Source organism: Rhizobium sp. P40RR-XXII, from assembly GCF_012641405.1.
Taxonomy (GTDB): Bacteria; Pseudomonadota; Alphaproteobacteria; order Rhizobiales; family Rhizobiaceae; genus Rhizobium.
In genome coordinates this window covers 229062-286732 of record NZ_JABAII010000003.1, presented here as the reverse complement: position 1 = coordinate 286732, position 57671 = coordinate 229062, and the positions used below count along the sequence as shown (strand labels likewise).

At 59.6% G+C, this 57671-nt stretch carries 50 protein-coding genes (2 of these 50 cut by a window edge); 12 read left to right on the top strand and 38 right to left on the bottom strand.

Annotation, left to right across the window (positions count from 1 at the left end):
• The 8 genes from HGP16_RS07715 to HGP16_RS07680 form a co-directional block, all read left to right on the top strand.
• Nucleotides 1-107 carry the 3' end of an ABC transporter permease gene (locus HGP16_RS07715; protein ID WP_168839422.1) on the top strand. Its footprint begins 904 nt before the window's first position, so the window shows 107 of its 1011 coding nt (coding positions 905-1011); its start codon lies beyond the left edge, outside the window; its stop codon occupies nucleotides 105-107.
• A complete protein-coding gene (locus HGP16_RS07710) occupies nucleotides 107-1234 on the top strand; it encodes an ABC transporter permease (protein WP_168839421.1) in 1128 nt (375 codons plus the stop codon). Before HGP16_RS07715 ends, HGP16_RS07710 begins: the two co-directional genes overlap by 1 nt.
• 14 nt (nucleotides 1235-1248) lie before the next feature.
• Complete coding sequence (locus tag HGP16_RS07705) at nucleotides 1249-2919, top strand: ABC transporter ATP-binding protein (protein WP_168839420.1); 1671 nt, start codon at nucleotides 1249-1251, stop codon at nucleotides 2917-2919.
• Nucleotides 2920-2937: 18 nt separating this feature from the next.
• The gene (locus tag HGP16_RS07700; protein ID WP_168839419.1) at nucleotides 2938-4308 is read left to right on the top strand and encodes an alpha-glucosidase/alpha-galactosidase; all 1371 of its coding nucleotides are present in this window, start codon (nucleotides 2938-2940) and stop codon (nucleotides 4306-4308) included.
• A gap of 181 nt (nucleotides 4309-4489) precedes the next feature.
• Nucleotides 4490-5632 (top strand): fumarylacetoacetate hydrolase family protein, encoded by a 1143-nt coding sequence (locus tag HGP16_RS07695; RefSeq protein WP_168839418.1) that lies wholly within the window; start codon nucleotides 4490-4492, stop codon nucleotides 5630-5632.
• A 179-nt stretch (nucleotides 5633-5811) separates the two neighbouring features.
• Nucleotides 5812-7848 carry a DUF4034 domain-containing protein gene (locus tag HGP16_RS07690; RefSeq protein WP_168839417.1) on the top strand — a complete coding sequence of 679 codons (2037 nt, stop codon included), beginning with the start codon at nucleotides 5812-5814 and terminating at the stop codon, nucleotides 7846-7848.
• A gap of 8 nt (nucleotides 7849-7856) precedes the next feature.
• Complete coding sequence (locus tag HGP16_RS07685; RefSeq protein ID WP_168839416.1) at nucleotides 7857-9785, top strand: M48 family metallopeptidase; 1929 nt, start codon at nucleotides 7857-7859, stop codon at nucleotides 9783-9785.
• Between the two features lie 403 nt (nucleotides 9786-10188).
• The gene (locus tag HGP16_RS07680; RefSeq protein WP_168839415.1) at nucleotides 10189-10560 is read left to right on the top strand and encodes a hypothetical protein; all 372 of its coding nucleotides are present in this window, start codon (nucleotides 10189-10191) and stop codon (nucleotides 10558-10560) included.
• A 260-nt stretch (nucleotides 10561-10820) separates the two neighbouring features.
• Here HGP16_RS07680 and HGP16_RS07675 read toward each other — a convergent pair whose 3' ends face one another.
• The 9 genes from HGP16_RS07675 to HGP16_RS07635 all read right to left on the bottom strand — a co-directional run bounded on the left by HGP16_RS07675 (nucleotide 10821) and on the right by HGP16_RS07635 (nucleotide 18711).
• Complete coding sequence (locus tag HGP16_RS07675) at nucleotides 10821-11750, bottom strand: MYG1 family protein (protein ID WP_168839414.1); 930 nt, start codon at nucleotides 11748-11750, stop codon at nucleotides 10821-10823.
• A gap of 217 nt (nucleotides 11751-11967) precedes the next feature.
• On the bottom strand, nucleotides 11968-12300 hold the full coding sequence (locus tag HGP16_RS07670; RefSeq protein ID WP_168839413.1) for a cytochrome C oxidase subunit IV family protein: 333 nt from the start codon (nucleotides 12298-12300) through the stop codon (nucleotides 11968-11970).
• Between the two features lie 10 nt (nucleotides 12301-12310).
• Nucleotides 12311-13033, bottom strand: a complete 723-nt coding sequence (locus HGP16_RS07665; RefSeq protein WP_168839650.1) for a heme-copper oxidase subunit III family protein — start codon at nucleotides 13031-13033, stop codon at nucleotides 12311-12313.
• Nucleotides 13034-13045: 12 nt separating this feature from the next.
• Entirely contained in the window at nucleotides 13046-13750 is a 705-nt protein-coding gene (locus tag HGP16_RS07660) for a cytochrome c oxidase subunit 3 (RefSeq protein ID WP_168839412.1), read from the bottom strand.
• Complete coding sequence (locus HGP16_RS07655) at nucleotides 13747-15525, bottom strand: cbb3-type cytochrome c oxidase subunit I (protein ID WP_168839411.1); 1779 nt, start codon at nucleotides 15523-15525, stop codon at nucleotides 13747-13749. Before HGP16_RS07655 ends, HGP16_RS07660 begins: the two co-directional genes overlap by 4 nt.
• Before the next feature lie 55 nt (nucleotides 15526-15580).
• Nucleotides 15581-16396, bottom strand: coding sequence for a cytochrome c oxidase subunit II (locus tag HGP16_RS07650; RefSeq protein WP_168839410.1), 816 nt, complete (start codon nucleotides 16394-16396; stop codon nucleotides 15581-15583).
• A 166-nt stretch (nucleotides 16397-16562) separates the two neighbouring features.
• Nucleotides 16563-16949 (bottom strand): cytochrome c family protein, encoded by a 387-nt coding sequence (locus HGP16_RS07645; protein ID WP_168839409.1) that lies wholly within the window; start codon nucleotides 16947-16949, stop codon nucleotides 16563-16565.
• A 98-nt stretch (nucleotides 16950-17047) separates the two neighbouring features.
• Nucleotides 17048-17863: a DUF2189 domain-containing protein gene (locus HGP16_RS07640; RefSeq protein WP_168839408.1), complete on the bottom strand. Its 816-nt coding sequence runs from the start codon at nucleotides 17861-17863 to the stop codon at nucleotides 17048-17050.
• 488 nt (nucleotides 17864-18351) lie between these two features.
• Complete coding sequence (locus tag HGP16_RS07635) at nucleotides 18352-18711, bottom strand: SPW repeat protein (protein ID WP_168839407.1); 360 nt, start codon at nucleotides 18709-18711, stop codon at nucleotides 18352-18354.
• 551 nt (nucleotides 18712-19262) lie between these two features.
• Between HGP16_RS07635 and HGP16_RS07630 the strand changes: the two genes are divergently transcribed.
• The gene (locus HGP16_RS07630) at nucleotides 19263-19466 is read left to right on the top strand and encodes a cold-shock protein (protein ID WP_007693942.1); all 204 of its coding nucleotides are present in this window, start codon (nucleotides 19263-19265) and stop codon (nucleotides 19464-19466) included.
• A gap of 419 nt (nucleotides 19467-19885) precedes the next feature.
• Here the strand turns inward: HGP16_RS07630 and HGP16_RS07625 are convergent, their stop codons facing one another.
• From HGP16_RS07625 to HGP16_RS07545, 17 genes are all read right to left on the bottom strand, one after another.
• Nucleotides 19886-20458: a hypothetical protein gene (locus HGP16_RS07625; protein ID WP_168839406.1), complete on the bottom strand. Its 573-nt coding sequence runs from the start codon at nucleotides 20456-20458 to the stop codon at nucleotides 19886-19888.
• Nucleotides 20459-20762: 304 nt separating this feature from the next.
• A complete protein-coding gene (locus tag HGP16_RS07620) occupies nucleotides 20763-20984 on the bottom strand; it encodes a hypothetical protein (RefSeq protein ID WP_168839405.1) in 222 nt (73 codons plus the stop codon).
• 105 nt (nucleotides 20985-21089) lie between these two features.
• Complete coding sequence (locus HGP16_RS07615; protein WP_168839404.1) at nucleotides 21090-21794, bottom strand: TfuA-like protein; 705 nt, start codon at nucleotides 21792-21794, stop codon at nucleotides 21090-21092.
• Nucleotides 21791-22963 (bottom strand): YcaO-like family protein, encoded by a 1173-nt coding sequence (locus tag HGP16_RS07610; RefSeq protein WP_168839403.1) that lies wholly within the window; start codon nucleotides 22961-22963, stop codon nucleotides 21791-21793. Before HGP16_RS07610 ends, HGP16_RS07615 begins: the two co-directional genes overlap by 4 nt.
• Entirely contained in the window at nucleotides 22947-23525 is a 579-nt protein-coding gene (locus HGP16_RS33900) for a hypothetical protein (protein ID WP_246703284.1), read from the bottom strand. Before HGP16_RS33900 ends, HGP16_RS07610 begins: the two co-directional genes overlap by 17 nt.
• A 69-nt stretch (nucleotides 23526-23594) precedes the next feature.
• Nucleotides 23595-23978, bottom strand: coding sequence for a helix-turn-helix domain-containing protein (locus tag HGP16_RS07600; protein ID WP_168839402.1), 384 nt, complete (start codon nucleotides 23976-23978; stop codon nucleotides 23595-23597).
• Nucleotides 23979-24292: 314 nt separating this feature from the next.
• On the bottom strand, nucleotides 24293-24769 hold the full coding sequence (locus tag HGP16_RS07595; RefSeq protein WP_168839401.1) for a cyclic nucleotide-binding domain-containing protein: 477 nt from the start codon (nucleotides 24767-24769) through the stop codon (nucleotides 24293-24295).
• A 52-nt stretch (nucleotides 24770-24821) separates the two neighbouring features.
• A complete protein-coding gene (locus tag HGP16_RS07590) occupies nucleotides 24822-27536 on the bottom strand; it encodes an ABC transporter ATP-binding protein (protein WP_168839400.1) in 2715 nt (904 codons plus the stop codon).
• 236 nt (nucleotides 27537-27772) lie between these two features.
• Nucleotides 27773-28918: a glycosyltransferase family protein gene (locus HGP16_RS07585; RefSeq protein ID WP_168839399.1), complete on the bottom strand. Its 1146-nt coding sequence runs from the start codon at nucleotides 28916-28918 to the stop codon at nucleotides 27773-27775.
• Nucleotides 28915-30174: a glycosyltransferase family 4 protein gene (locus HGP16_RS07580; RefSeq protein WP_168839398.1), complete on the bottom strand. Its 1260-nt coding sequence runs from the start codon at nucleotides 30172-30174 to the stop codon at nucleotides 28915-28917. Before HGP16_RS07580 ends, HGP16_RS07585 begins: the two co-directional genes overlap by 4 nt.
• A 17-nt stretch (nucleotides 30175-30191) precedes the next feature.
• Nucleotides 30192-31406, bottom strand: coding sequence for a glycosyltransferase family protein (locus HGP16_RS07575; RefSeq protein ID WP_168839397.1), 1215 nt, complete (start codon nucleotides 31404-31406; stop codon nucleotides 30192-30194).
• 100 nt (nucleotides 31407-31506) lie between these two features.
• Nucleotides 31507-32682 (bottom strand): ABC transporter permease, encoded by a 1176-nt coding sequence (locus HGP16_RS07570; RefSeq protein WP_168839396.1) that lies wholly within the window; start codon nucleotides 32680-32682, stop codon nucleotides 31507-31509.
• On the bottom strand, nucleotides 32679-33677 hold the full coding sequence (locus HGP16_RS07565; protein ID WP_168839395.1) for an ABC transporter permease: 999 nt from the start codon (nucleotides 33675-33677) through the stop codon (nucleotides 32679-32681). The genes HGP16_RS07570 and HGP16_RS07565 overlap by 4 nt, the downstream gene beginning before the upstream one ends.
• Nucleotides 33670-35592 (bottom strand): ABC transporter substrate-binding protein, encoded by a 1923-nt coding sequence (locus HGP16_RS07560; RefSeq protein ID WP_168839394.1) that lies wholly within the window; start codon nucleotides 35590-35592, stop codon nucleotides 33670-33672. Before HGP16_RS07560 ends, HGP16_RS07565 begins: the two co-directional genes overlap by 8 nt.
• Nucleotides 35586-37496, bottom strand: a complete 1911-nt coding sequence (locus HGP16_RS07555) for an ABC transporter ATP-binding protein (RefSeq protein WP_168839393.1) — start codon at nucleotides 37494-37496, stop codon at nucleotides 35586-35588. Before HGP16_RS07555 ends, HGP16_RS07560 begins: the two co-directional genes overlap by 7 nt.
• 160 nt (nucleotides 37497-37656) lie before the next feature.
• Nucleotides 37657-38994: an adenylate/guanylate cyclase domain-containing protein gene (locus HGP16_RS07550; protein ID WP_168839392.1), complete on the bottom strand. Its 1338-nt coding sequence runs from the start codon at nucleotides 38992-38994 to the stop codon at nucleotides 37657-37659.
• Nucleotides 38995-39346: 352 nt separating this feature from the next.
• The gene (locus tag HGP16_RS07545) at nucleotides 39347-40522 is read right to left on the bottom strand and encodes a DUF3095 domain-containing protein (RefSeq protein WP_168839391.1); all 1176 of its coding nucleotides are present in this window, start codon (nucleotides 40520-40522) and stop codon (nucleotides 39347-39349) included.
• A gap of 141 nt (nucleotides 40523-40663) precedes the next feature.
• Between HGP16_RS07545 and HGP16_RS07540 the strand changes: the two genes are divergently transcribed.
• Nucleotides 40664-41143 (top strand): class I SAM-dependent methyltransferase, encoded by a 480-nt coding sequence (locus HGP16_RS07540; protein ID WP_168839390.1) that lies wholly within the window; start codon nucleotides 40664-40666, stop codon nucleotides 41141-41143.
• A 32-nt stretch (nucleotides 41144-41175) separates the two neighbouring features.
• On the opposite strand, the gene HGP16_RS07535 is transcribed toward HGP16_RS07540, so the two are convergent.
• The gene (locus HGP16_RS07535; RefSeq protein ID WP_168839389.1) at nucleotides 41176-42054 is read right to left on the bottom strand and encodes an FkbM family methyltransferase; all 879 of its coding nucleotides are present in this window, start codon (nucleotides 42052-42054) and stop codon (nucleotides 41176-41178) included.
• Nucleotides 42055-42135: 81 nt separating this feature from the next.
• Nucleotides 42136-43860 (bottom strand): adenylate/guanylate cyclase domain-containing protein, encoded by a 1725-nt coding sequence (locus HGP16_RS07530; protein ID WP_168839649.1) that lies wholly within the window; start codon nucleotides 43858-43860, stop codon nucleotides 42136-42138.
• 200 nt (nucleotides 43861-44060) lie between these two features.
• Between HGP16_RS07530 and HGP16_RS07525 the strand changes: the two genes are divergently transcribed.
• Both HGP16_RS07525 and HGP16_RS07520 read left to right on the top strand, forming a co-directional pair.
• On the top strand, nucleotides 44061-45158 hold the full coding sequence (locus HGP16_RS07525; protein WP_168839388.1) for a glycosyltransferase family 4 protein: 1098 nt from the start codon (nucleotides 44061-44063) through the stop codon (nucleotides 45156-45158).
• Nucleotides 45148-45894, top strand: coding sequence for a polysaccharide deacetylase family protein (locus HGP16_RS07520; protein ID WP_168839387.1), 747 nt, complete (start codon nucleotides 45148-45150; stop codon nucleotides 45892-45894). Before HGP16_RS07525 ends, HGP16_RS07520 begins: the two co-directional genes overlap by 11 nt.
• A gap of 35 nt (nucleotides 45895-45929) precedes the next feature.
• On the opposite strand, the gene HGP16_RS07515 is transcribed toward HGP16_RS07520, so the two are convergent.
• The 10 genes from HGP16_RS07515 to HGP16_RS07470 all read right to left on the bottom strand — a co-directional run.
• Nucleotides 45930-46760 (bottom strand): MBL fold metallo-hydrolase, encoded by an 831-nt coding sequence (locus HGP16_RS07515; protein ID WP_168839386.1) that lies wholly within the window; start codon nucleotides 46758-46760, stop codon nucleotides 45930-45932.
• A 307-nt stretch (nucleotides 46761-47067) separates the two neighbouring features.
• A complete protein-coding gene (locus HGP16_RS07510) occupies nucleotides 47068-47595 on the bottom strand; it encodes a winged helix DNA-binding protein (RefSeq protein ID WP_168839385.1) in 528 nt (175 codons plus the stop codon).
• A gap of 84 nt (nucleotides 47596-47679) precedes the next feature.
• On the bottom strand, nucleotides 47680-51306 hold the full coding sequence (locus HGP16_RS07505) for a hydantoinase B/oxoprolinase family protein (RefSeq protein WP_168839384.1): 3627 nt from the start codon (nucleotides 51304-51306) through the stop codon (nucleotides 47680-47682).
• Between the two features lie 128 nt (nucleotides 51307-51434).
• Nucleotides 51435-51827: a GFA family protein gene (locus tag HGP16_RS07500; RefSeq protein WP_168839383.1), complete on the bottom strand. Its 393-nt coding sequence runs from the start codon at nucleotides 51825-51827 to the stop codon at nucleotides 51435-51437.
• Nucleotides 51828-51964: 137 nt separating this feature from the next.
• A complete protein-coding gene (locus HGP16_RS07495) occupies nucleotides 51965-52681 on the bottom strand; it encodes an ABC transporter ATP-binding protein (protein WP_168839382.1) in 717 nt (238 codons plus the stop codon).
• Nucleotides 52662-53426 carry an ABC transporter ATP-binding protein gene (locus HGP16_RS07490; RefSeq protein ID WP_168839381.1) on the bottom strand — a complete coding sequence of 255 codons (765 nt, stop codon included), beginning with the start codon at nucleotides 53424-53426 and terminating at the stop codon, nucleotides 52662-52664. Before HGP16_RS07490 ends, HGP16_RS07495 begins: the two co-directional genes overlap by 20 nt.
• Nucleotides 53423-54430, bottom strand: a complete 1008-nt coding sequence (locus tag HGP16_RS07485; RefSeq protein WP_168839380.1) for a branched-chain amino acid ABC transporter permease — start codon at nucleotides 54428-54430, stop codon at nucleotides 53423-53425. The genes HGP16_RS07490 and HGP16_RS07485 overlap by 4 nt, the downstream gene beginning before the upstream one ends.
• A gap of 1 nt (nucleotide 54431) precedes the next feature.
• Nucleotides 54432-55295 (bottom strand): branched-chain amino acid ABC transporter permease, encoded by an 864-nt coding sequence (locus HGP16_RS07480; RefSeq protein ID WP_168839379.1) that lies wholly within the window; start codon nucleotides 55293-55295, stop codon nucleotides 54432-54434.
• Between the two features lie 91 nt (nucleotides 55296-55386).
• Entirely contained in the window at nucleotides 55387-56559 is a 1173-nt protein-coding gene (locus tag HGP16_RS07475) for an ABC transporter substrate-binding protein (RefSeq protein ID WP_168839378.1), read from the bottom strand.
• Between the two features lie 146 nt (nucleotides 56560-56705).
• Nucleotides 56706-57671 carry the 3' portion of a 3-carboxy-cis,cis-muconate cycloisomerase gene (locus tag HGP16_RS07470; RefSeq protein WP_168839377.1) on the bottom strand. 87 nt of this gene lie beyond the right edge of the window, so only the last 966 of its 1053 coding nucleotides appear in the window; the start codon falls outside the window, past its right edge; the stop codon is at nucleotides 56706-56708.

The following is a 57671-nucleotide window of genomic DNA, read 5'->3' as shown; positions in this document are numbered from 1 at the left end:
CCTTCATGATGGTGCTGTCGGCAACCCTCATCATTGGTAACATCATCGCTGACGTGTTGCTTGCCCTGCTCGATCCGCGTGTGCGTCAACAGGGAGGGATCCACTGATGCTAGCCTTCAGCAACTCCCCGCCGCCGCCGGAAGAAAAGATCAAGCAGAAGAGCGGCAACGAGAGCTACATCGCGCTGGTCTGGCGTCGCCTGAAGCGTTCCTGGACCGGCATGGGCGGCCTTACCCTCGTCGTTCTGCTGCTGCTGATGGCGATCTTCGCCGAATTCGTCGCACCGCTCGATCCGAAGGCGACCGACACCGGCTTCGCGCCGCCGCAGGTCATCAGCTTTCACGACAAGGACGGCAATTTCGTCTTGCAGCCGCGGGTCTATGCCCTCGCCGAGACGAGCGATCTCGATCCCGTAACCTTCCAGCCGATCGTCGGCCCGGATTACGATCACCCCCGTCTGCTTGGCCTCTTCGTCAAGGGCGACCCCTACCATCTCTTCGGCCTGATCCCCGGCGACCGGCATCTCTTCGGCGCCACCGACGGCGGTCCCGTCCATTTCCTCGGCACGGACAAGTTCGGCCGGGACGTGCTGTCGCGCGCCATCTACGGTTCACGCATCTCTTTGATGATCGCCTTGACGGTCGTTGCCATCGTCACCGTCGTCGGCACTGCGGTCGGCATGATATCGGGCTATTTCGGCGGCACGCTCGATGCCTGGATCCAGCGTTTTGTCGAAGTGGTATTGGCCTTCCCGCAATTGCCGCTCTACCTGGCGCTGACCTCGCTGATCCCCGTGACGGCACCGACCAACGTCTTCCTCGCCTTCGTCATCATCGTCATGTCGGCGCTCGGCTGGGCGCAGATGTCACGCGAGGTGCGCGGCAAAACGCTGGCCCTCGCACGGATCGATTACGTCCGCGCGGCCATGGCGGTCGGCGCGACCGACCGGCGCATCATCCTGCAGCATATTTTCCCGAACGTCATGAGCCACGTGATCGTGACGGTGACGCTCGCGATCCCGAGCGTGGTGCTGCTGGAATCCTTCCTCGGCTTCTTAGGCTTTGCCGTCAAGCCGCCGCTGATCTCCTGGGGGCTGATGCTGCAGGATACGTCGACCTATTCCGTCATCGGCTCCTATCCCTGGATCCTCACCCCCGTCGCCTTCGTTCTCGTCACCGTCTTCGCCTTCAACGCCCTTGGCGACGGTCTGCGCGACGCGATCGACCCCTATTGAGAAGAGACCCGGACATGGCTCTTGCACTCGTCAATTCCTTCGCCCCCGAGGTGCGGTTCGACGCCGCGAACAAGACAGCCTCGCCGGTAATCGATGCCCGCAATATTGCCGTCAAATTCAAGGTCGAGGACGGCATGGTCGATGCCGTCAAGGACATCACCTTCCAGCTTTATCGCGGCGAGACCATCGCCATCGTCGGCGAATCCGGCTCTGGAAAATCGGTAACGGCCCGCACCGTGATGGGCCTGCTGACCAAACGCGCCGTCGTCTCCGACAAGTCCGCCGTGCATTACGACGGCAAGAACGTGCTGAAATTCTCCGAGCGCGCGCGCCGGCAGCTGCGCGGCGACCGCATCTCGATGATCTTCCAGGAGCCGATGAGTTCACTCAATCCGATCTACACCATCGGCAGCCAGATCGTCGAAGCGATAAGGGTTCATCGCAAGGTCAGCCGCCGCGACGCCGAGAAGCGGGCGCTCGACCTCTTGAAACAGGTGCAGATTCCCGATCCGGAAGCGCGGCTGAAACAATACCCCCATCAGCTCTCCGGCGGCCAGCGCCAGCGCGTGATGATTGCCATGGCGCTTGCCAACGATCCGGACGTCCTGATCGCCGACGAACCGACGACGGCGCTCGACGTCACCGTGCAGGCGCAGATCCTCAACCTCATCCGCAATCTGCAGAAGCAGCTCGGCATGGCGGTGATCCTGATCACCCATGATCTGACGGTCGTGCGCCAGTTCTCCGACTATGTCTATGTGATGCAGAATGGCGAAATGCGCGAGCACAACACGACCGAAGCGCTCTTCGCAAATCCGCAGCATCCCTATACGCAGCATCTGCTGACCTCGGAGCCGCGTGGACAGGCAAAGCCGCTGCCGCCGAACTGCGACACGGTTCTCGAAGGCAAGTCCGTCAAGGTGGCGTTCATGCTGCGTCACGGCAGCTTCTTCAAGCCCGACATGCGCGAGCTCGTCGCCGTCGACAGCCTGAACCTTGAGCTGCGCCGCCACGAAACGCTCGGCCTGGTGGGTGAATCCGGCTCCGGCAAAACCACATTCGGCCAGGCGCTGCTGCGCCTGATCGATGCCGATAGCGGCGAGATTTTCTTCGACGGGCAGGCAATCCATGACCACTCGCGCGCCGAAATGCGGCCGTTGCGCTCGCGCATGCAGGTCGTCTTTCAGGACCCGTTCTCGTCGCTCAATCCGCGCATGACCATCGGCCAGATCATTTCCGAGGGGCTGGTGGTCAACAACCTCGGCGCCAACAAGGCTGAACGCCTGGAACGCGTCAAGGAGGCGCTCGTCAGTGCCGGCATGCCGGCCAACATTCTCTCGCGCTTTCCGCATGAATTTTCCGGCGGCCAGCGCCAGCGCATCGCGATTGCCCGCGCCATCGCACTCGAGCCGGAATTCATCCTTCTCGACGAGCCGACCTCCGCGCTCGATCTTTCCGTCCAGGCCCAGATCATCGACCTCCTGCGCAAGCTGCAGGACGAGAAAGGCCTGAGCTACCTATTCATTTCCCACGACCTCAAGGTCGTCCGCGCCCTTTGCCACCGCGTCATTGTCATGCAGCACGGCAAGATCATGGAGGAAGGGCCGGTCGAAGAGGTTCTCTCGCATCCCAAGACCGCTTACACCGAACGCCTTGTCAGAGCGGCGTTCGAGGTGGCTTCATAGCATTCAGGAGATTTTGAAATGACAGGCACTCCCAAGATCACATTCATCGGAGCCGGTTCGACCGTCTTCATGAAGAATATCATCGGCGACGTCTTGCAGCGTCCTGCCCTGGCAGGCGCCAGGATTGCGCTGATGGACATCAATCCGCAGCGGCTGGACGAAAGCGCCATCGTCGCCCGCAAGCTTGCTTCGACGCTGGGCGCACCCGCCACGGTCGAAATCTTTACCGACCAGCGCAAGGCGCTCGACGGCGCGCATTTTGTCGTCGTCGCCTTCCAGATCGGCGGCTACGAGCCCTGCACCGTCACCGATTTCGAAGTGCCGAAGAAGTATGGGCTACGCCAAACGATCGCCGACACGCTTGGCGTCGGCGGCATCATGCGCGGCCTGCGCACGGTTCCGCATCTCTGGAAGATCTGCGAGGACATGCTCGCTGTCTGCCCGGATGCGATCATGCTGCAATATGTGAACCCCATGGCCATCAACACATGGGCGATCGGCGACAAGTACCCCACGATCAAGCAGGTCGGTCTTTGCCATTCCGTACAGGGGACGGCGATGGAACTGGCGCATGATCTCGACATTCCCTATGAGGAGATCCGCTACCGCTCGGCTGGCATCAACCACATGGCCTTCTATCTCGAATTCGAGCATCGCCAGGCTGATGGTTCCTATCGCAACCTCTACCCCGATCTCGTGCGCGCCTATCACGAGGGACGTGCGCCGAAGCCCGGCTGGAACCCGCGCTGCCCGAACAAGGTGCGCTATGAGATGCTGACCCGGCTCGGCTATTTCGTCACTGAAAGCTCCGAACATTTCGCCGAATACACACCCTACTTCATCAAGGAAGGCCGAGAGGACCTGATTGAGAAGTTCGGCATTCCGCTCGACGAATATCCGAAGCGCTGCATCGAGCAGGTGGCGCGCTGGAAGAGCCAGGCCGAGGAATATCGCACGGCCGAGAAGATCGAGGTCAAGCAATCGAAGGAATACGCCTCCTCGATCATCAATTCGGTCTGGACCGGTGAACCCTCCGTCATCTACGGCAATGTCCGCAACAATGGCTGCATTACATCGCTGCCCTTTAATTGCGCGGCGGAAGTCGCCTGCCTCGTCGATGCCTCCGGCATCCAGCCGACCTATGTCGGCGACCTGCCGCCGCAGCTGACGGCCCTCATCCGCACGAACATCAACGTGCAGGAACTGACGGTCAAAGCCCTGATAACCGAAAATCGCGAACACATCTACCACGCCGCGATGATGGATCCGCACACGGCAGCCGAGCTCGATCTCGACCAGATCTGGGCGCTGGTCGATGAACTGCTCGTCGCTCATGGCGATTGGCTGCCGGAATGGGCGCGCGGCAATCGTAAGGTTCAGGCCGCCTGAAGCCTTCTCTCCCTGGCTTGCGGCCCAAAAGGCCTCGCGGCGCTGCCGCGGGGCCTTATGTCTTTGGCCGTGTTGGAGAAAGTGAAAATCCAAAACATGGGCGAATATCGTATCGATAACCGGTGGCAAAGCACATTCGCCTGGGTTAGAAAACACTCGCAGTTTGGAGGAGACGAACGACATGGCGAGCTCAGATACATTCACCACCGGAACATTCGTCGGTCGCCTCTGGCGCCCGGATGTGGAAGGCCCTGCACTCGTCACCGTTCGAGATGGCACGCTTTACGACATCACTTCGAAGGAAGCGCCGACCATACGCGACCTGCTGGAAAAGGACGATCCGGTTGCGTTCGTTCGCGCCCAGAAAGGCGAAGCCGTCGCCAAGCTCGGTGACTTGCTGACCGCCAAGGCCGATCTCTCGTCCATCCACCTTCTCGCGCCCATCGATTTGCAGGCGATCAAGGCCTGCGGCGTCACCTTCGCCCGTTCGATGCTGGAGCGCGTCATCGAGGAACGCGCCGCCGGCAATCCGGACCTTGCCGAAGCGATCCGCGGCAAGGTGACCGCGCTGATCGGCGACAGCCTGCGCAATCTCAAGGCCGGCTCTCCCGAAGCCGCCAAGGTCAAGGCTGCCCTGATCGAAGAAGGCGTATGGTCGCAATATCTCGAAGTCGGCATCGGCCCGGATGCCGAGGTCTTTTCCAAGTCGCAGGTCATGTCCTCGGTCGGGTTGGGCGCAGATGTCGGCCTGCATCCGATCTCCAAATGGAACAATCCCGAGCCGGAAATCGTGCTTGCCGTTGATAGCCAGGGCCGTGTGAAGGGCGCGACGCTCGGCAACGATGTCAACCTGCGCGATGTCGAGGGCCGGTCGGCCCTGTTGCTCGGCAAGGCGAAGGACAACAACGCTTCCTGCTCGATCGGCCCTTTCATCCGCCTGTTCGACGAGACTTACGGCCTGGACGACGTGCGCAACGCCGATCTCGACCTGAAGGTCGAAGGCGAGGACGGTTATGTGCTGCATGGGCGCTCATCGATGAAGGAAATTAGCCGCGATCCGCTCGACCTCGTCTCCCAGACCATCGGCCGCCATCATCAATATCCGGACGGTTTCGTGCTGTTCATGGGAACGCTTTTCGCTCCCGTCGAGGACCGCGATACGCCAGGGCAAGGCTTCACCCACAAGGTCGGCGACATCGTCACTATTTCCAACGACAAGCTCGGATCACTGCGCAACCGCGTGCTGCTGTCGACCGAATGCCTACCCTGGACATTCGGAACTTCGCATCTGATGCGCAACCTCGCCAAGCGAGGATTGATCTGAGGCCCTGAATAAATCAGGCAGAGCTGAGTACGGCCGATGGTTGAAATGTGTGATGCATTCGCGTTACACATCAAACGCGCATGATCCCGGATTCGGTTCGGGCCATGCCTATGGTTTCCGACGGGGTCTCCGTTGGGCCGAATTGCAATCGACCCGCGCTGGACGCAAAGGAGCCGCCGATGCAGATGACCACAAGCTCGTCTCCCTTGCCGCTCGATGGCCCGCAATGGGTGCGGTTCCGTCAGCAGGAAGAACTGCGAAAGGCAATGCTTGAGCGGCGCTTCGACGAGGTGGAGCGCATAGTGGCATCGCTTGAAGCGGTATGGTGGCAACCCGGCGATGTCCCCGATGATCGCTATGTGTATCTTGCAACCAGTTCCGGCCTGTTTGACCATGCAAGCGTGAATGTCGCGCGGCGGCTTGAGTTACTGGATGACTGGACCCGGGCCTATCCGGATTCCTACCATGCGTGGTATATTCTCGGTCACCATTATTTTCGTCGGGCTGCTGATATCCGCACGGCGGCCTGGGCATCGGAAGTTGGCGAAGATCAATGGGTTGCCGCCCATATGGCTTGTGTAACCGCGGCCGAACATCTGTTGAAGGCAATGACGCTCTCCGAGCGTCCGGCGCTTGCCGCTGAAACCATGATGCAGATCTGCCAATATCTTGGCCAGCCGGATTTCGTCGACGCACTGTTTCGCGGAACGCCGCTTGAAAAAACCATGCAGCGCGACGAGTTCGACCCCGACCTTTATGAAGCGGCATGTGCTCAGCTCGCCAAGTATGGATTGAAGCCGCCGGGCATCCTCACCGCAGCACTTCCGGGTTCTCTTCCGCCCGCGCAAGAGGGCGACATCGAAAATCCGGGCTATTACTGGCTGCGCTATTGCCTTTCGCTCAGACCGCGATGGCCGGATATCCTGGCGGACTACGCGCAGTATTTGAGCCCCAGATGGGGTGGCTCTGAGGGGGAGGTCGAAAAATTCGCCACCGGCCCTTTGTGTTCACAATTGAACGAGCAAGAGCGCAATTCCATCCGCTGGCCGGGCATTAATGACGCATTGACGCTGCCTGAATATCCGCAACCAGGCGACGTGCGCGAAATCGCCGCCCGAGAGAAGATTTTTAAGAACTGGCTCGCGCGGGATCTCTCCGATGCCCTGCGTTTCATTTCTCTCGGAAAATACGCCAATTTTACCCATTACTCGCTTGCCGACACGAAGCTGGCGCATCAGCGCCATGTCGAATCCATCCGCTATTGCAAGCCGCCACGGACCTATCCCGGAGTGGACGGTGCGTTCCGGGATTTCACCAACCTAATGCTGATCCAGCATTTCGAGGATGTGGAAGGCGCTTATGCGCGCGTGCTGCAAACCGCCGCCCGCCGTTTCGACGAGCCGACAATGCTCACCATGGCGGCCTTCGCCTGGCAGTACGGCATGTGGGGGATCGAGGCCGATCCGGCCATCGCCACGCGACTGATCGACCGGGCGGCCGAGTTGGCGCCATTCTATGAGCCGGACGCTTTTACGCCGGTGCACGCTTGCAGGATGATATGGGACGGAGGCTTTCAAAAGGAGGCCACCCACCTCACCCGCGCATTTGCCGAGAGGCGTGTCTATTCCAGCGCGGCGAGCATGTATGATATTACAAGGGGAATTCGACCGGATACCCAACCGGAATTGCTGGACGACAAGGAAGCGGATCGCTGGCTTGAGCGAGCTGTCGAGGAAGGGGAAGCGGTGGCCTTTTACAATTACGCCTGGCGCCTCGAAAACGTTCACAAGATCGATTTGACGATCCGTCAAAATTTCGAGCGGGTCCGCGACCACTATGTGAAGGCGATGGAGGGCGGAATTGGCGCATCTGTCATCAGGCTTGCAAGCGTTGGACGGCGGCACGGAACCGAGGAGGAGAAACAAGAGGCCGTCGCCAATATGAAATCCTTCGTTACCCACGAGGACGACCATCTTGCTGGCGAGGCTTATAGCGAGGTGGTTCTGGCGTATAAACATGGCGATGGCGTTCCAAAAAGCGAGTTTATCGCCATGCAATGGTTCGATCGCTACAAGGAACTTTTCCCCACTCATTCATCAATGGATTGGATGGAAACGCAGGTCTATGGATCGACGGGATGGAAAATGGCCGGCCGGGCATTGCGGGCCTTCTTCCTTGGAAAGAAGCTTTCAAAAGAGCATCTGCCTCCGAAGTAAGCGCCGCGATGAACAATCTCCTCCCGCCACCGCAGGAAGGCAGATGGCGAGCCCTGATCTGGCTTGCCTTCGGCGATGCGCTTTTGCTCTTTTCCGGTGTCCTGCTGGTTCTCTCGCCTCTTTTGCTGGTTTTTTCTCTGTCCTCGCCGCTGCTGCTGGCGCTTCTCGCCTTGCCGTCGCTGTCATGGTTCTTTTATGGGCTGATGGTCCTGCGCGCCCGCGCCGTACCGCTGCCACCGCCGGTTTCGAATGGGATATTGCTGGATCCCGGCAAGGTTCCGGCTCTTGCCGCCGACATTGAACGGTTGCGCCTTGCCTGCGAGGCGCCGGCCTTCACGGCGATCTATGTCAACGACGACCTCAACGCATCCATATACCAGACCGCGGCGCGGTCCGGTCCGTCGAAGCATATCCTCGTGCTCGGCCTGCCGCTTCTCGCTCTCCTGACCAGGGACCAGGCAGCTGTGGTCATTGCCCACGAATACGCGCATATCTCCCGCCAGCATGGCCATTTCGCCCGCTGGGCCTATATGGCGCGCCAGCGCTGGGCAGCGCTGGCTGATCTGCATGAGCGCAATCATCGTCTGATCACCGCGCCGCTTCGACTGTTTCTGTCCTGGTACGTGCCGCGCATGATGCGAGAAACGCTGGAATTTTCGCGCCGTTGCGAGATGTTCGCCGATGCGCAAGCCGTTCAAGTGTGCGGTGCCGATCTGGCGCTGGAAGCTGAATTCGCACTGGCTCTAAGGCAAAAAGCCATGTCCGACCGGTTCTGGCCCGGCCTATTCGCGCGAGCCGGTGTGGATGAACCGGCTCAGGTGCAGCCGTTCACACAGCTTCTGGCGGAACCGGCGGAGAGCCGTCCGCACGATGGCGCACAGGCGGCAGCCTGGCTGCACGAAGCTCTATGTCAGGGTCCGGATCCCCGCAGCACGCATCCTGCCTTTTTCGAGCGCGTAGCATCGACAGGATTTGATCCGACGGATCCGCTTCCAGGTCACCTGCCCTGGCGCCTTGAGAAAACGGCCGCAGCCACGGATTGGCTGGGAAACGAGGCATCCGGCATAGCCGCGCAGCTCGACGCCAACTGGTGCGAGAATGTCGCCCAAGCCTGGCGGGACGCAGAGAGCTGGCATGCGCGCCAACATGAGGAATTCGCAAAGCTGCTGCACCGCCGCAAGCAGCAGACGTTTGATGAAGGGGACTGGCTGCTTCTGGCGCAATTGGCGGAAAAATTTGATCCGGCAGGTCCCCTTCGTCGGGAGGCAATCGCGCAAGGATTGCGACATTCACCCGATGATCCCACGCTTCTTCAGTTTGAAGCCGAGGATCTGGAGCAAAATGGTGACTTTGGCGCAGCGATAGCCCTATGGCATCGCATCGGCCAGAACTCGTCGACCTCCGTATATGACGTTCATCGCCGTCTTTGCGAACTCTGCTTGCGGACGGGAGACAGGGTGACGGCAGAGCACCATCGGCATGTCGCCGACAAATTATGGACCGGCCAAGATGCGGGGCAGTTTGTGCTCAACGAGCATTTTCCGCATGGGATGGACGCATCCGAAGTCGCACTGCTGCAAGGCGTATTGCAACCGCTCTTTGCCCATGCGCGCTCCGTTTGGCTTTGCCGCGACAAGCCGGCCGACAGACCGGATGCGCCCGGGTGGTTCCTCTACGTCGAGGCCTATGATGACTGGTTCATGCGCATGGTCGGCAGATTGACCGGCGAAGAAGATGTGAATGCCTCGGCTTGCAAAAGGCTGCTGGAGCGTCTGCTGCCACGCTTGCATATCTATGCGGACGTCGTGTTCATCGGGCCATCCGAGAATATTTCGGCTTGTTGCTCACCCGATAGTCTGATCGCCCATGCAGGCAGGGCCGTTTCGCCCCCGCTCACCAACCTTGAAAAATCGCAGACCATGCATCTGTCGCAGTGATCGCAGCAGCGGGAAATTTCGGCATCCTAAAATGAGCCTCCAATTGCAATTGCGATCTCAAGCTTTGGACCGCCTTGAGCGATGGCAGCGGTTGCCTGCATGGGAGACGAAGTGCGAGATCTCGACCGGAGAGGGCTCCATAACATCGCGTCGTCGAGCATCACGCCCTCGGATCGTGCCTGGAACGATCCCTCTCAATTGGTGTGTTCGATACCGCCGCCAATCTCAAACAATTGCGCCGGAAATGGCATATGATTGTGTGCTGCCACACATAATGCAAAGACAGGGTGAGGCGATGTCAAAATCGCTCAACGCATAGGTTGACGCTGGATGGCCAAGACCCAGCTGAATTGGCCAGACACATTGGTAAAAAATCGGGTGACGCGATTGCAGGACTACGCAAATGGCTAGTCGAATTATCATCCTGACTGCGGCCGCGTTGCTGTGTACGTCTGCCGCAGCGCATTGCGAACAGATCGCCGATCTGAAGATCATTGCCTTTCGTTCCGAGGAACCTGATCGGTGTCGCGAGTCGGATGTCGCCTTGTCACCTGCAAAGGCTCGGGAATTCTTCAAGCGTGCAAAACAGATTGATGCCAGGGTCCTCCACGACGATTATGATCTTGCCCCCTGCTACATAGAGGGCACGTTAAAGTGGGGCGGGAAAATCTGTGACTGGAATATCCGGGCGGGTGCCACGGGCCATGTTCAATGTAACAAGCAGGAAATGTACTTCGCCTGTCAGGCGTGCGGCGATCTGTTCGACCAAAAGTAACGGCTGTGTTCCATGCGACCCGGAATTCACGGCCGGCAAGCCGCCAAAAGAATGGCGATGAACAGGCTTTCGCATCCAGCTTTCAGCAAGGTTGCGACAAGTGATGGGCCGGCGGCAAAAAATCCGGCACCGGGCACGGGACGCGGCATAGGCGGAACGGGGATCGGCCAGACACGCCTACCCCAATCGATCCTACACCGTTCCGGCCCGGCGTCGCCCCCTGACGATGCAGCCGGGCAAGCTGCTCCTCGAGCCAATCCTCAACCGGCTCGCTTCTCGGCGTCTTCTACCGCCAGACCGGCCAGAGCGAGGGCCGCCTCCCGCGTTCTCGCGGCTGCGATAAAACGGCCATTATGGCAGAAGCTGGCGCCCTCAATTCCGGTGGCCACTTCAAGGTCGCGGCCGCTCAACCCCGCCCAAGCAGCCGGAAGGTTGGCACGCAGTTCAAACCCCTCCTCCGCGCGGCGGATTCCGGTCAGGCACCAATCCGCCTCGCGCGGATGCACCACGAACAGGAGATGATCGGCACCTGCCTTGACGATGGCTGGTCGAAACGGCATCCCCATCGGCAGTTCGAGAACGCGGTCCTGCCCTGAAGACGCGATCTCCTGCAGCACCAGCGCTTCGGCGCGCAGCTTCGCGTGGATCCCGCTGATCTTGGCTTCGACAAAACTGCGGGCGATTGCCACAGCCGCATGGAATGCCCGGTCGGTCGCCTGCGGATCCCGTTCATCGAAAGCGGGTTTCAACGTTTCCAGCAGGGACGGCAGGGTCAGTCCGGCCAGCAGACCGGCGCTGTCCGGGCTGAGTGCACCATTGTCGACCAAGTCGACCGGCAATACGAAGCCCGCATCGAAAGCAGCACGCACGGTTTCGACGAAAGCGGCCGGGACGGACATGGCGGCCAGATAGTCGCGGCCGAAATGTTTCCATATCAACCCGAAGGAACTGAAGGGCTGACCATCGTCGCGCTGCGGTGCGCCGCGCTGGTGATGATCGAAAATACCGGCAGCCGCATCATAAGCGCCGCCGACATCGTAGACGATGCGATCGGCGCCGGGCGTGATCCATTCCGGCGCCCTGCTGCGAACCAGCCGTACGTCAGGGAAAAGCCGCGTGAGGATGACGCTGGACAACACCTCGTCGGCATGAAAGCCGCCGGAATGCGTAACGAGGAAATTTGGAGCCATACCGCCATAACCTTGCTGTTCGCGAATTGGACGAACCGGCAATAACCAGTTTTGGCTGTCTTCTCAACCGCTCATCACCAAAGTGGAGGGACGACCTGGCTGGCGGCGGCATCGATGGCCGGAGCCGTGTGGCCCCGGAATGGGAATCTGCCGAGCCTTGCAGAGCGCATTCAGCGCCCTGATTCAAGGATGACAGGCGGCCAGATGGTGCCGAATCTTAAGGGCTCGCGCCGAAAAAGGTCAGTCGAGTGAGGACCGTGTAGTGCGATTCCGACACCATCAGAGCGACGAAAACGAGCACCAGGACTGGCGGAACCAGAATGGCATAGATCAACGCCAGCCGTTCCCAGGCCATGTGCATGAAAATGGCAACGATCAGCCCCGCTTTCAGGATCATGAACAGCAGGATCAGAGACCATCTGAGATAGCCCTGAATGCCGAGATAATCGACGAGGTAGGAGAAGGTGCTGAGGACGAAAAGCAGCCCCCAAACCACCATGTAGAGTTTTATCGGATGCTGCTGTCCCGAATGTGCCTGTACCTGCGCCATGATGCCATCCTCACCACAGATAGAAGAATGCAAAGATGAATACCCAGACCAGATCGACGAAGTGCCAGTATAGCCCCGTGATCTCGACGATCTCATAACTGCCCTTGCGGCTGGTGAAAAAACCTCGCCTTTCCTGGTCGAAATCTCCCCGCCACACCTTGCGTGCCATGATCAGAAGAAAAAGCACCCCGATCGAGACGTGGGTACCGTGAAAGCCGGTGATCATGAAGAAGGACGAACCGAACTGCGCCGCTCCCCATGGATTTTCCCAGGGGCGGACTCCTTCCCTGATCAGCTTGGTCCATTCGAATGCCTGCATTCCGACGAATGTCGCGCCGAGGGCCGCTGTCGCCAACATCAGTGCCGCGGTCTTGCGGCGATCGTGGCGGTATCCGAAGTTGACGGCCATGGCCATCGTGCCGCTGCTGCTGATAAGGACGAAGGTCATGATGGCGATCAGGATCAGCGGGATTTCCTTGCCCCCGATCGTCAGGGCGAAAACCTCGCTGGGATTGGGCCAGGCGACGGTGGTCGACATGCGCGCCGTCATATAGGCCAGCAGGAAACAGCCGAAAATGAAGGTATCGCTCAAAAGGAAGATCCACATCATCGCCTTGCCCCAGGAGACGTTCTTGAACGCCCGCTGGTCCGATGACAGATCGGCCGCGACGCCGCGCAGTCCCGCCGGGTGCAGAAGTGGATCGTGTACCGGTCTTTCTATGGATTCGGTCATCATCGAAGCTCCTCAGCTGACCAATTGACGGCAGAGATCGACGAAACTATTTGCCCAGCCGGCGAAGAGCGCAAAAAGGATCAGCCAGACAACAAGCATAAAATGCCAATAGATGGCGCAGAGATCGACGCTCAGGCGGACTCTCGCCGGCGCAGGGCTGGTCCGGGCACGGATCGTCGTCCGTCCGAGTACGAAAAGTCCGCCCAAAATGTGCAGGCCGTGCAGTCCGGTGATCATGTAGAAGAAGCTATTCGATGGATTGTCGGCGAGCACATAGCCTGCCGCAACCAGTTGCCGCCACGCCAAAACCTGCCCGGCAAGGAAGAGAACCGCCAACATAAACGCCACGGCAAGAGCTGTGTTCAACATCTCGCTTTGGTCAGAACGAGCTTCGGTTTTGGCCCACTGCAACGCAACGCTGCTGGCAGCAAGGGCGGCCGTATTCACCCAAAGCAATCGCGGGATCGGAATGCTCCACCAGTCGGAGCCGCCGAGGCGGGTCAGATAGGCGCTGATGAGGAGCGTGAACAGGGCGCCGACCACGGCGAGAAAGATGCCGAGACCGACCTTCGCCGTGGTGGCCGACGATCCCCGCATGTCAGGCGCATCGCCTGCAATGCCCGCTTCCAGCCAGGGTTTCGAGGTCAACCGCTGCCTCGCCATCCACCAGGCGATGATGCCGGCGATGCCTGCCATGAAGATGAGAATTGCGCTCATGACAACGCCCTTTCGGACGGCCCGGACGAGGCCGGCTGGTTTTGCGGCAGGAAGTCCTGATCCGCTCCGGGAACGCTGTAATCATACGGCCAGCGATAGACGATCGGCAGCTCCTTGCCCCAATTTCCGTGAGCCGGCGGCGTTTGTGGTGTCTGCCATTCCAATGTCGTTGCCCGCCATGGATTGCCGCCGGCTTGCCTGCCCCAGCGAAGGCTCCAGGCGAGATTAAACAGGAATAGAAGCTGAGCAGCACCGACGATCAGCGCGGCGACCGTGATGAACATGTTCAGCGTATGCGCCGACGGCGGTATGAAGGCAGTTTCGCCCAGCTCGTAATAGCGACGCGGAATACCCAGCAGCCCGAGGTAGTGCATCGGGAAGAAAATCGCATAGGCGCCGAGAAAGGTGATCCAGAAATGGATATGGCCCATGGTCACGTTCAGCATGCGCCCCGTGACTTTCGGATACCAATGGTGGATCGCGCCGAAGATCACCAGGATCGGCGCGACCCCCATCACCATGTGGAAATGGGCAACGACGAACATCGTGTCGGACAGCGGCACGTCGACGACGACGTTGCCGAGAAAAAGGCCGGTCAGTCCGCCATTGATGAAGGTGACGATGAAGGCCAGTGCAAACAGCATCGGCAATGTCAGATGGATATCGCCGCGCCAGAGCGTCAGCACCCAATTATAGACCTTGATGGCCGTCGGGATGGCGATGATCAAGGTCGTGGTCGCGAAAAAGAACCCGAAGTTCGGATTCATGCCGCTGACATACATGTGATGCGCCCATACGACAAAGCTCAGCGCCGCGATGATGAGGATCGCCCAGACCATCATCCGGTAGCCGAAGATGTTCTTGCGCGCATGCGTGCTGATCAGATCCGAGACGATGCCGAAGGCCGGAAGTGCGACGATATAGACCTCCGGATGGCCGAAGAACCAGAACAGATGCTGGAACAGGATGGGGCTGCCGCCCCCTTGCTGCAACTGCTGGCCCATCTCGACGATGGCGGGCATGAAGAAGCTTGTGCCGAGCAAGCGGTCGAACAGCATCATGACGGCGGCGACGAAAAGTGCCGGGAAGGCGAGCAGCGCCATGACGGTGGCGGTGAATATGCCCCATACCGTCAAGGGCATCCGCATCAGCGTCATGCCGCGAGCACGTCCCTGCAGCACGGTGACGACATAATTCAGCCCGCCCATGGTAAAGCCGATGATGAACAGGATCAGCGAAGACAGCATCAGGATGATGCCCCAATCACGCCCTCCCGGCGTACCCGACAGAAGAGCCTGCGGCGGGTACAGTGTCCAGCCGGCGCCGGTCGGTCCGCCGGGTGCGAAAAAGCCGACGACCAGCACGATAACCGCGAGCAGATAGAGCCAGTAGCTCAACATGTTCGCATAGGGAAACACCATGTCGCGCGCGCCGAGCATCAGGGGGATCAAGTAGTTGCCGAAGCCGCCGAGGAACAGCGCTGTCAACAGGTAGATCACCATGATCATGCCGTGCATGGTGATGAACTGATAATAGTGCTCCGCGTCGATGAAGGAGAAGTAGCCGGGAAAGCCGAGCTGCAGCCGCATCAGCCACGACAATACCAGCGCCACCATGCCGATCGAAATGGCGGTTAGGGAATACTGGATGGCGATGGTCTTCGCATCCTGGCTGAAGACATATCTCGTCCACCAGCTTTTCGGATGGTAAAGCTCCACATCCTCGACTTCAGCGGGTTGGATGACCTGCTCGGTGCCGGACCCAATGTCGACCATATTCCTTCCTCCCTGTTCCCTCCGATGCGGCCTTCCTCCTCGAGTGCCGAGGCACTTACCTCGCCGCCGACTTTTCCACGGACGCCAGCGATTTCGCAAAAGTCGGCTGTTGCTGCAGCCAGGCTTGATAGGCGGTATCGGTATCGACGATGACCGTGCCGCGCATCTGCGGATGACCGACCCCGCATAGTTCCGCGCAGAGAACTTCGAAGGTTCCCGTCCGTGTCGGCGTGAACCAAAAATAGGTCACCGTGCCGGGAATCATGTCCATCTTTGCCCGGAATTCCGGTACGTAGAAATCGTGCAAGACGTCGATCGAGCGCAGAAGCATCTTGACCGGTTTGCCGGCAGGTATATGCAGCTCGCCGCCTTCGACGATGACGTCGTCCAACCCGGCGGGATCGCTCTTGTTCAAACCGAGCGGGTTGTCCGGAGTAACATCGCGCGTGTTCGCTCTCCCGAGCCGTCCGTCCGCGCCCGGCAGCCGGAAACTCCATTGCCATTGCTGGCTGACGACTTCGACCTCGCTGGCATCGGGCGGGACCGTGACGAACTGTTTCCATACGAACAGGCCAGGTGCGAGCATTGCCGCCACGCCGATTGCCGTTCCGCCGGCGAGCCACCATTCCAACCGCTTGTTTTCAGGCTGGTATGCCGCGCGGTTTCCGGCGCGGTGTCTGAAGCGGAAAACGCAATAGGCTATGAACAACACGACGACCGTGAAAACCACGCCGGTGATCCAGAACGTGATGACGATCGTATTGTCGATATAGCTCCAATTGGACGCGATCGGCGTCCACCACCAAGGGCTCAGCAGATGGAACCCGATCGATCCCACCACCAGCAGAACGAGAATCAATACGACAGCCATCGTCTCCTCCCTGACCCGGCCGCGAACGTTTCCACAATTTCATCGCGAAACGTTTTAGTATTATCTCATGAACAATTCACCCGGGCAATTGCAGCAAAGGTAGTGGTTTATCCCCGCCGATCCGATCGGCGACACGGAAAACAGTTCGTCCATATCAGCCATCGCGCTATTTGGAGTATTGCTTCAGATAGGCAATCAGATTGGTAATCTCGGTATCGTCCTTCAGCCCGACGAAGGTCATTTTGGTGCCCTTCACCTTCGCCTTGGGATCGTGCAAATAGTCGCGGAGCGACGTCTCGTTCCACACGAGACCGCCCTTGCCCGCCTCCTGCATGGCCGGCGAATAGGCGAAATTCGGGTGTGTTCCGGCCGTTCTGCCGAACAGGCCATTCAACGAGGGACCGATCTTGTTCTGGTCCGTTTCGGCTATATGGCAGATGGCGCATTTCTTGAAAACGGTGGCTCCTGCCGTCGCGTCACCTTCCTGTGCAAAGGCGGCAAGCGGTAAAGCAACGGCAGGAAGCAGACAGATCGGAAGAAAACGGTAAGACATGGCAATCCTCATTCTTTCCATCGCTATTCCAAGGCCAGCAAATTCATCAGATAGGACCAGCGGCGCCAAGGTGTTGCCGAAGCGGATTCCTTGCAAACTCAAGACGTACGGTTGGGATAGATTGGAACAACCAATTTGCGATACAGGTGCCAGGTCGAATGTCCGAGGATAGGCATGACGACCGCAAGGCCGACAAAAATCGGGATCGTGCCGATGGCGAGCAGCGCCGCAACGATCAATCCCCAAAGCGCAACCGGCCCCGGATTGCAGAGTGTGGCGCGGATGCTCGTGTTCACTGCTGCGACTGCATCGACATCCCGGTCGAGCAGCAGCGGGAAGGTCACCACCGTTGTCGCCAGCGCAAAGATTGCGAAAACGAACCCGGCCAGGTTGCCCCAAAGCATGAGCGAGAAACCTCGTGAGGTCGTCAGCACCTCCGACAACAGAGTGGAGATCGAGGTCAGGCCGCCCTCGCCGACGGTCATGGTGTAAATGAGCTGCGCAACAATCAGCCAGGCGACGAAATACGCCAACAGCATGAGGCCGACCGCAATGATCGATGGCAGTGCTGGAGAATGACGGACCTCCAGCGCGTGATGCCACGAGCTATCCACTCCCTGCTCACGACGTCGACTGATTTCATAAAGGCCAAGGGCCGCGATCGGACCAACCAGCGCAAAGCCCGATATCAAGGGATAAAGCAGTGGCAGCAGATCGGCGTTGGAGCTCCACATGACCAGGAAGAAGCCCGCGATGGGATACATAAGACAGAGAAAAACGTAATGGGACGGTTTGTCTTTGAAGTCATCAAGTCCCGATCTCAGCGCATCCATAAGATCCGCGACGGTTATCTTCATGACTTCCGGGCGCGCGAATTCACCGCTCGCATCGGCCATGACATGAAATGCGGCCATAGCACCCCTCCTCCGCTGCAATCCGGTGATGCAAAGACGCTCAGCAAATGTTACCGACACGTCAAACCGCAACCGGTGGTCATGAACCTATCAAATTCTGCTGTCCTTGTCGCCTATTCCTTAAATTAGAAATTGGAAAACCAATCACTTGCCGCTTCTCGGCGCCGGAACGATCGACAATTTCCGACGCGAACCTCTTGAAGAGGATGCCCGCCTATGGCGGTGAAGTCTTGCCCATCGACCGTCGCGTAGCCGGCTTTTGGCTTTGGAACACTAAATTGGGCGTCCAAGCAGTCTCTGGAGTGCTTGGAAGCTGATGTCGGTTATGGGGACGATGCTATCGGTGCTCAGGATCCATCCTCGATCCGCACTCTCACCCAAGATCAGGGCGGAGCCTGTTCCAAAGCTTAGACTGACGCCAATTGAACACTCGCCAGATACCGCCGCTTGCACGGTGGGTATAATCGATATCTGGCTCGTGTCCGTACCTAAGCGTGGGCGTGGGGATGATGAACATCCCAGACTACCCATAGTGATGCAGCGGCAGCGAGCACGCCAAGAACGATATCCGTCCACATGGCGTTTGCATTGGTAACAAAACCGAGCAGCCAGGGAGATGCAATCAGCCACAGACCGAGTGCCAGATTGACCCATTCCTCCCATTCAGCAAATACTGAAAGCGCCGCGATCGCAAACACGCCCAAAAGGACGGCAACTATCCATGCGTTCCAGCTGGGTATCATCTCGGCTGTAAAGCCGAAGATCCACGGGGAGACAAATAAACACGCTCCCAGAAGCAGATTTATCCAATTTAGCGTCTTTTTTCTTTCCATCAGAGTGATTGCCATAACAACCTCCTCCCAATAAGAAGCCCAAGATGGCTACATCCAGCGCGAAATTCTCGCCTAACTATATAAGTAATTACTATAATTCCTATTTCAAGATAAAGCGCGAGCGATGCTTCCATTGCGTGTTTGAGATTTCAGCCGCTATGGATGGTTAAGTTATCCATCATGGCTGACCTGCCCGGCATGGCGTAATATTGCCCTTCAACTTCAACTGGGCGGATATTTCCGATTGATACTGTCGATTGCCCCCAGCGCGGCTTCAATCTCTACTTTTGTGCCTCGGCTTGGCTGTTGCTTTACCTCTCAGCCGGCAGCCCCTACTGAGCTTGGCGTCGAAGCCGTTGCCGTTGCCGTGAAGCAATATGATTTCGCCGAGCGGCTTGCCCGCTGGCAATTGCGCGGAGATTTTGCAGCATCTTGGCTTGTGACTCCTGGAGGGGCATCGGCGATTGTGAAAATAAAGAAAAATTCCCGGCTGTTATTCGTGAAGCATGCGAACTATAAGTTCGGTGGGCGAGTCAAGCTCGCCACACAATTGAAGAGGAACTACCATGCCTACAGGTACAGTGAAATTTTTCAATGAGGACAAAGGTTTTGGCTTCATTACCCCCGAGAATGGAGGAACCGATGTGTTCGTTCACGTGTCTGCCTTGCAGCGCGGCGGCTCGCTCAGAGAAGGCGAAAAGGTCAGCTACGAGTTGGGCCAGGATCGCAAGACTGGAAAGTCAAAGGCCGAAAACGTCAGCGTACTCTGATCGCATGATCTAGTGAGGATTTAGCCTGATTCATTGTTGAAAACGGAAACAGGCTAAAACCAATCTCATGCTCTCGACGGGATCTGAACCCTAGATCCCGCGGGCGCAATAAGCGATTGTTTGCAGACTTGACTGGGGTCTTTTCACGATACCTGTCCGCATTCGGCTGCCAATCTGGCGCATCGAAGGTGGGCACATAGCGCTAACATTAAGATCCGTGATCGCATCGTGGCGGGTTCCAGCAAGGCCGCTGTCGCCCACGATCTCAAAGTTTCCGGAATAACCGTCTAGCAGGGACTGTCAGAGATGGCGACCAAAGCCCTGGCGGATTAAATCGCACGCGCCTCACACGCTCTGTCTGTTTGATTTCTACGGCCATGGGCAAGTCGAAATCAGCCCGATCGAAAGTTCGTATCCTTTCAATAGCAAACTTGCCGCTCTGCCTCGCCTCGGCTGTAGAGCGATCTCAGTTTGGCCCGTTGGCCATTCGACATGCTTTGGGAAAAGTCGCTCAATGCCCAAAACATCGCGATTCTTTCTAGCTGAGTCGGATTAGTCATTCCACACCGAAACAGCCCGACCAGCGCGGCGGCAAAACCCTCCCGGCTATATTGAGTATCGTCGAACCAGCTCTGCCTGGTAACGAGATCGAACACTCGCTTTAGAACTTCGAGTTCGTTTTGCGACAGATCGCCTTGTGCGAGACGTTTCAACCTTTCCATGATCCTCTCCACCGCGAGATTGCTTGCAACCCCACGTGAGCTTGGCATGAGCAGAGACTGCCATATGCCAGCTAAGTTTCCTTTTCTACGCAATTCCGGACGGAGAACCGCTATGCACTTTTCCTGGAATTGCTCTAGGCTTTTTCCGCCGGTGACTGTTGCCCATAGAATTTGCGGAATGGCCAGTGTACTCGGCAGTGTGAAGCAGCATAAGATTTCGACGCCGATGGGCGTGATAAACAATTGTCCTTGAGGCATGACCGGGGTCATGTCGCGATCAGTGTTGGCAGCCGGAGATCAGAGCCAGTTCAACGAACGGCAGATACCGCAGGCAATGGTGAGCCACGCAACAATAATCACTGCAAGCATCATGACCGCGCCCCTCATATTTGCTTGAGGCCCTTTGAAATCCGCAACGATGCCTGCCGTATCGGCGGAGCTTACCTTTCTTGCGGGCCAGCCCACCCTGCTTCCTATTCTTCTGATCAAGCTGGATCTCTCGAAGTTTCTGTGTGTCAGCGCGGTATCAAATAAATGTATCAATCGATGACGTTAGAAGAACCAAAGCTCGTTGCTAGCAGTTACCATGCGTGTCACTAACAAGCCCTTTCAGATGCACGCGAGGGAGCATCGGGAACTCGGTTTCTAAAATCGAAAAAAGAGCGGCTTGCGCTGCCTTTATCAGAAACACCGCCTGCGGTGCATCGAGCTCGCCGGCAATTTGACCGGCATACTGCATCATTTTTGCGAGCGCCAAGATCTCGCTCTGACGTTCCTGTCCTTCAAAATCAACCACTCTTAAGGCCCCATAAAATGATTTCGTGAGGGGAGATTGGCATATTTCGATTGATGAGGTGCGTTGCAAAAGCGTTGCACACGTAATGACTGCATTGAGAATCAACTACATGCGGTAAAGTTGCGGAAAGAGCTCGCGCCAGAGCGGTGTCGCATTGAAAGACCAGTCCGCTACGCGCGCGTGCAACGGCGCCCCAGCAATTGCGCGCATAAGCTCGATCGCATCTTGACGCTTCTGGTCGGTCCAGGCTTTTGCGACGAGTGCCCTCACCTGCGCCGCATCCATATCGGCGGCTTCGGCAACACGCCTCCAGGTCCGATCCTTGAAAAATACACGCCGGGCTGCCTGGGAGAGCCGCAGAGCCTCTTGCCTGCCGATAATACCTTGGCCAATCGCAGCCTCGATTGTCGCATCGACATTGACCAGTGGCACCGACAAAGCGGGATAGCCCAATTCCGCCGGGCCATGAAGAAGAGCGACGTCCGCATCCTCCTCGCGGCAGCCGGAAGCATAGTCGCCGAAGATCCGGCCGACGCCGACCATGCCGTAAGTCTGGCACTCCACCGCACGCAGCGCTCCCATGCTGGCGGCCCCAAACACGGGGACCCCTCGGGATAGGGCAAAGAGTAACTCCTTGTGCCAGACCGGCGCGACGAATTCGAACTGACCGTCGATAAGGCCGATGGCGACAGCCCCATCCTCAAGAGCTTTCACGACGTCGCCTTGGCATGCTGGCGGTCGTATGACCATCGTGCGGTCGGCAAGCGCTTTGGCATCGGGCAGGCTCGGGCCTACGAAGATCACTTTCATAGGAAACCTCTTGACAGCGCGCGGCTGCCGAAACGAATTCGGCGACCCCCGTCCGGATGTTCGAGTTGCGGCGCGAAAACCTTTGTGACCGATGCCGGCAGCCATTCCGGTGCGAGTTCGATTGCATAAAGCTGGTCGATACCGCATCCCGACAGAGTTTCGACTAGGCGGTCGAGCGCATCCCGCGTGGACTTGGCCATCATCGTCGGCAATTCGTTGAGGTTCGTCGTGTATCGCGCCTGGAACGACTGCAGGTGAGCGGGATCGGCGCGGCGTGAGAACAGCTCCGGGACAAGATCATCTCTGGCACCGGCAATGAACGTCATCCGCGACTGCACGGCCTCGGAAATCGCCCGGGCCGCGGCCACATCGGGGGACAAGGATGCTCCCGCCCCCATGGTCAAGTCGACATATCTCAGCGAGCCGTCGTCGCCTCTCGGCCGCAGCAATGCGACGACGGAGGCAACGCCTAGATCGCACGTCACATCGAAAAGGGCGAGATCGAAGTCCGCGGAGAAAATCTTCTCCAGCATCTCGCGAATACCTTCATCTTCGATGCTATGCGGATCTATCCGGCGTGCATACCGGCACGCCGGCTCGCCAACATTCCAGAGGGCGCAAGCATCCCGCTCTACCCGCTCCAGCAACCCGTGCAGGACTGCCTCGTGCCAGGTATTTCCCGACGCCAATCCGTCCGATGACACCCAAAATCGCGGGCTGACATGCGTTCGGTCAAGATGAATGGCCTCGAAGGGTACGAACATTGAGGTGTTCTTCACCAGATCGTGGGCTTGGGACCATCTGATTTGTTCGTTGGTCTCTACCGGTTGCGCGCCGATCGCCAGCAGATCGTCCAAACAATCGATCGCATGACCGCTTGCGGCAAGATCATCCTGACTTGCCATCAACGCTGAACAGAAAGGTTGGGTCGCGACCGATCGCTCGATCGCTTCCATCACCGCGGATGTTTTCGCGGAGACGTCGTCCAGACCTTTTCCCTGAGCGATCACGATCGCCTTGGAATTCGGGGCGTAGGCACACCAAACGGGAATGCCTATGCGATCGAGCTCGGTCTGGCGGCCAACACGGGTTATGCCAAGCCGTTCCAAGTAGGGCGAAACCCTAAAAAGTGTTTCGCCAGGTGGGCACGCCCTAAAATTGTTCGACACGGATGAACGAGCGCCTAACGCTCATAAAGGCCTGAGGCCGCGGAGCAACTCTGACCCCTTTGGCCCGCCAGGATGCAGCCTTGGCAAGATCCCCCTGCATTGCCCAGCTTGCCGCCGCAAGCCTGCTTGCTGGCCCCGGGTCTCTCATCCTGTCCAGATAAGCCAATGCTTCAGTATATTCCCCAAGGAAATAGCTGGCTCCTGCTGCGGTCCAATAATAGTAGTCCGGAGCAAGCGGATTGAGTTCCAGCGCGGTTGCAACCTCCGCGAGGGCATCGGCAAGCGCGCCAAGCCTGGCAACGCCGGACGCATTTTCGACAGCATCCAGATCGCACCGCAATGCGTCGAAGTTCAATGCGAGGCTCGTCGCAACACCGCTGATCAGCAGCCTGGATGATTTGGGCGTCGCGCTCGCCAAACGCAAAAGGGCCGACCTCAAATTGGCGCCGGCGGCCTGAAGATCGCCAGGCCAGAGAAAAGCCGCCAGATCCTTCTGCGGCATCGGCTGTCGACAATTGTAGAGATAGGCCAGCATGAGCAGCGCCTGTCTTGGTACATTCATACGATCACCCTTCTCATCATGGAGGGCGCAACTACCGAGTGTCGTTAAATGAAATGTCATCTTGCTGTGTCAGCGCTCGTTGTCTGGTTCGCTTGATTGCACAAAGGCGACAATCCTCGCCCGCAATCGCTTGTCCTCAATCCCCGATAAGGCTGTCTGCAGCGCGGCCCTGTGATGCTTGGCAAGTCGAAAACCGGACATTGCCTCCATGGAAGGAAGGGCGTCGTCCGATGCGCTTCTAAAGAAAAACATGACCGGCACACCAAGGATTTCAGAAATGCTTAGAAGGCGACCAGCGCCGATTTTTTCGACGCCGCATTCGTATTTCTCGAGCTGTTGAGGGCTTATGCAAAGCTTCTCGGCTAATATATCCTGCGTAATTGACAATTCTTCCCGGCGTAGTCGGATGCGTGATCCAACTTCTACGTCGATCGCATCGTATTTTTTGGCCATGAGGAAACCGCCAGAAGAAAAACTGCTTTCATGTTCGCAGGTTTCCCTCGAATTCACAATCTTCCAACACGGCACCCAAAGTCAACTTTGCACTGTATTAAGAAGTTTCCGATCGCTATTTTGAAAAGCTAGAGCGTTCAGCTTTTCACGGAAACTCTAAACCGCTCGATCTCTTTATTGTCTCGCAATTCCGGCCGGAAAACCGCCGCGCACTTTCCGGAATGACTCCAGAAGCTCGACGGCGAACACATCGTCCAGATGTCATTGATTTGCTCGGCGCCTGCGTGAAAGCACAGACACTCGACATCTCGATCTCAATGCGTGGACATCGACTGCGGCTGGTTGAGGCGGCTGCGGACGGCTGTCAGTTCCGAGGTCGTATGGTTGAGGCGGTCGGCAAGCACGCGCATGATCTCGACGGCCATTTCCGGAAAATCGCTGAGCAGCTTCAGGAAATGCTCCTTGCTGATCTTCAATGCCTCGAGCCTGGATGTGGCCTTTACCGTGGCGGTGCGGGAGACGTCACAGAGGATTGCGATTTCGCCGACGATGGAATTCACGTCAACTTCAGCAACCTTGATCTCGCCGGCCGGGCTATCGACGAGAATATCAGCAGTTCCCGAAAGAACAACGTAGGCGGCATCTCCGTGATCCCCCTGATGAAACAGGGTTTGGCCAGCATTATAGCTGACGCGATCGGACGTAAACGCCAAAAGTTTCAATTTCGCGGGTGCGATGCGCGAAAAAATCGGCACTCGCTTCAGCATTTCAACTTCGTCTTTCAGAAGCATGAGCTTCGATACCCCCAGTGTTCGGCCCCAGACGCACTGTCGAGATAGGATATTACGATAACAGTTCTTTGAACATACCGTTTTTCTCCAAAAGATCGGTACTTGACCCGCTTTCGACAAGACTCCCATGGTCGAAGACCAAAACACGATCGAACAATTCGGCAAAGCTCGGATTGGACAATACCCAGATGATTGCCGGCGCATATCCGTCGCTGTCAAATTTGCCCAGAACGGCTCTCGCAATCTGATCCTGAACGCGATGATCGAGCGCCGGCAGCGGACGGTTGCAGATGATATAATCCGCACGCTTCAATAGTGCACGGCCGAGATTGAGCTTCTGGCGCTGCACGTTCGTCAGGCGCTTGCCGCCCGAACCAACATCAAAATCCAGGCCGATCGACAGGACGCTGTCATGCATGCCGAGGCGGCCGAAGACATCATACATGATCTGGTGAATGCGCTCCGGCGCGTTGGCCTGCTGATGGGCGATGCGGCCGAACAGCACGTTGTCCATCAGGGTCGCCGACGCGGTAAAACGTTCCGGATCATAGCGCTCGATGACCTTGGTCAGATCGGCTGGTATGTTCTCGTAGAATTTCGCCCGCGCCTGGACGATCTTTTCCATCAGCACCTGGGTCAGAAGACCGAAGCGGTGACGTGGTTCGATATAGGAGAAGCTGAGGCGGATGATGGCCGCGCGTTCATCGTCGGTCGCCGCCTCATATCCCTTGCCGTTCAGCTTCTGCAGCAGCGCCTCATAGGTCGGAATATCCTCCGCCGTCATGAAGGTCAGCTGCTGGAAGAACGGATGGTCCGGCGGCAGGTCGGTGAAAAGCTCGACCGCGTTTTCGGCGATCTCCAAGCCCATGTCGTAGAGGTCTGACACGAGCCCGGTCTCGGCGAATATCTGCTGGAAATAAGGATGCGCGGCGAGCTTGCGATTGGTCATCTGCGGCCGCTTCAGCGTGCCGAACAGCAAATTTTCGCCGACCGTCGCCTGCGGATTGTACGCGTCGAACTGGAAGGGAACGACGAGGTCCTCGAGCTTCTCTTCCTCAAGCCGCAACCGCAATGCCTGCCGCAGTTCGACGATACGCGACGTCAGATCCTCATGTGCTGCCGCGTCAACATTCGAGCGCAGCGCCATGTCGAAAATATCCTGGGACATGGCAACGGCATCGAGAACCGGACGGATCACCGAATAGATATCATCCGGCCCCGTGGCGCCCGCAGCCGCATAATCGACCCAGTCACCGTTGAGATCGAATTCCGGATTGGCCGCGCGCCGCGCTTCCATCACGCGCCATTTGGCCTTGGTGGCCTCGTCGTCGGTATAGACGGGAGCAATGAGCGGCGCATGCTTGAGGCCATAGAGCAGATTGCTGCGCAAGGTACCATGGAAGAAAAAGGTTTCGGAAGAAGCATAGGCGATGCGTCGTCCGGTTATCGATTCCGGCAATTCCAGGATATCGCGGCCATCGATCGAGACACGGCCGCTATCCGGCCAGATCAGGCGCCCGAATGCTTCCGCAAGATATTCACCGCCCGCACCGCTGTCGCCCACGATTGCCACCCTTTCCCCGGGATGGATCTCGACCGAGACGTGATCGAGCACGCGGGCGCCGCTATCGTCGACGACGGTCACATTGGTCGCAACCAGGGCATGGGTGATGCGTCCGGCCGGCGCATGCGAGAGGATCTGGATTTTCGGATCGATCAATTTATCGACGCTGAACTGCTCGACCACCTGATTGTATTTGACCTGCACGTCCTGACGCGACTGGTCCCAATCGATCAGCTCTTTCAGCGGTCCGGGCAAATCCTTATAGGCATTGATGACTGCGACGAGCTGGCCGATGTCCAATCGGCCCTGCAAGGCAAGGAAACCGCCGATCAGATAGAACAGGAAGGGCGTGACCTGCGCGAGGAAATTATTGATGAATTTCACCAAAAACTTCCACTGATAGAGATCGTAGCGGATCGAAAAGATCAATCCGAGCCGATGGGCGATATCGGCACGCTCCAAATTCGTGGTGTCGTTGGCGTGAATGGTGCCGATGCCGTCAACGATCTCACCGACACGGCCGGAAAGCTCGCGCGCAGTCAGCTGGCGCTGGCGGCCGAGCTCCAGAAGCCGCTTGCGCATGCGGGGAATGACGATCGCCTGCACGGCGACGATGCCGGCGGCGATCATGCCGAGCCAGAAATTCTGCATGATGATGAAGACGAGCGCCGTCACTGCCTGGCCGCCGAGAAGGGCCGGCTGCACGAAGGCATCGCCGGTGAAGCCGCCCATCGGCTCCACCTCGTCCTTGATCATGGTGGCGATTTCCGCGGGCTTCACGCGCTTGAAAAGGATCGGAGGAAACCGCAGCACCCGATCGATCAGCTCGAAGCGGATGCGTCGCAGCATACGCTCGCCGAGCCGCCCCTTGTAGGTATTGATATACAGCTTGAAGAGGCCGTTGAGCACGACAAGGGCCAGGAACACCATGCTCAGCGCGACGAGCATCCACATGCGGGTCAGCTGGACACCCTGGAAGACTTCGATATGACCGATCAGCGGCACATCGAAGGCGATGTGCATAAAGGTCTGTGTTTGGCCGGGATGCTCGAAACCCTTACCCTGGATCGGCCCGTTGACGATCTGCTTGGGCAGGTCGAAGGACAGAAAGTAAGGGATCATCGACGCCGCGACGACCAGCAGTATCCAGATCTGCTCCAGCCGGGTGTTCGACCAAATGTAACGCGCTAGGCTTTTTTCCATTGCTTACTGCAGGCTTTCAGATTCAACGCCCAGCGCCGGCCTGATGCCGGCACCGATGTTGCAGAGATGCGGGAAGATTTCGTTGCGGATACGTGGCCCCATTGTGAAAAGGGGAACCGCCCGGTCCTTCGTCCACGCTCCTCCCGATTCATCGATTTTTCGATTTATATCACAAGATTGCAGGAATCCAGGAGGATAAAACGACAGGATGGCTCCGATAGCCGCCGCGCCTTTCTCTATATGATTTGGCGCAGAATAGCCGAGGTTCTGGCGGCACCGCCGAGATCGATGTCCGGGTTGCGCGGCTTGGGCCGCGACAGCGCGGTCTTCACGGCCCCGACCAGCAATTCGGTCGTCAATCCCGCCTCCGGCAGGGCCAATGCCAAGCCCAGCTTTTCCAGCCGCTCGGCCCTGACGGACTGCTCCGTTTCGCCGCCAGCCGTGAAGGGAACCAGAATAGCGCGACAACCGGCGACAAGAAGATCGCCGACCGTATTGTAGCCGGCTTGCGAGACCGACAGCTCTGCACCCCGCAGGAGAGATGGAAAATCCTTGCGGAAGCGAACGAGCTCGACATTGCCAGGCGCGTGTCTGGCAAGATCGGCATAGTCCTGTTCGGGCAAATTCGGCCCGGCGACCAACAGCCAGCGGCGATCCGTCGCCACGCGGCTTGCTGCCTCCAGCGATGCACGGATCAGGTCGCGCCCGACGGCGCCGCCGCCGGCCGATACGATGATATCAAAGGTTTCGACGGGTTCCGGCGGCAACGCAGGCGCGACAAGGCCCGTATAGGCAATCTTGTCGGCGATCGCCTCGGTCAAGGGAAAGGTTTCCTCCAGCCGGACAAAATGCGGGTCGCCATGAACGAGCACGCCATCGAAGTGATCGCGAAGCAGCCCTACGGTCTCCTCATCCCGCCCCGGCTTCTTCTGTTGCTGCAGGATATCGCGCACCGAGGTGTAAAGCCTCGGTTTCGGATCGGCCTTCGCAACGGCATCGAGCAGCGGCAGAAGCTCGAAACGCATCTGCCTGCGGCCGAAGGGAAATGCTTCGATGACGACGACATCGGGCGCGGCCTGCCGAAACGCATCCAGCAGCAGATCGCGGCGGCGCGATAGAAAATCCTCGCCGACGGGATTGCCGGCCTGATCGGCCAGGCCGGAAAACCCGGCGCTGCTGGCAACGACAGCGGGCAATGTGACCGAGGTGACATCCGCCCCGGGGAATCCATTTACCGGCACGCCACCGGTGACGACAGTCACCTGGCAGCCGTCCTTCGCCAGTGCGCTGGCAATGCGGCTGGCCCGCGCCAGATGGCCGATACCGAGCAGATGCTGAACGTAGAAGAAAACGCGTAACGGCTGGGAATGCGAAGCCGTCATGCGGATTTCCGCCATTGGTCTTCCCTCTGCCACTGCTCCTCGAACAGCCGCGTCAACTGCCGGATGCTGGCATGATAGTCGAAATGCTCGCGCACCCGCCTTTCGGCCGCCTCACCGAGCTTGTGACGCAGCACCGGGTTGCGAATGGCAGATTCCAGCGCGGCGGCGAGCGCCTGCGGATCCTCGGATGGGACGACAAGGCCGTTTTCGCCGTCCTCGAGCAATTCGGGAACACCGGAGACATTGGTGGAAACGCAGACGAGACGCTGGCTCGACGCTTCCACGAGCACATTGGGCAGGCCATCGCGATCGCCGTCAGCCGCCACGCGGCAGGCGAGCGCGAAGATATCGGCCTGGCGGTAATGGGCAAGCACCTCCTCCTGTGCCAACGCCCCCTTCCAGGTGAGGCGGTCGGCAATGCCGAGCGTGTCGGCCAATGCCTTCAGCTTTGCCAGCCCATCGCCCCCGCCGATGTGGGTAAAGCGCCAGCCGAGATCGCCAGGCAACAGCGCCAGCGCCTTCAGCAACACGTCGTATCCCTTCTTCTCCACCGCGCGCCCGACGCTGAGAATGAGGGCGGGGTCCGAAGCATCCGTGCCATCCCGATCGGAATGTTCGCCGGAAAAGGGGGCGAAGCGATCGAGGTCGAGGCCATGATAGCTCAGATACACCTTGTCATCCGCCTGGATCAGATCTCGCATGTGCTCGAAGCCGGTGCGCGTGCAGGTCACCGTCCAGCGGGCTCGGCCGAGCTTTTCCGAGAGCTCCCAGTCCGGCGAAGTCCAGATATCCTTGGCGTGCGCCGAACAGGTCCAGGGAATGCCCGTCATGATGCTGGCATAGGAGGTCACGGAAGCCGGCGTATGGATGAAATGCGCATGTAGCCATTCGCCGCCATCGGGCCATTCATGCGCCAGAACCAATGCCTGGCCGAAGCGCCGCACGCGGTTTGGGGTGATATCCCGCTTCAGGTCGGCGCAGAATTGCTTCAGGAGCGGTTTGAAGCCGGGCTTGCCGATGCCTGCCCACAAGGCTCGCAGCACCCTTAACGGTTCGTTGTGCAGATATTCCGGCAGATAGACGACACGCGCCTTGATCTCGTCATGGACGGGATGGCGCTTCTTGTCCGTCGGCTTGCGCATCGAAATCAGCGTCAGGTCGAAGCCGGCCTTTTCCAGGCCAAGCAGTTCCTGCGCAATGAAGGTTTCCGACAGGCGAGGATAGCCCTTGAGGACCACCAGTATTTTCTTCCGCATCGACGGCTTCCGATGACCTATTCAGCAACGATCGACAGCGGCGTGTAGCGCTCGCGATCATCGAACCACTCGCCGACGGTGCGCGAAATATGCACCAGTCCTTCAAGGCGCATATTGCTGCTGCTCGCCGAAGGCGGCGCGCGGTTCGGCAGGCGCTTCAGGGCGGTGGCAAGCTGCTTCGGATCGGCGGATTCCTCCGGCAGCAGCATATCGACAAGGCCGAGCTCGCTGGCGCGCTGAGCGCGGATCAGCTGCTCCTCACGCGGGCGGGTGCGCGGAATGATCAGCGCCGGCTTGTCGAAAGACAGGATCTCGCAATAGGTGTTGTAACCGCCCATAGCAACGACGGCTTTGGCGCCGGCGATCAACTCTTCCATCTTGTTGTCAAACTCGATCACCTGCAGACAGTCGATCTTGCTGGCGCGCTCCAGGAGCTGACCGCGCTCCTTGGCCGGCATGTACGGGCCGAGGACGATCAGCGTCTTCTGCGTCAGGGAGCTGTCCTGCTCGAAAGCGCCGACGACATCGCTGACCAAATCGGCGCCGTCGCCGCCGCCGCCTGTTGTCACCAGAATATAGTCCTCGTCGGGCACATGCTCGGATTTCGTGCCCAAAGTGGAAACGCTGCGCTGCAGGAAGCCGACGAACTCCATCTTCCGGCGCACGCCCGCGGGCACGTCGAGCCCGATAAGCGGGTCATGGAAATCCGGCGGGCCGTAGACCCACACACGATCATAGAATTGGTCGATCTTCTGCAGCGCGTTGGTTTTCTTCCACTCCGCTTCCAGCAGGTGCGGCGCGTCCATGACATCGCGCATGCCCAGAACGAGCGTCGTGCCGCGCGCCTTGAGATAGGTCAGCGTCTCTTCGACCTCGCCCTTGAGACCCAACGGCTCCTTGTCGACGATGAAAATATCCGGCTGAAAGGTTTCCGCCGTATGGCGGATGATCGATTGCCGCATCTTCAGCGTTTCCTGCAGGGCGACATGGCTCGCCATCGACGTATATTCGCCGTCACGCAGCTTGATGACGCTTGGTACTTTGACGAAGTCCACGCGGGATCGATAATCGAACGCCCCGGCAATCGTCGCGCCGGAGATGATCAGCACGTTCAGCCCGCGATAATCCTCCACAAGCGCATGTGCGATCGTCCGGCATCGCCGCAGATGGCCGAGACCAAACGTGTCGTGGCTATACATGAGGATTCGAGCATCTTCTAAACGCCGCTTCATTGGTAAAACCTCTGGGGGTAAAAGTCACAACGCGGTTTGTCGGCAAACGACATCCACGACCGCTCGTCGAATTGCAATCCTGTCTTCGCCATTCACCCTGCTATTTGTAGGGATCGGCGGCATCGCGCAACCCGTCTCCTAAAAAGTTGAACGCCAGAATAACCAATATCACGGGGACCATCGGAAAAAGAAGCCATGGATAGAAGGCGATCACGCTAACGTTCTTGGCCTCGGTTAGCAGGATGCCCCAACTGGTGATCGGCGGCCGAAGGCCCAATCCGAGGAAACTTAGGGCAGTTTCGCCGAGAATCATGCTCGGAACCGAAATCGTCGCGGTAGCGATCAGGTGCGACATGAAGCCGGGGATGAGGTGACGGCCGATGACGCGCGGCGTGCTTGCCCCCATCAGTTGCGCGGCAAGCACATAGTCCTCCTCGCGCAAGGATAAAAGCTTGGAGCGCACGGCGCGCGCAAGCCCGGTCCAGTCCAGTATGCCGAGAATGATGGTGATGCCGAAGTAAACGATGATCGGGCTCCAGCTCACCGGCATGATCGCTGCAAGCGCCATCCACAGGGGCAGGCTCGGCAGCGACTGCAACACCTCGATCACGCGTTGCACGAGAAGATCGAAAAGACCGCCATGATAGCCGGCCAGCCCCCCGATGACGATGCCGAGCAGGAAGCTGATTGAAATGCCGATCAGGCCGATCGTCAGGGATATGCGCGCGCCATAAATGACGCGCGACAGGACGTCACGACCGAGCCTGTCCGTTCCGAGCAGATACATCTGGCCGCCGACAGCCGGGCAAACCACATGAACGTTCGAATCCACCAGCCCCCAGAAGCGATAGGCGTCGCCGCGGCAAAAGAAGCGGATCGGCTGCACGTCGGAGGGGTTGTCGGTATAGATCCGGCGCAGCGTCTCGATATCGAGCGTCATCTTGCGGCCGTAGACGAACGGCCCGACGAAATTGCCCTTGTCGAAGAGATGAATCATCTGCGGCGGCGAGTGAATATAGTCGACATTGCGGGTATGCAGCCCGTAAGGCGCCAGGAACTCGGCAATCACGATCATGCCATAGGCCAGTAGCAGGAAAATGCCTGATGCAAGCGCAAGTTTGTGCTTCTTGAACTTCCACCACATCAGCTTCTTTTGCGAAGCCATGTAGTAGCGTTGCTGGCCGGCGGACATGGTCTCGAACTGATCCGGATCGAAATCCGCATTCGAGACGTAGTGCTCCAGGGGGGCACCGGGCTTTGGCAGGGATACGCTCACTTTGTGCTCCTGCCTTGCAAGCGGATGCGGGGATCGAGAAAGCCAAGGGCGATATCGGAGATCAGCACGCCGATGACGTTGAGAAAGGCCAGGAACATCAGGAAGGAGCCTGCAAGATACATGTCCTGGCTCTGCAAGGCCCGGATCAGCATCGGGCCGGTCGTTTCCAGAGACAGCACGATGGCGGTGATCTCGGCGCCGGAAATGATCGAGGGCAGGATCGATCCGATATCGGCGACGAAGAAATTCAGCGCCATGCGCAACGGATATTTCACCAGCACCCTCAATGGGTGCAGCCCCTTGGCGCGCGCGGTGACGACATATTGCTTCTGCATCTCGTCAAGCAGATTGGCGCGCAGACGGCGGATCATGCCCGCCGTGCCGGCGGTGCCGACGATGATGACCGGAATCCACAGGTGCGACAGGATCGAGCGCGCCTTTTCCCAGCTCATCGGCTGCGACAGATATTTTTGATCCATCAAATGACCGATCGATACGCCGAACCAGACATTGGCGAAATACATCAGGATCAGCGCCAGCATGAAGTTCGGAATGGCGATGCCGAGCAGCCCCAGGAAGGTCAGCCCGTAATCGCCCCAGCTATATTGATGGGTGGCGGAATAGATGCCGATCGGGAAGGCGATCAACCAGGTCAAAAGGATCGTCGTCATCGATACGAGGATGGTCAGCCAGAGCCGATCGCCGACGACCTCCGAGACCGGCAGCTGATATTCGAAGGAATAGCCGAAATCGCCGTGCAGCATACCTCCAGCCCAGTGCAGATATTGAAGCGGCAAGGGCTTGTCGAGCCCGTATTCGTGGCGAAGATTCTCCATGTCCTGAAGATTCGCGGTGTCGCCCTGGGCGCGCAATTCGGCGATCTGGCTATCGAAGAAGTCGCCAGGCGGCAGCTGGATGATCGTAAAGACCAGCATCGAGATGACGACCAGCGTCGGGAGCATGACCGCGATGCGCCAGAGGATATATCTAAGCATTCGGACGATCCTCCTTCATCCAGAAGGTGTCCGGCATGTAGACGCCGAGCAGGCAGGTCGGATCGAAGCCGTAAAGCGCCTTTTCCGGCACGTTCTGCATATGGGCCGAATGCACGACCGGCTGTAAAGTGCTGTTGATCAGACCGATGGAGAAAACCTGGTCCGCATAGATCTTCAGCATCTTGTGCCAGACCTCGGCGCGCTCGAAGGAGGAGGCAGCCTCTTCCCATTCGCCCAGCAGCTTGATCAGCTCTGCCGCCTCCGGCACGTCCGGAGCCACCCCTTGCGTCTGGCGCGACAGATAGTACATGCCCCAAAGCGGCCATTGCATCTGGTCATTAGTCGTCGGTGCCAATTCGCCTGGATTCATGTCGGCCGTTGCCACACCATTGTCGAGGCCATACCACAGCGACATCAGAATGCGGCCGCCCATGGCGCGGCTGCGGAAAATATCACGCTGGGACACGCGAATAAAAAGTGCGATGCCAACCTTGCGCCAGTGATCGGTGACCAGCTCCAGCACGTCGGAATCGAGCGTGCTTTCGCCCGGTGTCTCAACGGTGATTTCCATTCGCCGACCGTCTGGCAGCAGGCGGACGCCGTCTTTATCCCGCTTGCCAAGGCCGACAGCGTCCAGAAGAGCATTGGCCTGATCCGGATCGTGCTCGATCCAGGCAGAGGCATACTCAGGTTTGAAAAGCGGGCTGTCGGGCAATACCGTGTTGGCGCTTGCTGTTCCGAGACCGTAGAAGACAGCCATATTGATCTCGTGACGATCGATCGCAAGCGACAGCGCCCTGCGCACCCGAACATCGCGCAAGAGGTCGCGCCAGACGTTGTCGGCGCTGTTCAGATTGGGATACAGGGCAACCCGCGACCCACGCGCCGCCTTCCAGAGATTGACCTTGATCTTGCTCGAATCGCGCTTCTCGGCCTCCTTCAGGAAGGTATAGTCGTTGAAGTCTATGCCGGTTGCCTGCAGGTCGCTTTCTCCAGCACCTGTCTTGGCCGGAATGATCGACGACGAGCTGATGTTCAGGATAAGGCGATCGATATAGGGCAGCTGCCGGCCGTTCTCGTCGACGCGGTGGAAATAGGGGTTGCGTTCGAACACGAATTGCTCGGCCGGCGGCGCCGTCGTGTTTTTCCAGGGATCGAGCACCGGCAGATTGGGATTTTCAGGGCGGTACGAGCGGCCCATCTTGATATGCAGGTCCTGCCATTTCTTCGCCCTGTTTTCCTGCATCAGCGAGGAGAGACGAATCTTGTCCTGGTATTTCTTATGGAACTGCTTGAGATAGTGGGCAGGCCCGGCAATGACGAGCGGCTGCGGAGCGGCGAGGATCGGCAGGAAATTCGGATTGGGGTCATCCCAGGTGTAACGCACCGTCAGCTCGTCGAGCATCTCGAAATTCGGCAGGCTTCCGTGCGGACGCAATTCGAGCGCTCCGCCGCCCGGTGTCAGTTCCTTGTTGAGGATGACATCCTCCCACCAGTAGCGGAAGTCGTTGGCGGTAAACGGATGTCCATCGGACCATTTGTGTCCGTCACGCAGCTTGAAGGTGAAGACCGTATCGTTGACGGCGGAATAGGATTCCAGAATATCCGGCTGCAGCGTCAGCGTGCGATCATAACCCACGAGGCGCGCATAACCGTAGATCGTCATGAGACGGATATCGTTCTGACTGCCGATGATCATGCGAACGGAGCCGCCGTAGCGGCCGGGCACGCGCCCCATGGCAGCCACGTCGACGACGCGCGGAAATTTCGGCAGCCGCTTCGCAAGATGCGGCATCTGACCGGCGCGCAGCCAATCGGCGAGATATTCCGGCTCGTTGTCGACCTCCGCGGCGGCGAGAGGCGACGGCAATATGGTGGAGGCCAGCAGGCCGAGAAAGGTCCGCCGCGTTACCATTTACGCAGCTCCTGGGCTTCGACGCCCCGGCGGGCGCGAACGAAATGTCCGCCCCCCAGATCCGCATAGGCAAGCTCTCCGTCCGCTTCTTCAGAGAATTGCGGCCCCCATTTCTGTTTGGCGGCCGGCCCCTCGCTGTTCAGTGCGGAGAAATCCAAAGGGCGGTCGAGATCGGGGAACGGGACTGCGGCGAGCAACGAGCGCGTATAGGGATGAACGGGATCGCGCAGGATGATTTCGCGCGGCGCGATTTCGACGATGCGTCCCCGCGCCATCACGGCGATCCTGTCGGCCATATAGTCGACCACGGCGAGATTGTGCGAGATGAACAGGTAGGTCAGGCCGAGTTCCTTTTGCAAGTCCTTGAGGAGGTTCAGGATTTGCGCCTGCACAGACACATCGAGCGCCGAGACCGGTTCATCCAGGATGAGAAGCTTCGGCCCAAGCGCCAGGGCACGGGCAATGCCGATGCGCTGGCGCTGGCCGCCCGAAAAGCTGTGCGGGTAGCGGCTGAGAAAATGCTTGTCGAGGCCGATCGCCTGCATCAGCGCCTCGACCTTCTCCTTGCGCTCGGCGCTGTCGCCATGCCCATGGATCTCCAGGGGCTCGCTCAGAATATTGCGGATCGTCATCCGCGGAGAAAGGGATGAAACCGGATCCTGGAAGACCATCTGTATCTTCGTGCGAAGATCCATCAATTCGTCGCTCTTGACGGAAAGCACGTCGATCTTGCCGCTGCCGTCGTCGAAGCTGACGGAACCGCTGTCGGCCGTGATACCGCGCATGAGGATCTTGCTCACCGTCGTCTTGCCGCAGCCGCTTTCGCCGACCAAGCCAAGACATTCGCCGCGGCGGATATCGAAGCTGACATTATCGACCGCGCGGAACTTCGTGCCGTTCCGCCTGCCGAACAGGCCGCCGGCCTTCGATGTATAGGTCTTGGTCAGGTTGCGCACGCTGAGCAGGACATCGGGCGTCGTGCCGGCAGCGGGCGCGACGTGGCCGATCAGTTTCTTCTTGCCGGAGAAAGTGCCGAGATTGACGGGAACATCCCGCAAGGATTTCAGCCGCTCCCCCGGTTTCATGTCGAAATGCGGCACCGCCGACATCAGGGCTTTCAAATAGCGATGCTGCGGCTGGCGGAAAATCGTTTCAACCGGCCCGGCCTCCATGATCTCGCCATGGTAGATGACGACGACCTCGTCGGCCATATTGGCGACGACGCCGAGATCATGGGTGATCAGGAGCATCGCCATGTTGAAGGTCTGCTGGAGATTGCGCAGCAGCCCGAGAATTTGCGCCTGGATGGTGACGTCAAGCGCGGTCGTCGGTTCATCGGCAATCAGAAGCGCCGGATTGCAAATCAGCGCCATGGCGATCATCGCACGCTGGCGCATGCCGCCGGAGAGCTGGAAGGGATACATGTCGAAGGTATGGTAAGGATCCTGAAAGCCGACAAGGCTCAGCATTTCCTCCGTCTTCTCGCGCTGTTCCGCCCTGCTGATGCCGGGGCTGTGAATGCGGAGCACTTCGCTGATCTGGTTGCCCACCGTGTGCAGCGGCGACAGCGACGTCATCGGCTCCTGGAAGATCTTGGCCATGCGCGCACCGCGCAGCCTGCGCATGGCGGCTCCGTCACGCGGCAGTTGGAGCAGATCTGTGGTCTTGCCGTCGAGCGGGTCGGTAAAAAGGATTCGCCCCGTCGCCGTCGCCGGCGCCGGCAGGATGCCCATGATCGACTGGCTGATAATGGACTTACCGGAGCCCGACTCGCCGACGAGCGCCGTGACCTTGCCGGGAAGCACCCGCAAACCGGCGTTTTTGACGACACGCAGATTGTCCCCGTAAAGGGAAAACGAGACGTCGAGGTTCTCAACACGCAGTAGATCAGTCCCTGACGCCATACATATTACTTCCCGCTCACATGACCTTTGTGGCCTTAGGCGGCACACTAACGTAGGGCATAACGGGTGTCTAGCTGGTCAAAGCGGTGCAAAGACTGTAAAAAATCTGTCGTCTTTCCAGTGATATATCGGCCTATGCTGAACCAGGCGGCGGCGGAGGTCACTGGGTCAGGTTTTCGACTTGAACACGGCCTTCGAACTTCTTGGCATCCCTGTGCAAGAGGATGACCTGCTCGGCTTCGGAGAGCCCGTCAGCCGCGGTGTCGTGGAAAAATTCCACCGTGCCGTTGGCAATGGCGGCTGCCATCGGAGAGACCACGGTAAAGCGCTGGCGCACGCCGCGCAGCTTTTCTTCGCCGAGCGTTCCCCACTCGCAGTCGGTGTAGCCGGAAAAGGCCTGGCTCGCGACAACCTCCGTTCCATATTTCTTGGTCAGGGACTGCAGCCGCTCCACCTCGTTGACGGCGGCGCCGAAGGCCGAGAAGGTCAACCGATCCTTCAATCCGACATTGCCGAACATGACGTTGCCGACATGCAGGCCTATTCCGTAACGCACCTCGCTCAAATTGCGCGACCGGCGATCCTTGTTCAGAGCAGCAACGCGGCGCTGTGCCTCGAAGACGGCCGATAGCGCGGCTTCACAGGCCACCTTGGACGGATCCTTGTGCCGGCCGCAGGGATAGACCGCCAGAAAACCATCGCCGAGAAAGCTCATGATTTCGCCGCCATTGCGGTTGAAGGGCGCTGCGATCGCATCGAAGAACTCGTTCAGCGTGTCGATATAGGCCTGTCGCCCTTCCTTCTCGGCATAGACGGTGGATTGCCGCATATCGCCCATGACCAGGGCCGCACGGATCGTCTCGCCGTCGCCGCGGCGGACCTGCCCGTTCAGCACGCGCTTGCCGGCATCGCCACCGAGATAGGTGGTCAGCATATTGTTGGCGAGCTTACCCAGAACCGCCATCTTGGCCGCCATGGCGAGATGGTTCTGCATGCGCATCAGCGCTCCAATCATCTCCTCGCTGAAGCCGCCGATGCTGTCGGTGGACCAGGAGCCCATCATGCCCTGGACCGAGCCGGCTCCGAAGGTCTGCACGAAGGCCATGTAGTCGGTCACCTTCTCCTTGCGCAGATCCTCGAAAATCGGAAACTCCGCGGCTCCATCCACATCGATCCGCCGACGCAGATGCAGAAGATTGTTGGACAGGAGATAGTAATAGGGGCTCTGCATGAAGCGTTCGGGCTTATCGTTCACATGGCGATAGCCTTCGATCGTCAGACCGCCGGCCCGTCGCCAGGTAAACCCAAGAGCGTCATAGAGCGGATGCAGCATGGAAAAGGTCAGATGCACGCGAATGAGCGGCATTCCCGTCGCCGCCATGCGCTCGCAGAAGCCCCGCACGATGGTCTCCAGGTTTTCGCCGGTCAACGCCGCCTGCGTCAGCCATTCCGCCACCTTATCGAGAAGAAGATCGGAAACACTCGAATGAATAGTCATTATCCCCGCGGCCTATCTTGAAATGCCTGATGTTTCGTCCCGGCCATGGAAAGCCGCCATCTCCGTAACCCTGCCCATCGGCTTGAGGTCGGACAAAGTTATCATGCGACAGCGTCGATGCTTTCCTTCACCAGGTCATGTCGACGCCAGAAAATTCGGCTGCATTTCTCCCACGCCCCCGCATATGAAATGCAGCAAAACACAATCGCCGCAAGCGACGACTCTCATTTTGTTCTCTTTGAGATAAGGCGCATATGACGCTGAAACAATGGGTAAAAACGCGGCAGGTCGATAAAAATCGCAACCGCGACCCATGGCCTTCCCGTCGCGTCACCGCTCCATTACGCGAAAATCACTCGCCTGCGGCAAGCACCGGCGGCTTCTTTTCCCGCAGGGCCATTGCCGCCATCGCATATCCTCCACTCGCACCATCGATGAAATGCATATGGTCGCGCATGAGCGGGGTCGGCACGAAGCAGGTCATCAGGGCGCTGTCCTGCCGGTGCAGCCCGAAGCGGCAGACACCTTCGGCCTCGGCCTGCAGCAGACGCGCCTCGATGCGCTTGAGGTGCGCGGCATCGACGTCGATGGTCATTTTCAGCCCATCGTCGAATTTGCGGAAATCGGAATTCGCCGCAAGGTCCCGCCGATAGATCTTGGCATCGAAGGTCGCGGCCCTGACGCCGAACCTGTCGAGAATCCACACGAGGACGATCTGCGCATCGATGGCCAGCTTCCGCCACCAGCGATCGGCCGGAGCGGCCACGGCGCGCGCTTCGATATCCGCCCCGCCGAAGCTCAATACAGGCGTTGGGCCTTCGACCGGGACCGGATGGCCGTCGCGGTTCTGCTCGGCGGAAATGGCAATGATATCGGCAACCAGCCGCTGAAAGCTTGCGTCGTTGCCGGCCTCGCCGGGAATGGCGATGATGGAGACGATCTCGCCGTTTTGCGCCTTGATCGGGTTCCAACGGCAGGAAAGACCGGTCAGATCCGGCTCCGCCTTTGTCGGCAGCGCCTCGACGATGAATTGCCCCGCCTTCATCTGCCTTTCGGCCCAGCTCGTCCCGCCGCCGGAAAACATGGCATAGGAAACGTAGTCGCTCGGGCTGAAGCGTGCGACCCGCACGTCCAGGCCCTCGCCGCGGATCACCGTCATCGGTACCAGGGCCGTGCGCAGGTCGAGCTGCAATTCCTCCATCACCCAGGCCCGGACAGCCGCCAGCGCATGCCGTACCCGCTCCTCGCCCGACGGGGGGATCGCCACCAATGCGCCGTCCCCTCCGAAGGCGAAGGGATAATCGCCTCTCTCCAATGCGTTGAGCACGGCGGAAATCACGCTGGCGCCTGCCATATTGACAGATTTGTAATGGCCGGCGGCAATCGCCTTCGTCGAGCTGACGATATCGGCGATCGCAATCAGCCAGTCGTCCGGCAGCGGTTGATAATTGGCGCTGTCAGTCACGCCCTCGAAGCGGGTGAAGCCCGTGAGTCTATGGAAGAAATCATCCTTGGATGGCTCGACCATGATATTCCCCTTCAGTGAGCGCCGCGACAATCTATCCCTACAGCAAATACGCCGAAAAACCAGCGGGCGGTCGACGTCATATGCCAGCCGTGCTACTGCCGCGAATGAAGGCACCAAAACGCCAAGGATATTTCTAATACGATGAGCCGCCTGGATAGTTTCATTCGCCGCCTGAGCGCGCAGCGCGACATCCTCAATGCCGTTGCCGACGAGGTCAGAACGCTTGACGGTCCCGTGCTGGAACTGGGGCTCGGCAATGGCCGCACCTTCGACCACCTGCGCGAACTTTTCCCTGATCGCCGCATCGTCGCATTCGATCGGGCAGCCAATGCCTATGGCCCGTCCATGCCGTCGGCTGACAATCTCATCCTTGGTGAAATCAAGGATACTGCCAAGAGCTTCGTCGGTGCGAGGGCCTCGCTTGCCCATGCGGATATCGGCACCGGCTACGAGGACAAGGACGCGGTGACGTTGACCTGGCTGCCCGGGATCATGGCCGGCGTGCTCGCTTCAGGCGGGATCGCCGTCAGCGGCCTTCCCCTCGAGCATCCGGATCTTCAGGCGCTGCCCCTGCCCGAAGCCGTCAAGGAAGGGCGCTATTTCATCTATCGGCGGCGCTAAGGCATTTCCAGGAAAAGCGGACCGCTCTGGTTTCAGCGCAGAAACAGAACATCGAACTGCTCGCCTTCGCTGGGCAGCTCAACGACTTTCATGATCCGCTCACCGTCTTCGAAAAATGCGAGACATTCGCCGTAGTACTTGCCGAGATCGGCAATGAAACCCCTGGCATGATCCTTGCCGTAGAAGGCAGGGGTAAATTCCATATAGAGCGGCACCTTGCGTTCCATCAACGCATGCATCGAACGGCAGGCAACCGGTTCATAGCCTTCGATATCCATCCAGATCAGGCCGATATCGGCAGGCTCGGTGCCGGCCTGTAGCAGAATATCGGGAACGGGCAGGACGGGAACGGAGATTTTCTCGTCGGTTGCGCTTTGGCGCAACGCGCTGCTTTTGCCGTGATTCTTGTGATTAAGGTAAAAGTCGAGCTGCCCGCCGCGATCGCCGGCGGCGCAATTGACCGCCGTCACCATCTGCTGCAGGCCGTTGTCGGCAATGTTGATCGTCAGAAGCCGGAAATTGCGCGGGTCCGGCTCGACGCTGACAATGCGGTCATAGGCGCCGCTGAGGGCAAAATAGCAGGTTTGCGTGCCGATATTGCCGCCGAGTTCCAGAAGAACGGAGCCCTTGCGCAGCAGGCAACGCTCGCGCAGCACGCTCAGCAGCCGGTCGACATGATCACGCTCGAAATGGCCTTTACGAAACACCTTGCGGCCGATGTAATCGGCCGGTGAGAAGCTCAGGACATGGTCGCCGCAATCCACCATCATCATCTTGACGCGCGGGCCGAGCGCGCTGACGAGGATGTCCCGGCCCAGGCGCGTATCGAAGAGGCGGGTGGCGATCGCATCCCGTTTTCTGCGAAAGGCGCGTCGCCAGTATTTTCTTGTGAGCATCTTGCGGTCGAACATGCCGAGCATCCCTACACTAGGGTCTTGCCGTTGCAAACGGAGAACATCGGCTGATGCGCTGCCCGTGTCCTGCCTGGGGCATCAGGCAAAGCGGCTGCTCGTTTCCTTCGAAACGATATAGACCCGCAGCGGCTCGCCGCGGCCGCGAACGGCAATCTCGCGGCTTTCAACGCCCTGCGTATCGACCTCGGAAAGCTGGGCCACCGGTTCGGAAAAGACGAGTGCGCTGTTGAACTCCTTGGCAACGCTTTCCAGTCGGCTGGCGACATTGACCGTGTCGCCGATCGCCGTCACGTTCTTGACGCTGCCATACCCCATCGAACCGACCACGGCCGAACCGCTGTGAAGGCCGATGGCGATTTCAAGCGGCGCGGCCAGTTCGTCGGCCAGTTCCGCGCTGAGCTTGTCGATCTCTTGGACGATCGCGGCCGCAGCTTTCAATGCCTGCCGGTTTGCCTCCTTCGGTGTGGTGCGCAGGCCGAAGAGCGCCATGGCGCCATCGCCGATGAACTTGTCCATGCGGCCGCCGTTCTCCTCGATGATGCGGCCGACGATGGCGAAATAGCGGTTGAGCAGGAAGACAATGTCGAAGGGCAGGCGCGATTCCGTCAGCGAGGTGAAATGGCGCAGATCGCAGAAGAACACGACAATCTCGCGCTCGCGGCCGGGGCTGGCGGTCTGGCTGTAGACTGGGATCGTCGCCTCGGCCATCGGCGTCAGAAGCGGGAGGACGCTGACATTGCCGGTCGGGCGCAGCTGGCACGCGAGCCTCACGTCCGGCGTGGCGCCGATCCGGGTCAACGTCTTCTGCTCCAGCGGCTCCGGCGGCGGCAGGTTTTCTACGCCCTCGATGATCTGGACACGGCAGGTAGAGCACTGTCCCTTGCCGCCGCAGACCGAATAATGCGGAATGCCGCCAAGGCGGCTTGCCTCGAGCACGCTGAAGCCGCGCGGCGCATGCACGACCTCGCCGCCCGCATAACGGATGGCGACCTGATATTGCCGCTCACGCAATCTCCGATGCGCGCGAAAGCCGAAGAGAGCGACGATCGACAGGCTGAAGGCCCCATAGAACCCGGCGCGATAAGGCCATAGGGTCTCGGCTATCTGACCGCCCGGCACCGACCCCTTGTCGCCATAGCTTCGCAGGTCGCTATAATAGCCGCCACTGTAGCCGCGTTCATCTTCCTGGGCAGCCTCGTGCGTCACGGTCTTGCCCATTGCGGCAAAGCCGAGCAGCGCAAGAACCGGCAGAACGATAGCGAGCGACAGCATCACGGGTGCGATCGCCATATACCACGGGCGATAGCGCAGCCAGAAGTGAACGCCGATGCAGCCATGAAGCCAGACAATCAGAAGCACCAGCGACTGACGCGCACCGTTGACCGGCGATGTCACCCAAAGGCTGTGCACGATCGCCCGGTAGGTGTCGTGATAGCCATAAATCTCATGCACGATGCGGGTCGCAACGATGTGATCGATCAGGAGCAACGGCACCAGCAGGCCCGTGACGATCTGGAAGGCCTCGCCGGCGGGCATGACGAGCGTGCGGCGCCGGTAAAGCATCCGCAGCACGAGCAGAATGTGAACGATCAGGGCTCCATAAAGAAGCACGGTTCCCACGGGATTGCGCCAGACCGCCATGAACCATCGTTGCGCATGTTCGGCCACGCCGAGCGAAATCAGCCCGAGGGCATGATTGGCCAGATGCATGATCACGAAGGCGAACACGATCAAACCGGAGCCAAGGCGCAGCTTTCGCACGAGGCGATCGGACATGATTGGCTTTCTTGCCTCGATGGTCATCAAACCCAATGTATATTGCCCGTTCACAACCGGTGGGAAAACGGCTATCGCCTATTCATCTAGCCGCAACGCCGCACACTGTCGAGGATGCGGCTTTTTGAAGCAGGGACCTTATTGTCACGCAACCGGTCGGAATTCGGGCAAACGTCTCACAATTCGCGCTCGTACCATCACTTAATCGTCAACCACGTGCCGACAGTATGAAGATCGCCTTTTACGCCCCGTTGAAGTCCCCTGGCCACCCAGTCCCCTCGGGCGATCGGCTGATGGCGCGCCAGATCATCGCGGCGTTGGAAATGGCCGGACATCAGGTCGACGTCGCTTCGCAATTGCGAAGCTTCACGCCAACGCCGGAAGCCGGTCCGCGCATGGAAATCGCCCGGCGGGCGGAAGGCGAAGTAGGTCGCCTGCTTGAGCGCTGGCAGGACGAGATGGCACCCGACCTATGGTTCACCTACCACCCCTATTACAAGACCCCCGATCTTATCGGTCTATCCATCGCGAGAGGGCTCGGCATTCCCTATGTCACGGCGGAGGCATCCTATTCCCGCCGCCATGACGAAAACGGCTGGGGTGAAAACCAGCGCCTCATCGCCGACGCCGTACGGCTTGCCGCCGTCAATCTGTGCTTTACCGAAAGGGACCGGACCGGCCTCAAGGAGGCAATCCCGGATGGGCGCTACGAGCGTTTCCTGCCCTTCATCGATGCCGCGCCCTTTGCTCGCTCGTCCTCCGATCCGCGGCGGCTGATCACCGTGGCGATGCTGCGCAAGGGCGACAAGTTCGACAGCTACACCATACTGGCCGAAGCACTCGATCTCATCCGCGACCAGGATTGGACCCTGACCATCATCGGCGATGGACCAATGCGGGCCGAAGTAAGGTCGCTTTTTTCCACTTTCGACGAGAGACGGATAGGCTGGCGCGGGGAGCGCTCCACCGCGGAGATCGCAAAGGAGCTTGCGACCGCTGGCCTCTATGTCTGGCCCGGTTGCAACGAGGCTTATGGCCTCGCCTATCTCGAGGCACAGGCGGCAGGCCTTCCCGTGATCGCACAGGCGACGGCTGGCGTACCGGAGGTGGTGATGGCGGGCAAAACGGGATTGCTGACGCCGGAGGGCGATGTGGGGGCCTATGCCAATGCGATTTCGCGGCTTCTCGGCGATCAGCAGCAGCGACAGGCCATGGCGGACGCTGCCTATAGCTTCGTTCACCAGGAGCGTTCCCTGATTGCCGCCTCGAAGCGGCTTGAAACCATTCTTCGAAACTATCTGGGAGACACCCGTTATGAGCGATAGAGCCGAGTGGCAGCCCTTGCGCGACGAGTTGCGGCGCTGGAGCGCGACGGGGCGAACGGCGAAGTTCTGGTTTCGAGACGACGACGCCATCGAGCCGACCCCTGCCCTCGACCAGCTACTATCGCTTTCCAATCGGTTCGACGTGCCGATGGCACTCGCGATCATTCCGGGGCCGACAGGCAAGCCGCTGGCCGAACGACTGGCGGGTGAAAGCCATATCACAGCGACGGTGCATGGCTGGACGCATCGGAACTATGCTCCTGACGATACCAAGAAGCAGGAGCTCGGCCCGCACCGGCCAAAGACGGTCGTGCTCGATGAACTTCATCGCGGCTTCGACAAGCTGCAAACCCTTTATCCCGCGCAGTTCGTCCCGTTGCTGGTGCCGCCGTGGAACCGGATCGACGATGCGCTGTTGCCGCATCTCGAACCTTTTGGCTATCGCGCCGTTTCCATCTTCGGGCTGGCCAAGCAGGCACCCATCGGCTTGGTCAACACGCATATCGACATCATGCGATGGCATGGCATGCGTGGAGGCCTGCCGCATGCCGAAGTGATCGGGCGCCTCGTGGAAGAGCTTCAGAACCGCTTTAACGGCAATGACGAGCCGATCGGCGTGATGACGCACCATCTCGTCCACGATGATCTTGCCTGGGGTTTCGTCGAGGCCCTGTTTGAGGAAACAGCCGGCCATGCCGCCATCGAATGGCGGCCGGTCGGCAATTTTATCAATTAGCGCAGTGCCATGGAACTCGCCTCGCGCGGCAGGCTTCAGAGCTGCAGCGATTGCCCGTCAAAGGCGACGAATGCACCGGGGAAGCTCTGCTGCGCATCGCGCTGCATGTCGTCCAGCTCGCGGTCGGTGCGGCCGGGAGCGTGATGAAACAAGGCCAGCTGCTTGGCGCCGGCCTTCTTGGCGAGCTTGACGCCCTCCTGCCAGGTGGAATGGCCGAAGCCCATATATTTGGGCATCTCGGCTTCGAGATAGGTCGCGTCATAGATTACGAGGTCGGCATCGGCCATCAGGGCCAGCGCGGCCTCATCCAGCTTACCGGTTATATGCTCGGTGTCGTAGACCATGGCGATGACCCGGCCCGACCATTCGACGCGATAGCCGATGCAGCCGCCCGGATGGTTCAACCTGGCCGTATGCATGACGATGCCGGGATGCGGCTTCAGCGTATCGCCGGCGGCGAAATCGCGAAAACTCATCTCGGCACGACAGATATCGGGTTCGACGGGGAACCATGGCGGCCGCATGAACTGGCCGATCAACTGCCGGGTCGTCGTCTTGCCGGCAAGATGGCCGGACCAGAGATCGACGCTGACCCTCGGATCATAGATGGCGTTGAAGAAGGGCAGGCCGATGATGTGGTCGTAATGCGAGTGCGTGAAGAAGAGATCGATGTCGCGGACCCCCTCCTTGGCCAGAGACGCCGCCGCTTCACGCAACCCCGTCCCGGCGTCGAATAAGATATGCCTGCCGTCATGCCGTAACTCAATGCATGACGTATTGCCGCCGTACCGCTCAAATTCCGGTCCCGATACAGGGATGCTTCCCCGCACGCCCCAAAATTTCAGCTCGAAACTATCGTTGTTCATGGAATTTTTTACACCATTCCCCTTTCGGTCAAAAAAAGCACACTTTTGCTATCGTGCGAAGCCAGCAATTTCCAAAAGTCGCACGGTGGTAAAAACTGGATCCCATCGTTCGGCCAATACAGATCGTTGGACGAACGAACGCCGCCAACGGATCACACAAGCCTAATATAGGTATGGCGCGGCAGAATAGATAAGGGGCTGGGGTTGACGCTCCGGTTCGAGGGTCAGGCACGAGATCGTGATCTTGACGGAAAGAGGCCCTTCAGGCAGCCGAGAATCGGCGGCGGTCGCTTGCTCTCTTCGCTGCTTACAGCGTCGCGGCCGAGCGCGCGGCCTGTTCGTAATAGCCGGACAATGCCCTGAGATGCGAAGCAATGTCGGAAAGGCCGTCCTGCGACAGGCCGGAGACCTTCGTCGCCTCCACCAATAGTCGCTCGCGAATTTCAGTATAGCGCTTCAATGCGTCCAGGCCCTTGTCGGTGACCCGGATCGTCTTTTCCTTGCCGGCCTTGCCGCTTTTGACGAGCCCCGCCGCCTCGAGCTTCTTGACGGCATAATTGGCGACATGCGTGTCTTCGATATCGAGGACGAGGCAGAGATCAGCGAGCGTCTTTGGCCGGTCGCGATGCCGCACCGAATGAATAATCAGGATCTCGACCGGCGAAAGGCCGGGCACGCCGGCTGCCGCCATGCAGCGAACCAGCCATCGATTGAAGGCATGGGAAAAGAGGATCGACCCGTATTCCAGCTCCGACAGGGCCGGCGAGCTGCCGCCAGCAAGATGGGCTGACGAGACGATCAATTCGCGTCGTTCACTCTTTTCCTCGGACGTCACCTGAAAACTCCTTCGAACCGGATCAAGCCCCTGCAGATCAACAGGCCGAGCGGTCGAACGCCGCTCGGCTCCAGCATTACATTCCTATTTGTCCCGCTTTCCGTAGCCGCCGCCGGTGGGGGTGACGACCGTGAAGGCCTCGCCCGCATCGAGCACCGTATGGGCCGAGCCGATCAGCTCTTCGATCCTGCCGTCGTTGCGACGGACATAGTTGCGGCCCGTCTGCCCGGCTTCACCGCCCTTGACGCCGAAGGGCGCTACGCGCCGATGTCCCGACAGGATCGCGAATTCCAGCTTTTCGCGCGTGCGGATGGTGCGCTGCGTGCCGTTGCCGGCATTCCATTTGCCGCGGCCGCCGGAATTCGGACGAATGTGGAAATCCTCCAGCACGACCGGGAACCGCGTCTCGAGGATTTCGGGATCCGTCAGCCGCGAGTTGGTCATATGCGTGTGCACCGCATCGGCGCCGTTGAAGCCCGGCCCCGCCGGCGCACCCGAGCAGATCGTCTCGTAATATTGATAGGCATCATTGCCGAAGGTCAGATTGTTCATCGTGCCTTGCGCGGCGGCAAGCGCTTCGACCGCACCGAACAGGCAGTTGGTCACGGCCTGGCTGACCTCGACATTGCCGGCAACGACGGCGGCCGGATATTCCGGCGTCAGCATCGTGCCTTCGGGGATGATGATGCGGATTGGCCTCAGGCAGCCGGCATTCATCGGAATATCGGCTTCGACGAGAACGCGGAAGACATAGAGCACGGCAGCGCGCGTCACCGGCTGCGGTGCATTGAAATTATCCGGGCGCTGCGCCGAGGTGCCGGTGAAATCGACCGTTGCCTCGCGCTTGTCCTTGTCGATCGAAATCCGGACGACGATCTTGCAGCCTTGATCCATTTCATAGCTGAATTCGCCATCCGACAGGCGGTCGAGAACGCGGCGCACGCTCTCGGCGGCATTATCCTGAACGTGCCCCATATAGGCATCAACGACATCTTCGCCGAAGTGGACGATCATCTTCTTCAGCTCGGCCACGCCCTTTTCATTGGCCGCGACCTGGGCCTTGAGGTCGTTGATATTCTGGGCGAGCGTGCGCACCGGATAGCGCGCACCCGTCAGCAGCTTGGTAAGCTCGGCTTCACAGAAGCGACCGCAATCGAGCAGCTTGAAATTGTCGATATAGACGCCTTCCTCCTCGATGTGGGTGGCGAGTGGCGACATCGATCCCGGCGAAATGCCGCCGATATCGGCATGATGGCCGCGGCTGGCGACCCAGAAACGGATATTCTTGCCGGCATCGTCGAAGACCGGGGTGCAGACGGTCAGATCAGGCAGGTGCGTGCCGCCATTATAGGGCGCATTGATCAGGAAGACATCGCCCGGCTGGATGACGGCGTTTTCGCGGATCGCGGTTGCGACGGACGCATCCATCGAGCCGAGATGCACCGGCATATGCGGTGCGTTGGCGACCAGATTGCCTTCCGCATCGAAGACGGCGCAGGAGAAATCCAGCCGCTCCTTGATGTTGACCGAATAGGCCGTGTTCTGCAGCGTCATGCCCATCTGCTCGGCAATCGACATGAAGAGATTGTTGAAGATCTCCAGCATGACGGGATCAGCCTTGGTACCGATGGCATTGCGTTCGGGCAGCGCCTTGATGCGCTTGAGGACGATATGATCCTTGATCGTCAGCTGCGCCTGCCAGCCGTCCTCGATGACGATCGTCTGGTTCGGCTCGATGATGATGGCCGGGCCGGTAACGGTCTGGCCGGGCTTGATCGCCTGGCGCAGGACGACGGCCGCATCGTGGTTTGCACCGCTTGAGTAGAAGGCAATACGCCTTGCGGCCTGTGCCTCACCTTCGGCTGCGGCTTCGAGCTCGACCGCAATATCGGCAGCCGCGCCGCCGATCGTTTCGATCTCGACGGCCTCCACGACGAGAGGCTTGTCCTCTGCAACGAAGCCGAAGCGGCGCTTGTGCAGCGTCTCGAACTGGCCGCGCAGACGCGCCGGATCGTCGATCTCGGGGAAAGTCGTCTCGACCGCCAACAAAGTATCGGTGCCGGCATAGCGGATATGGGCGCGCTGGACCGTCTTGATCTCAGCTGTTGCGACGCCTTGCGCTTCCAGTTCGGGCACGCATTCGCCGCGCAATTCGCTGCCAAGTGCCGCGATGGCGGCGGGTGCGGCGTCATCAAGTGAAACGCCGAGCGCCTTCTGGCGCGTTGCCCTGATATCGGCGAGCCCCATGCCATAGGCGGAGAGAAGGCCGGACATCGGATGCAAAAGGATGCTCTTCATCCCGAGCGCGTCGGCGACCAGGCAGGCGTGCTGTCCGCCGGCGCCGCCGAAGCAGTTGAGCGCATAACGCGTCACGTCATAGCCGCGCTGAACGGAGATCTTCTTGATCGCCTCGACCATATTGGCAACCGCGATGCGGATGAAGCCATCGGCGACGTCTTCCGGGCTGCGGCCGTCGCCGATTTCGACTGCGAGTGCCGCGAACTTGGCCCGCACCGTCTCGACATCGAGCGGCTGATCCTGGTTCGGGCCGAAGATGGAGGGGAAGAATTCCGGCGGCAGCTTACCGGCCATGACGTTGGCGTCGGTGACGGCTAGCGGACCGCCATTCCGGTAGCAGGCCGGCCCTGGAAAGGCGCCGGCAGAATCCGGCCCGACACGGAAGCGGTCGCCGTCGAAATGCAGGATCGAGCCGCCGCCGGCGGCCACGGTATGGATCAGCATCATTGGCGCGCGCACGCGGACACCGGCCACTTCCGTCTCAAAGGCGCGCTCATATTCGCCGTCGAAATGCGCCACATCCGTCGAGGTGCCGCCCATGTCGAAGCCGATGACATTGGCAAAGCCCGCCTGTTCGCCGGTCTTTGCAAGACCGACCACGCCACCGGCCGGGCCGGAGAGGATCGCGTCCTTGCCCTGGAACATATCGGCGGCCGTCAATCCGCCCGACGACATCATGAACATGACGCGCGCACTGGTGCGCTCGACATCGAGCTCATCGCAGACCTGGCCGATATAACGGCCGAGCACCGGCGAGAGATAGGCGTCGATGACAGCCGTATCGCCACGGCCAACGAGCTTGATCAGCGGCGAGACCTCATGGCTAACGGAAACCTGCTCGAAGCCCAGGGAGCGCGCGATCCTGGCAACGGCAGCCTCGTGCGCCGGGAATTTATAGGCATGCATGAAAACGATGGCGACAGAGCGGTAGCCCTTGGCGAGAAGGTCACGTAGCGCCGTTTCGGCCGCCTTTTCATCCAGAGCGAGCTCGACAGTGCCGTCGGCCAACACCCGCTCCTCGATTTCGACGACATCCTCATAAAGCGCTTCCGGCTTGACGATCTCGGTCGCGAAGATCTTCTTGCGTTCCTGATAGCCGATGCGTAGCGCATCGCGGAAACCCTTCGTCGTCACCAGCGCAAGGCGCTCGCCCTTACGCTCAAGCAGCGCATTGGTGGCGACCGTCGTGCCCATGCGCACCTCGCCGATCGTTCCTTCAGGAACCGGCTCGCCCTTGCCGAGGCCGAGATGCAGGCGGATGCCATGAACGGCCGCATCGCGATAGGCCTCAGGATTTTCCGAGAGCACTTTGCGGGCATGGAGAATACCTGCCGGATCGCGCCCGATGACGTCGGTGAAGGTGCCGCCGCGATCGATCCAGAAATCCCAACGACCCGAAGTGTTCTCCGACAAATCCGCCTCCAGCAGAATAACGATGATAATATATCGATAAATCGTCAACGTTTTGTCGTCAACAAGATTCACCGAAACCGGCTGTCGTCCTCAATTTTTGTCATCATAAAGCTTGCGGCGAGCACGACCTAATCCTCGAAGCGGCTCGTTCCCTCGCGATCGTGATCATATCGTCTCGCGAGCGGAAACGGCGGCAGCCAGGATTCGCGGCGGACGGTCCAGAGCTCGTAGGTCGGCGTCAATTGATCGGGGGCATCCAGAGACCCCAGGTTCACTTCGATCTCGTCCGCGCTTCGCGAGAAAACGGGCGAGCCGCAGTACGGGCAGAAAAACCGGCCGGCGTAGTCGCGTGTTTCGCCTTCGATCGTCACCGCATCCTCGGGAAAGATCGCGGAGGCATGGAAAAGCGCGCCATGGTGCTTGCGGCAGTCGAGACAATGACAAATGCCGACCCGATAGGGGCGCCCCGCCGCGACAATCCGCACCTTGCCGCACAAGCAGCCGCCGGTGAAACGGTCCATCTCACACCTCCTCAAAAATCAAGCAGGCGGAAAGTTTACGCCAAATGAAGCAGTCATCGCAATTGCCTGATCGGGACCATGGCGAGCCGTTCGATGCAAAGCCGCACCGCTATTGGGCACGGCCTGAAGCAAGATCGCTAGTGCAGGCCACCGACACCAAGCAAACGTTCGACCGCATGATGATCCCGAGCAAGCGCCTTGGGCGTCCCCTTCCAGGCAAGCCGGCCGCGCTCCAGAATAATGACATCGCTTGCGAAATCCAGCGCGCTCTGGATGCGCTGTTCCACGAGCAGGATCGTCATATCGCCTGACTTGGCAAGCTTGGCGAAGGCCGCCATCAACTCCTCGCAGATGACGGGTGCGAGCCCTTCCAACGGCTCGTCGAGAAGAAGGACAGAGGGACGGCCGAGGATCGTTCGGGCGGTCGACAGCATCTGCTGCTCGCCGCCGGAAAGCTGACTGCCGAGGTTTTTGCGCCGCTCCTTCAGACGCGGAAACATATCATAGGCCTCCTGCAAGGCGCTTTTCGGCCGTCCCTTCAGCCCGACAGAGAGATTTTCCTCCACCGTCAGCGTCGGGAAGACATCGCGCGTTTGCGGCACGTAGCCGAGGCCCTGATGGGCGCGCCGGGCGCTCGGCAGGCCGGCAATATCGGCCGAGCCCAGCCGGATGTGGCCATCATAGCGCCGGGTCTGGCCGGCAAGGGTGGCAAGCAGCGTACTCTTGCCCATGCCGTTGCGACCGAGCACGGCAAGCCGACCGCCGGCCGGCACGGAAAAGGAAACACCTTCCAATACCCGCGTCGGCCCGTAGCCGGCCGACAGATTTTCGACTTCAAGCGGCGTGGCCGGCATTGGCGTAGCTCCCAAGATAGGCTTCGCGCACACGCGCATCCTGTGTCACGTCTTTCGGCGACCCGTCGAATATGATCGTGCCGGCCGCCAGCACCACCACGCGCTTGGCGAAGCGGAAGACGAGATCCATGTCGTGCTCGATCATCAGCACGGCGAGATCGGCGGGCAGATCGGCCAGCGCCTGTTCGATGCGGCCGGTATCGCTCTGCGGCACGCCGGCGGCGGGCTCGTCGAGCAGAAGCACTTTCGGCTTCAGGGCCATGGCGACAGCGATCTCCAAAAGGCGCTGCTGGCCATAGGCGATCTCGCTGACCTTGCGATGCATGAGATTGGCAAGGCCGAGCGTGCCGAGCAGTTCCTCGATCTCGGCCATGACGTCGCGCATGGCGAGAAAGTTGCCGAACATGCGGCCGGAGCGGCCTGCCCGCTGCAGCACCGCCATGCCGATGTGCTCGGCCGGCGTCATGTCCTGAAATAGCCTAGTCACCTGGAACGAGCGCACCAAGCCGCGTCGAACCCGGCCGATGGCGTCGACCTTGTTGACGTTTTGGCCGGCGATACGGACCTCGCCGGAATCGGCAGGCAGATTGCCTGTCACGAGGTTGACGAAGCTGGTCTTGCCGGCGCCGTTCGGGCCGATCAGCGCGACGCGATCTCCCGGCGCCATCGACAGGCTGACATTGTTGGTCACCGTCAGGCCGCCGAACGCCTTCTTCAGATTGACGACCTCAAAAATCGCGCTCATGTCCGCATCTCCTCTCTGCGGCGGGCGACATAGGCAGCGGCCGTGCCGTAAATGCCCTTGGGCGCGAAGAGAACAACGAGGATCAGCAAAGCGCCGACGATCGTCAGCCAATGGAAGGGATTGGCGGCGGAGACGTAGTCCTCGAACAGCATGAAGATCAGCGTGCCGACGAGCGCGCCAAACAGCGATCCGGTGCCGCCGAGGACAAGCATGACAAGCGCCTCGGCCGATTGCGTGAAGGACAGGCTGTCAAGGCCGACGACCTGCGTCGAGATCCCATTCAACGCGCCGCCGATGCCGGCAACAGCGCCGGAAATCATATACATCCTGATCAACGCCACTTTCGGCGAGGCGCCCATGGCACGGATGCGCAACGGGTCCTGACGGATACCGCGGCAGAGCATGCCGAAGGGGGACCGGACGAGAAAGCGCAAAAGCACCAGCGCGATCAGCAGCAGTGCCACGCCATAGAAGTAAGCCGTATGCCCGTAGAGATCGAACTCGAAAGCGCCGAACAGCGGATCGGCTGATATGCCCGACAAGCCGTCGCTGCCGCCCGTCCAGCTGGATGCCTTGTTGGCGAATTCGTGAAAGAGATAGACCAGCGCGATCGACAGCACGAGCTGCGGCAGTCCATGCGCTCGCAATATGACGACGCCACAGATCAGGCCGGCGACAGCGCCGCCGATAATGCCGGCAAGCGTCATCAGCAAGGGATCGTTGATGCCGTAATGGGCGGATGCGATGCCGGCGGCATAGGCACCGGCGCCGAACAGCGCCGCGTGGCCGAGGGTCGCCACGCCGCAATAGCCGGTGACGAGATCGAGCGACAGGACGAGGAGCGCGATCGCGATCAGCCGGGTGAGAAGAGCGAGATTATCCGGAAACAGCAGGTAGCCGGCGGCGGCCACGACGACGATGGCCGCTACCGCGATCAGATCCTGCCCGAATGTACGATGTCTGGTCACGATCGGTGCGGCCTCTCTTTCAAGGGTCAAAGCCATGTTACTTCATTCTCCCGGCAAAGCCGCGCGGGAAGACGCAGACGATGGCAATGACGGCCAGATAGAAGAAGAATTCCCCGTATTCCGGCATGAGATAGCGGCCAGTCGTATCGACGCAGCCAAGAATGAGACAGGCAAGCAACGCGCCCGAGATCGAACCGGCGCCGCCGACGGAAACGACGACCAGGAAGGTCACCATATAGCGCAGGGCATAATAGGGCTCGACGGGCAGAAGTTCAGCACCGACGACACCGCCGAAGGCGGCAAGCCCGACGGCAATGGCGAAGCTGACCGCATAGACGATTTCCGTGCGGACCCCGAGCGCGGCGGCCATCGCGGCATTGTCGACGGAGGCCCGCAGCTTGACCCCGAAGGAGGTCTTCTCGATCGTGTACCATAAGACGAGAGCGACGATGAGGCCGCAGACGATCGCGAAGATGCGATGGGTGCCTATGGTGCGGAAACCAAGATCGACGGAGCCCTGCAGACCGCCCGGTAAGGGAATGGTTTTCAAGGTCGGGCCGAAGACGTAGTTGGCAATGCCGATGATGCAGAAAGTGATGCCGATCGTCATCAGCACCTGCGTCAACTCGGGCGCACCATAAATGCGCCGATAGAGCAGCCGTTCGATCGGGATGGAGATGATGACGGTGCCCACCACCGCCAGCAATACGGCGGCAGCATAGCCTAGACCAAGATCGTGCGCGGCGTAGGAGGCGATATAGCCGCCGATCATCGCAAAGGCGCCATGGGCCAGATTGACGACGCGCATCAGCCCCATCGTGACCGAGAGACCGATGGAGATGACGAACAGCACCATGCCGTAAGCGAGGGCATCGACTGCTATGCTGAGCACGGTTTGCATTGAAATTGCTGGTCCGGTTGTTGTTGCGCGGCCGCTGTCGTCACACCCCTGACCGGAGGCTTCCGATCAAGGGTTGGAGCTTCAGGAGCGCTTACTTCGCGGCAGCAAGGCCTGGATCGCCCTGCTTCTCGAAGGTCTGGATTTCCTTGTTGTAGTACTTGCCGTCATCGCCCTTGGCGACTTCGCGCAAATAGATGTTCTGCGTGATGTGCCGGCTTTCCGCATCGATGGTGACCGGGCCGCGTGGGCTGACCCAAGACAAGCCCTTCACGGCATCGACGGCCTTCTGCGCATCCTGCTTGCCGCCGGTCGCCTCGATCATCTTGTAGATGACATGCATGCCGTCGAAAGCGCCGACGGCCGGGAAGGTCAGTTCAGCTGGATTGCCGATCGCCTTGCCGGCAGCTGCGACGAAGGCCTTGTTTTCGGGCGAGTCATGCGAAATCGCATAATGGAAGGTCGTTTGCATGCCGAGTGCCGCGTCGCCGAGCGCCGGCAGATCGGACTCCTGCGTCAGGTCGCCGGGTGCAAAGAGCTTGATGCCGGCTGTTTTTAGGCCATTCTCATTATAGGCCTTGACGAAACCGAGCGTCGTCGGGCCGGACGGCAGGAAGGCGAAGACGCCCTGCGCGCCGGAATCCTTGATACGTTGCATGATCGGGCTGAAATCATTGGTCGAAAGCGGCATGCGGATCGCCTGGACCACTTCGCCACCCTGCTTCTCGAAACCGGCCTTGAAGGCGTTTTCGGCATCGACGCCCGGACCGTAATCGCTGACGACGGAGATAACCTTCTTCACGCCGGCGTCAAAGGCGACCTTGGCGATCGGCGTCGAGGTCTGCCAGGTGGTGAAGGAGGTGCGCACGACGAGCGGGCTCTTGGTGACGATCGCCGAAGTGGCGGCGTTGAAGATCACCATCGGCACATTGGCCTGCTTGAGGATCGGCGTCACCGCCATCGCGTCCGGCGTGAAGTAGAAGCCGGCGAGATACTGGACCTTCTCCTTGACGACAAGTTCCTGAGCGAGCGACTTCGACTGGGCCGGATCGGCCGCAGGCAGATCGCGGTAGATCACCTCCACCTCGTCATTGCCGACCTTCTTGCCATTGACAGCCATATAGGCGTCGATGCCGGCCTTGAAATTCTTTCCCTGCAGCGCGAACGGGCCGGAAAACGGACCGATGACCCCGACCTTGATGGTGTCGGCATAGGCAGCGCCGCCAAGAGCAACGGCCGCGATGGCGGCCAAGACAAACCGTTTCATTTTTTCTCCTCCCGACAGCCGCTTTTTTGGGCCGTCCTTGATCGTTTAAATTCTGATCATCGCCAATTTCTCATAGGAAAAGGTGATGTAAAATGAAATAAAACCTTCCATCCATATTTATATGGTTATGATTAGCGGTAAATATCCTACTCTCCTGCAGCTCCCAGACGCTTGATCATACCGATCAATTGCAGGGCATGGCGCAGCGATGCTGCCGTCGCCACCACCATGGGCGGCAGCAGCAGCCATTCCAATGTCCAGGCGGCACCGGAGCGCTCCTGCTCGTGCACGAGGGACTGATGAATGCCCGAAAGCTGCACTGCATTGAACCGGGCGAGCGTGACCAGCGTTTCGGCCGACACCGGATTCTGCTTGTGCGGCATCGCTGAGGAGCCGCCGCCGCCGGCAAGCTCGATCTCGTCGCCCGCCTGTGCCAGAAGCGCGACATCCTGGCCGAACTTGCCGAGGCTGCCCGAAATCATGGACAGCAATCCAGCCAGCTCGGCAATACGCCCCCGCTGGCTTTGCCACTGCGGCTCATCCGTCAGACCAAGCGCCTGTGCCAGCGAACTTCTGATTTCGGCCGCCTTCGGCCCGAACTTTTCCAGCGTGCCGGCGGCACCGCCAAACTGTAATGGGAAGCTCTCCTGCGTCAGCCGGTCACCATACTGATCGAGTGGGTGACGCCATGCCCGTAGCCGGTCGGACAGGATAATCGCGATCGCAGCCTGCATCCGGGTGCGGCCCATGAGCCGGTTCGAGCCGAAACGCTCATCGAGCTTGGAGAGAGCGGCTGAAACCGCGAAGAGACGTCCGCCAAGGATAAAGGCTACGGCCTTCAGCCGCAGCATTAGGCTGGTGTCGATGACGTCCTGACTGGTGGCACCGAAATGGACATGTTTGCCCGCGTCCTCGCCGACTGCCTTGCGCAGCTGGCGAACAAGATCCGGCACGACGACGCCATCCGATGCAGTTGCCGTCTTCAGGCTCTGCAGATCGGGCTCGAACCCTGCGCAGACCTCGGCGATATGCCCGGCCGCATCCTGCGGGATCAGCCCATGCTGCGCCTCGACCTTGGCAAGCGCCGCTTCGAAAGAGAGCATGGCGCGGAT

Coding starts and splice junctions, on each gene's coding strand:
- HGP16_RS07700 (WP_168839419.1), top strand. CDS start 2,938: ATGACAGGCACTCCCAAGATCACATTCATCGGAGCCGGTTCGACCGTC.
- HGP16_RS07670 (WP_168839413.1), bottom strand. CDS start 12,300: ATGGCGCAGGTACAGGCACATTCGGGACAGCAGCATCCGATAAAACTC.
- HGP16_RS07635 (WP_168839407.1), bottom strand. CDS start 18,711: ATGGCAATCACTCTGATGGAAAGAAAAAAGACGCTAAATTGGATAAAT.
- HGP16_RS07650 (WP_168839410.1), bottom strand. CDS start 16,396: ATGGCTGTCGTATTGATTCTCGTTCTGCTGGTGGTGGGATCGATCGGG.
- HGP16_RS07710 (WP_168839421.1), top strand. CDS start 107: ATGCTAGCCTTCAGCAACTCCCCGCCGCCGCCGGAAGAAAAGATCAAG.
- HGP16_RS07575 (WP_168839397.1), bottom strand. CDS start 31,406: ATGAAGCGGCGTTTAGAAGATGCTCGAATCCTCATGTATAGCCACGAC.
- HGP16_RS07595 (WP_168839401.1), bottom strand. CDS start 24,769: ATGCTTCTGAAAGACGAAGTTGAAATGCTGAAGCGAGTGCCGATTTTT.
- HGP16_RS07525 (WP_168839388.1), top strand. CDS start 44,061: ATGAAGATCGCCTTTTACGCCCCGTTGAAGTCCCCTGGCCACCCAGTC.
- HGP16_RS07600 (WP_168839402.1), bottom strand. CDS start 23,978: ATGGCCAAAAAATACGATGCGATCGACGTAGAAGTTGGATCACGCATC.
- HGP16_RS07660 (WP_168839412.1), bottom strand. CDS start 13,750: ATGAGCGCAATTCTCATCTTCATGGCAGGCATCGCCGGCATCATCGCC.
- HGP16_RS07540 (WP_168839390.1), top strand. CDS start 40,664: ATGAGCCGCCTGGATAGTTTCATTCGCCGCCTGAGCGCGCAGCGCGAC.
- HGP16_RS07495 (WP_168839382.1), bottom strand. CDS start 52,681: ATGCCGGCCACGCCGCTTGAAGTCGAAAATCTGTCGGCCGGCTACGGG.
- HGP16_RS07615 (WP_168839404.1), bottom strand. CDS start 21,794: ATGAAAGTGATCTTCGTAGGCCCGAGCCTGCCCGATGCCAAAGCGCTT.
- HGP16_RS07555 (WP_168839393.1), bottom strand. CDS start 37,496: ATGGCGTCAGGGACTGATCTACTGCGTGTTGAGAACCTCGACGTCTCG.
- HGP16_RS07515 (WP_168839386.1), bottom strand. CDS start 46,760: ATGAACAACGATAGTTTCGAGCTGAAATTTTGGGGCGTGCGGGGAAGC.
- HGP16_RS07590 (WP_168839400.1), bottom strand. CDS start 27,536: ATGGAAAAAAGCCTAGCGCGTTACATTTGGTCGAACACCCGGCTGGAG.
- HGP16_RS07680 (WP_168839415.1), top strand. CDS start 10,189: ATGGCTAGTCGAATTATCATCCTGACTGCGGCCGCGTTGCTGTGTACG.
- HGP16_RS07645 (WP_168839409.1), bottom strand. CDS start 16,949: ATGTCTTACCGTTTTCTTCCGATCTGTCTGCTTCCTGCCGTTGCTTTA.
- HGP16_RS07690 (WP_168839417.1), top strand. CDS start 5,812: ATGCAGATGACCACAAGCTCGTCTCCCTTGCCGCTCGATGGCCCGCAA.
- HGP16_RS07530 (WP_168839649.1), bottom strand. CDS start 43,860: ATGACCATCGAGGCAAGAAAGCCAATCATGTCCGATCGCCTCGTGCGA.
- HGP16_RS07675 (WP_168839414.1), bottom strand. CDS start 11,750: ATGGCTCCAAATTTCCTCGTTACGCATTCCGGCGGCTTTCATGCCGAC.
- HGP16_RS07665 (WP_168839650.1), bottom strand. CDS start 13,033: ATGACCGAATCCATAGAAAGACCGGTACACGATCCACTTCTGCACCCG.
- HGP16_RS07520 (WP_168839387.1), top strand. CDS start 45,148: ATGAGCGATAGAGCCGAGTGGCAGCCCTTGCGCGACGAGTTGCGGCGC.
- HGP16_RS07490 (WP_168839381.1), bottom strand. CDS start 53,426: ATGAGCGCGATTTTTGAGGTCGTCAATCTGAAGAAGGCGTTCGGCGGC.
- HGP16_RS07695 (WP_168839418.1), top strand. CDS start 4,490: ATGGCGAGCTCAGATACATTCACCACCGGAACATTCGTCGGTCGCCTC.
- HGP16_RS07655 (WP_168839411.1), bottom strand. CDS start 15,525: ATGGTCGACATTGGGTCCGGCACCGAGCAGGTCATCCAACCCGCTGAA.
- HGP16_RS07485 (WP_168839380.1), bottom strand. CDS start 54,430: ATGGCTTTGACCCTTGAAAGAGAGGCCGCACCGATCGTGACCAGACAT.
- HGP16_RS07560 (WP_168839394.1), bottom strand. CDS start 35,592: ATGGTAACGCGGCGGACCTTTCTCGGCCTGCTGGCCTCCACCATATTG.
- HGP16_RS07705 (WP_168839420.1), top strand. CDS start 1,249: ATGGCTCTTGCACTCGTCAATTCCTTCGCCCCCGAGGTGCGGTTCGAC.
- HGP16_RS07580 (WP_168839398.1), bottom strand. CDS start 30,174: ATGCGGAAGAAAATACTGGTGGTCCTCAAGGGCTATCCTCGCCTGTCG.
- HGP16_RS07625 (WP_168839406.1), bottom strand. CDS start 20,458: ATGACCCCGGTCATGCCTCAAGGACAATTGTTTATCACGCCCATCGGC.
- HGP16_RS07480 (WP_168839379.1), bottom strand. CDS start 55,295: ATGCAAACCGTGCTCAGCATAGCAGTCGATGCCCTCGCTTACGGCATG.
- HGP16_RS07475 (WP_168839378.1), bottom strand. CDS start 56,559: ATGAAACGGTTTGTCTTGGCCGCCATCGCGGCCGTTGCTCTTGGCGGC.
- HGP16_RS07630 (WP_007693942.1), top strand. CDS start 19,263: ATGCCTACAGGTACAGTGAAATTTTTCAATGAGGACAAAGGTTTTGGC.
- HGP16_RS07585 (WP_168839399.1), bottom strand. CDS start 28,918: ATGACGGCTTCGCATTCCCAGCCGTTACGCGTTTTCTTCTACGTTCAG.
- HGP16_RS07685 (WP_168839416.1), top strand. CDS start 7,857: ATGAACAATCTCCTCCCGCCACCGCAGGAAGGCAGATGGCGAGCCCTG.
- HGP16_RS07545 (WP_168839391.1), bottom strand. CDS start 40,522: ATGGTCGAGCCATCCAAGGATGATTTCTTCCATAGACTCACGGGCTTC.
- HGP16_RS07640 (WP_168839408.1), bottom strand. CDS start 17,863: ATGGCCGCATTTCATGTCATGGCCGATGCGAGCGGTGAATTCGCGCGC.
- HGP16_RS33900 (WP_246703284.1), bottom strand. CDS start 23,525: ATGAATGTACCAAGACAGGCGCTGCTCATGCTGGCCTATCTCTACAAT.
- HGP16_RS07550 (WP_168839392.1), bottom strand. CDS start 38,994: ATGACTATTCATTCGAGTGTTTCCGATCTTCTTCTCGATAAGGTGGCG.
- HGP16_RS07565 (WP_168839395.1), bottom strand. CDS start 33,677: ATGCTTAGATATATCCTCTGGCGCATCGCGGTCATGCTCCCGACGCTG.
- HGP16_RS07535 (WP_168839389.1), bottom strand. CDS start 42,054: ATGTTCGACCGCAAGATGCTCACAAGAAAATACTGGCGACGCGCCTTT.
- HGP16_RS07500 (WP_168839383.1), bottom strand. CDS start 51,827: ATGGACCGTTTCACCGGCGGCTGCTTGTGCGGCAAGGTGCGGATTGTC.